The 57,671-nt window shown below is 41.9% G+C and carries 49 protein-coding genes and 2 tRNA genes (2 of these 51 cut by a window edge); 29 read left to right on the top strand and 22 right to left on the bottom strand.

The window, feature by feature from the left end:
- The 11 genes from AC0J5Y_RS03790 to modB form a co-directional block, all read left to right on the top strand.
- A protein-coding gene (locus tag AC0J5Y_RS03790; protein WP_475131592.1) for a hypothetical protein crosses the window boundary here: on the top strand, nt 1-171 show its end. It extends 345 nt beyond the left edge of the window; 171 of the gene's 516 nt are visible here — the last part of the coding sequence; its start codon lies beyond the left edge, outside the window; the stop codon is at nt 169-171.
- A 424-nt stretch (nt 172-595) separates the two neighbouring features.
- Nucleotides 596-1,795, top strand: coding sequence for a globin domain-containing protein (locus AC0J5Y_RS03785; protein ID WP_475131591.1), 1,200 nt, complete (start codon nt 596-598; stop codon nt 1,793-1,795).
- A gap of 265 nt (nt 1,796-2,060) precedes the next feature.
- Nucleotides 2,061-3,350 (top strand): molybdopterin molybdotransferase MoeA, encoded by a 1,290-nt coding sequence (locus AC0J5Y_RS03780; protein ID WP_475131590.1) that lies wholly within the window; start codon nt 2,061-2,063, stop codon nt 3,348-3,350.
- A gap of 284 nt (nt 3,351-3,634) precedes the next feature.
- A complete protein-coding gene (gene moaA / locus AC0J5Y_RS03775; protein WP_475131589.1) occupies nt 3,635-4,738 on the top strand; it encodes a GTP 3',8-cyclase MoaA in 1,104 nt (367 codons plus the stop codon).
- A gap of 52 nt (nt 4,739-4,790) precedes the next feature.
- Nucleotides 4,791-5,321: a molybdenum cofactor biosynthesis protein B gene (gene moaB, locus AC0J5Y_RS03770; RefSeq protein WP_475131588.1), complete on the top strand. Its 531-nt coding sequence runs from the start codon at nt 4,791-4,793 to the stop codon at nt 5,319-5,321.
- Between the two features lie 2 nt (nt 5,322-5,323).
- On the top strand, nt 5,324-6,094 hold the full coding sequence (mobA, locus tag AC0J5Y_RS03765; protein ID WP_475131587.1) for a molybdenum cofactor guanylyltransferase: 771 nt from the start codon (nt 5,324-5,326) through the stop codon (nt 6,092-6,094).
- A 43-nt stretch (nt 6,095-6,137) separates the two neighbouring features.
- On the top strand, nt 6,138-6,644 hold the full coding sequence (gene moaC, locus AC0J5Y_RS03760) for a cyclic pyranopterin monophosphate synthase MoaC (protein WP_475131586.1): 507 nt from the start codon (nt 6,138-6,140) through the stop codon (nt 6,642-6,644).
- A 60-nt stretch (nt 6,645-6,704) separates the two neighbouring features.
- Entirely contained in the window at nt 6,705-6,989 is a 285-nt protein-coding gene (locus AC0J5Y_RS03755; RefSeq protein WP_475131585.1) for a MoaD/ThiS family protein, read from the top strand.
- A 61-nt stretch (nt 6,990-7,050) separates the two neighbouring features.
- Nucleotides 7,051-7,542, top strand: a complete 492-nt coding sequence (locus tag AC0J5Y_RS03750) for a molybdenum cofactor biosynthesis protein MoaE (RefSeq protein ID WP_475131584.1) — start codon at nt 7,051-7,053, stop codon at nt 7,540-7,542.
- Nucleotides 7,535-8,362, top strand: a complete 828-nt coding sequence (modA, locus tag AC0J5Y_RS03745) for a molybdate ABC transporter substrate-binding protein (protein ID WP_475131583.1) — start codon at nt 7,535-7,537, stop codon at nt 8,360-8,362. Before AC0J5Y_RS03750 ends, modA begins: the two co-directional genes overlap by 8 nt.
- A 219-nt stretch (nt 8,363-8,581) precedes the next feature.
- Complete coding sequence (gene modB / locus AC0J5Y_RS03740; protein WP_475131582.1) at nt 8,582-9,283, top strand: molybdate ABC transporter permease subunit; 702 nt, start codon at nt 8,582-8,584, stop codon at nt 9,281-9,283.
- Nucleotides 9,284-9,445: 162 nt separating this feature from the next.
- Here modB and AC0J5Y_RS03735 read toward each other — a convergent pair whose 3' ends face one another.
- The 3 genes from AC0J5Y_RS03735 to AC0J5Y_RS03725 form a co-directional block, all read right to left on the bottom strand.
- Nucleotides 9,446-10,075 (bottom strand): DUF5020 family protein, encoded by a 630-nt coding sequence (locus tag AC0J5Y_RS03735; protein WP_475131581.1) that lies wholly within the window; start codon nt 10,073-10,075, stop codon nt 9,446-9,448.
- 726 nt (nt 10,076-10,801) lie between these two features.
- Nucleotides 10,802-12,289: an ATP-binding protein gene (locus tag AC0J5Y_RS03730; RefSeq protein ID WP_475131580.1), complete on the bottom strand. Its 1,488-nt coding sequence runs from the start codon at nt 12,287-12,289 to the stop codon at nt 10,802-10,804.
- 1 nt (nt 12,290) lies between these two features.
- Nucleotides 12,291-13,013 (bottom strand): heavy metal response regulator transcription factor, encoded by a 723-nt coding sequence (locus tag AC0J5Y_RS03725; protein WP_475131579.1) that lies wholly within the window; start codon nt 13,011-13,013, stop codon nt 12,291-12,293.
- A gap of 329 nt (nt 13,014-13,342) precedes the next feature.
- On the opposite strand from AC0J5Y_RS03725, the gene AC0J5Y_RS03720 reads away from it, so the two are divergent.
- From AC0J5Y_RS03720 to AC0J5Y_RS03690, 7 genes are all read left to right on the top strand, one after another.
- On the top strand, nt 13,343-13,627 hold the full coding sequence (locus AC0J5Y_RS03720; RefSeq protein WP_475131578.1) for a hypothetical protein: 285 nt from the start codon (nt 13,343-13,345) through the stop codon (nt 13,625-13,627).
- 158 nt (nt 13,628-13,785) lie between these two features.
- Nucleotides 13,786-14,058: a hypothetical protein gene (locus AC0J5Y_RS03715; protein WP_475131577.1), complete on the top strand. Its 273-nt coding sequence runs from the start codon at nt 13,786-13,788 to the stop codon at nt 14,056-14,058.
- A gap of 78 nt (nt 14,059-14,136) precedes the next feature.
- Nucleotides 14,137-14,730 (top strand): c-type cytochrome, encoded by a 594-nt coding sequence (locus AC0J5Y_RS03710; protein WP_475131576.1) that lies wholly within the window; start codon nt 14,137-14,139, stop codon nt 14,728-14,730.
- A 156-nt stretch (nt 14,731-14,886) separates the two neighbouring features.
- Entirely contained in the window at nt 14,887-15,525 is a 639-nt protein-coding gene (locus tag AC0J5Y_RS03705; protein WP_475131575.1) for a DUF411 domain-containing protein, read from the top strand.
- A gap of 79 nt (nt 15,526-15,604) precedes the next feature.
- Nucleotides 15,605-17,308 carry a copper resistance system multicopper oxidase gene (locus tag AC0J5Y_RS03700; protein ID WP_475131574.1) on the top strand — a complete coding sequence of 568 codons (1,704 nt, stop codon included), beginning with the start codon at nt 15,605-15,607 and terminating at the stop codon, nt 17,306-17,308.
- A 25-nt stretch (nt 17,309-17,333) separates the two neighbouring features.
- On the top strand, nt 17,334-18,350 hold the full coding sequence (locus AC0J5Y_RS03695) for a copper resistance protein B (protein WP_475131573.1): 1,017 nt from the start codon (nt 17,334-17,336) through the stop codon (nt 18,348-18,350).
- Between the two features lie 949 nt (nt 18,351-19,299).
- Complete coding sequence (locus AC0J5Y_RS03690) at nt 19,300-20,052, top strand: IS5 family transposase (RefSeq protein WP_475130150.1); 753 nt, start codon at nt 19,300-19,302, stop codon at nt 20,050-20,052.
- Nucleotides 20,053-20,224: 172 nt separating this feature from the next.
- Here the strand turns inward: AC0J5Y_RS03690 and AC0J5Y_RS03685 are convergent, their stop codons facing one another.
- From AC0J5Y_RS03685 to AC0J5Y_RS03675, 3 genes are all read right to left on the bottom strand, one after another.
- On the bottom strand, nt 20,225-21,085 hold the full coding sequence (locus AC0J5Y_RS03685) for a hypothetical protein (protein ID WP_475131571.1): 861 nt from the start codon (nt 21,083-21,085) through the stop codon (nt 20,225-20,227).
- Between the two features lie 83 nt (nt 21,086-21,168).
- Nucleotides 21,169-21,504, bottom strand: a complete 336-nt coding sequence (locus AC0J5Y_RS03680) for a hypothetical protein (protein ID WP_475131570.1) — start codon at nt 21,502-21,504, stop codon at nt 21,169-21,171.
- A gap of 8 nt (nt 21,505-21,512) precedes the next feature.
- Nucleotides 21,513-28,835: a hemagglutinin repeat-containing protein gene (locus AC0J5Y_RS03675; RefSeq protein WP_475131569.1), complete on the bottom strand. Its 7,323-nt coding sequence runs from the start codon at nt 28,833-28,835 to the stop codon at nt 21,513-21,515.
- A 499-nt stretch (nt 28,836-29,334) separates the two neighbouring features.
- Between AC0J5Y_RS03675 and AC0J5Y_RS03670 the strand changes: the two genes are divergently transcribed.
- Nucleotides 29,335-29,970, top strand: a complete 636-nt coding sequence (locus tag AC0J5Y_RS03670; RefSeq protein WP_475131568.1) for a 5-methylcytosine restriction system specificity protein McrC — start codon at nt 29,335-29,337, stop codon at nt 29,968-29,970.
- 55 nt (nt 29,971-30,025) lie between these two features.
- The gene (locus AC0J5Y_RS03665; RefSeq protein WP_475131567.1) at nt 30,026-30,607 is read left to right on the top strand and encodes an McrC family protein; all 582 of its coding nucleotides are present in this window, start codon (nt 30,026-30,028) and stop codon (nt 30,605-30,607) included.
- Nucleotides 30,608-30,944: 337 nt separating this feature from the next.
- Here the strand turns inward: AC0J5Y_RS03665 and AC0J5Y_RS03660 are convergent.
- The 6 genes from AC0J5Y_RS03660 to msrB all read right to left on the bottom strand — a co-directional run bounded on the left by AC0J5Y_RS03660 (nt 30,945) and on the right by msrB (nt 33,712).
- Nucleotides 30,945-31,021 (bottom strand) — tRNA-Asp (locus AC0J5Y_RS03660).
- Between the two features lie 65 nt (nt 31,022-31,086).
- Nucleotides 31,087-31,162 (bottom strand) — tRNA-Val (locus tag AC0J5Y_RS03655).
- 223 nt (nt 31,163-31,385) lie between these two features.
- On the bottom strand, nt 31,386-31,871 hold the full coding sequence (locus tag AC0J5Y_RS03650) for a glutathione peroxidase (RefSeq protein ID WP_475131566.1): 486 nt from the start codon (nt 31,869-31,871) through the stop codon (nt 31,386-31,388).
- A gap of 57 nt (nt 31,872-31,928) precedes the next feature.
- A complete protein-coding gene (locus AC0J5Y_RS03645) occupies nt 31,929-32,807 on the bottom strand; it encodes an IS3 family transposase (protein WP_475132069.1) in 879 nt (292 codons plus the stop codon).
- Nucleotides 32,807-33,118, bottom strand: coding sequence for a transposase (locus AC0J5Y_RS03640; RefSeq protein WP_475131565.1), 312 nt, complete (start codon nt 33,116-33,118; stop codon nt 32,807-32,809). Before AC0J5Y_RS03640 ends, AC0J5Y_RS03645 begins: the two co-directional genes overlap by 1 nt.
- Nucleotides 33,119-33,286: 168 nt before the next feature.
- Nucleotides 33,287-33,712, bottom strand: coding sequence for a peptide-methionine (R)-S-oxide reductase MsrB (gene msrB / locus AC0J5Y_RS03635; RefSeq protein WP_475131564.1), 426 nt, complete (start codon nt 33,710-33,712; stop codon nt 33,287-33,289).
- A 446-nt stretch (nt 33,713-34,158) separates the two neighbouring features.
- On the opposite strand from msrB, the gene AC0J5Y_RS03630 reads away from it, so the two are divergent.
- Nucleotides 34,159-35,793: an aminotransferase class I/II-fold pyridoxal phosphate-dependent enzyme gene (locus tag AC0J5Y_RS03630; protein ID WP_475131563.1), complete on the top strand. Its 1,635-nt coding sequence runs from the start codon at nt 34,159-34,161 to the stop codon at nt 35,791-35,793.
- A 109-nt stretch (nt 35,794-35,902) separates the two neighbouring features.
- Here the strand turns inward: AC0J5Y_RS03630 and AC0J5Y_RS03625 are convergent, their stop codons facing one another.
- On the bottom strand, nt 35,903-37,510 hold the full coding sequence (locus tag AC0J5Y_RS03625; protein ID WP_475131562.1) for an inorganic phosphate transporter: 1,608 nt from the start codon (nt 37,508-37,510) through the stop codon (nt 35,903-35,905).
- 747 nt (nt 37,511-38,257) lie between these two features.
- A complete protein-coding gene (locus AC0J5Y_RS03620; protein ID WP_475131561.1) occupies nt 38,258-39,928 on the bottom strand; it encodes an ATPase in 1,671 nt (556 codons plus the stop codon).
- A 341-nt stretch (nt 39,929-40,269) separates the two neighbouring features.
- Between AC0J5Y_RS03620 and AC0J5Y_RS03615 the strand changes: the two genes are divergently transcribed.
- The 4 genes from AC0J5Y_RS03615 to AC0J5Y_RS03600 all read left to right on the top strand — a co-directional run bounded on the left by AC0J5Y_RS03615 (nt 40,270) and on the right by AC0J5Y_RS03600 (nt 44,688).
- Entirely contained in the window at nt 40,270-40,980 is a 711-nt protein-coding gene (locus AC0J5Y_RS03615; protein ID WP_475131560.1) for an FFLEELY motif protein, read from the top strand.
- A gap of 78 nt (nt 40,981-41,058) precedes the next feature.
- On the top strand, nt 41,059-42,147 hold the full coding sequence (ubiE, locus tag AC0J5Y_RS03610; protein ID WP_475131559.1) for a bifunctional demethylmenaquinone methyltransferase/2-methoxy-6-polyprenyl-1,4-benzoquinol methylase UbiE: 1,089 nt from the start codon (nt 41,059-41,061) through the stop codon (nt 42,145-42,147).
- A 128-nt stretch (nt 42,148-42,275) separates the two neighbouring features.
- A complete protein-coding gene (locus tag AC0J5Y_RS03605) occupies nt 42,276-42,971 on the top strand; it encodes a ubiquinone biosynthesis accessory factor UbiJ (RefSeq protein WP_475131558.1) in 696 nt (231 codons plus the stop codon).
- Nucleotides 42,972-43,029: 58 nt separating this feature from the next.
- Nucleotides 43,030-44,688, top strand: a complete 1,659-nt coding sequence (locus tag AC0J5Y_RS03600) for an ABC1 kinase family protein (RefSeq protein WP_475131557.1) — start codon at nt 43,030-43,032, stop codon at nt 44,686-44,688.
- A 114-nt stretch (nt 44,689-44,802) separates the two neighbouring features.
- Here the strand turns inward: AC0J5Y_RS03600 and ruvB are convergent, their stop codons facing one another.
- From ruvB to AC0J5Y_RS03575, 5 genes are all read right to left on the bottom strand, one after another.
- A complete protein-coding gene (ruvB, locus tag AC0J5Y_RS03595) occupies nt 44,803-45,783 on the bottom strand; it encodes a Holliday junction branch migration DNA helicase RuvB (RefSeq protein WP_041772439.1) in 981 nt (326 codons plus the stop codon).
- Between the two features lie 186 nt (nt 45,784-45,969).
- Nucleotides 45,970-46,593 carry a Holliday junction branch migration protein RuvA gene (gene ruvA / locus AC0J5Y_RS03590; RefSeq protein WP_475131556.1) on the bottom strand — a complete coding sequence of 208 codons (624 nt, stop codon included), beginning with the start codon at nt 46,591-46,593 and terminating at the stop codon, nt 45,970-45,972.
- An 83-nt stretch (nt 46,594-46,676) separates the two neighbouring features.
- Nucleotides 46,677-47,711: a class II fructose-bisphosphate aldolase gene (gene fba, locus AC0J5Y_RS03585; protein WP_020442949.1), complete on the bottom strand. Its 1,035-nt coding sequence runs from the start codon at nt 47,709-47,711 to the stop codon at nt 46,677-46,679.
- A gap of 483 nt (nt 47,712-48,194) precedes the next feature.
- On the bottom strand, nt 48,195-48,581 hold the full coding sequence (locus AC0J5Y_RS03580) for a hypothetical protein (RefSeq protein ID WP_475131555.1): 387 nt from the start codon (nt 48,579-48,581) through the stop codon (nt 48,195-48,197).
- Nucleotides 48,582-48,841: 260 nt separating this feature from the next.
- Nucleotides 48,842-50,044 carry a phosphoglycerate kinase gene (locus AC0J5Y_RS03575; protein WP_475131554.1) on the bottom strand — a complete coding sequence of 401 codons (1,203 nt, stop codon included), beginning with the start codon at nt 50,042-50,044 and terminating at the stop codon, nt 48,842-48,844.
- A 322-nt stretch (nt 50,045-50,366) separates the two neighbouring features.
- On the opposite strand from AC0J5Y_RS03575, the gene AC0J5Y_RS03570 reads away from it, so the two are divergent.
- Complete coding sequence (locus tag AC0J5Y_RS03570; RefSeq protein ID WP_475131552.1) at nt 50,367-50,696, top strand: TraR/DksA family transcriptional regulator; 330 nt, start codon at nt 50,367-50,369, stop codon at nt 50,694-50,696.
- A gap of 27 nt (nt 50,697-50,723) precedes the next feature.
- Here AC0J5Y_RS03570 and AC0J5Y_RS03565 read toward each other — a convergent pair whose 3' ends face one another.
- Nucleotides 50,724-51,404 carry a thiamine phosphate synthase gene (locus AC0J5Y_RS03565; RefSeq protein ID WP_475131551.1) on the bottom strand — a complete coding sequence of 227 codons (681 nt, stop codon included), beginning with the start codon at nt 51,402-51,404 and terminating at the stop codon, nt 50,724-50,726.
- 112 nt (nt 51,405-51,516) lie between these two features.
- Nucleotides 51,517-52,608, bottom strand: a complete 1,092-nt coding sequence (locus AC0J5Y_RS03560; RefSeq protein ID WP_475131549.1) for a serine hydrolase — start codon at nt 52,606-52,608, stop codon at nt 51,517-51,519.
- 406 nt (nt 52,609-53,014) lie between these two features.
- On the opposite strand from AC0J5Y_RS03560, the gene AC0J5Y_RS03555 reads away from it, so the two are divergent.
- The 3 genes from AC0J5Y_RS03555 (at nt 53,015) to AC0J5Y_RS03545 (ending at nt 57,327) form a co-directional block, all read left to right on the top strand.
- Nucleotides 53,015-53,650, top strand: coding sequence for a response regulator (locus AC0J5Y_RS03555; RefSeq protein WP_011513027.1), 636 nt, complete (start codon nt 53,015-53,017; stop codon nt 53,648-53,650).
- A gap of 42 nt (nt 53,651-53,692) precedes the next feature.
- Nucleotides 53,693-55,423, top strand: coding sequence for a sensor histidine kinase (locus tag AC0J5Y_RS03550; RefSeq protein WP_475131548.1), 1,731 nt, complete (start codon nt 53,693-53,695; stop codon nt 55,421-55,423).
- A 164-nt stretch (nt 55,424-55,587) separates the two neighbouring features.
- Nucleotides 55,588-57,327, top strand: coding sequence for a sigma 54-interacting transcriptional regulator (locus AC0J5Y_RS03545; RefSeq protein WP_475131547.1), 1,740 nt, complete (start codon nt 55,588-55,590; stop codon nt 57,325-57,327).
- 28 nt (nt 57,328-57,355) lie between these two features.
- Here AC0J5Y_RS03545 and AC0J5Y_RS03540 read toward each other — a convergent pair whose 3' ends face one another.
- Nucleotides 57,356-57,671: the end of a S41 family peptidase gene (locus tag AC0J5Y_RS03540; protein ID WP_475131546.1), read on the bottom strand. It continues 1,184 nt past the right edge of the window; the window shows 316 of its 1,500 coding nt (coding positions 1,185-1,500); its start codon lies off the right edge, out of view; the stop codon is at nt 57,356-57,358.

Below are 57,671 nucleotides of genomic sequence, written 5' to 3'. Positions count from 1 at the left end.
GGTGGTCGTATCGCTGCTAAGCAAGTGACCAAGTTTATCCCACTTGGTGGTCAAATGGTCGCAGGTACTATGGGCTATATGATTTTTAAGAAAATTGCTACTGACCATATCAATCAATGCTACAACTTAGCTAAAGACATTCAGCAAAAGCAACACGGCAAAAATGTATAAAGTGCTATTTTAAATAAAAAATTTATCTATCGCTTAATAAAAAAAGCCCTGTATCTAGCAGGGCTTTTTTGTGCCACCTATTTAATGAATCGTAGCGTTCTAAAGCTAATAATTTATGTATATGGACTTTGCATAAGTGAACCTCTTCACCCCAAAGAAAATTAGATTGTGATTCAGAAATGCTGGCAAAAGGAATCAGCATAATGATATTGCATCATTGATATTAAAACAAAGATAATATACTATAAGATTCATTTTAAATGAATCTTATAGTCTCGATGAACAATTTGACTGTTAAGTGTTGCGTCACTCTTTTTTATTGCCCCATCCGGCAGTTCAAAATTTTGATTATCGTTGTTAATTTCGTTCATTAACCTTAAGCCACCAAATACTGTCAATGTGAATAATCACTAAAGGATCCATAATGGCTTCACTACAAACATTAGCAATCGTCAAAGCAACGGTACCGGTACTCGAAGAGCATGGAACCGCGATTACTACTGTATTTTATAAAAATATGTTTCATGAGCACCCTGAACTACTTGATATTTTTAATGAAACCAATCAAAAGCTTGGTCGTCAACAGACTGCATTGGCAATGACAGTTTTGGCAGCGGCTAAACATCTAGAAAACTTAGCGACGTTATTGCCGCAAGTGACGCAAATCAGCCATAAGCATCGCGCCTTACAAATCCTACCAGAGCACTACCCTATCGTTGGCAAGCATCTGCTTGCTGCCATCAAAGAAGTGTTAGGTGATGCAGCAACTGACGATATCCTTACGGCTTGGGCAGAAGCTTATGATGAGATTGCCTCCATATTTATCCAGATCGAGCATAGTATGTATGAGCAGGTAATATGGCAAGGCTTTGCACCATTTATAGTAACGGCAAAAGTAGAAGCAGCGACTGATATCGCCGCTTTTACCGTCGTCCCGGTAAATGACCATTCAGTAAACAATCAGACTATCGATTTAAGCAAGATTAAACTGTCTGCCGGTCAATACATTACCGTAAAAACAGACCCAGCAGACGGCGATCATATTGCTCTGCGTCACTACTCTTTATACTCAGCCAATAGCGATCAAGGTATCCAGTTTGCAGTTAGACGTGACAATCGTAATGAGCATCATGGTCTAGTGTCTAATTATTTACATGATCATCTAGCCGTCGGTGACACGGTTTTATTGTCGGCACCGGCTGGTGATTTTGAGCTAGACCAAGATTTGATGCAGCAAAATGATATTCCCTTGGTGCTACTCAGTGCTGGCGTTGGCGTGACACCTATTTTATCCATGTTAGAAGCTCAAGTTACCGTTAATCCACAACGTCCTATTGTTTGGGTTTATGCTTGCCAAAACCAAGAGCATCATGCTTTTGATAGTGAAGTTAATAAACTCTTGGCTACTGCGATAAACGTAGAAAAGCACATTTTTTACTTTGAGTCTGGGCAGATTCTTGATGAAGCTTGGCTTAGCAATTTGCCTAAACTGGCTGATATTTATGTTTGTGGTTCCATGCTTTTTATGGAAAGCATTATTGATAGCCTGATCATCCTTGACCATGTCCTTGATAACATTCATTACGAACCCTTTGGTCCCAAAATGAGTATAGAGCTGGCTTAAGGTTATAAGCAATTGTTAATGACAAATAGCATTACTGGGATGGTTTTTTGAAGCTTCTGCATCGTTTTCTTCGAGCAAGCGATAAAAAACTATCTCGGTAAAGTGATATGAAAATCTGCTCTATTTTCATCTATTTTTTAACTTACAACTTCAATTATATCTTACGACTCCGCTTATAAAATCCCTGTCAGCCATGTCATTCTTATGGTATAAAGTATGTCTGATGCTATATATAGCTCAACATTAATAAGATGAGTACAATGTTATGATTACGGTTGAAGGGCTTGTAGCTGAGATACAGCAGCGCGTAGAGAATTATAATAATAACGACTATCCGCTTAATAAAAGAGCCGTCGCTAACTACGATTTATTAGACAGCTGTCATCACATACTGGCTGAAGATATCGTCTCGCCTTTTTCGGTACCAAGACAGAACCTATCCGCGATGGATGGTTATGCGATTGCTAAAGGGACTAAGCTTGCAATAAATACTACCATCACCATCATCGGAGAATCGCAAGCTGGTAGCCCTTATGGTGGTGATATCCAGTCAGGTCAAGGAGTACGCATCTTTACTGGTGCAGTCGTACCTGATGAATGTGATACCGTTATCATGCAAGAAAACACCAATTTTGCCGCGATAAAAGGCAGCATTGATAAATCAAAGCCCTACTCAATCATCCTTAGCCAAACGGCTCAGTCTGATGACCATATCCGCAAACAAGGCGAAGAAATTGGAGCGGGAGAAACCGTTTTATTGAAAGGTAAGCGGCTGAATCCTGCTGATATCAGCTTACTGGCAAATCTGGGTTTGGATAAAGTCAATGTCTATCAGCCTTTAATCGTTGGTGTATTCGCGACAGGCGATGAGCTAGTGGCGATTGGCAATGAGCTTAAAAGTTTGGCGCAAATCTATAACTCTAATACCCCTACTCTTAAAAGCCTGCTCTCTGATTTACCAATAGTTATTCAAGATTATGGCATTATCCCTGATAATTTAGACAAAACGACGGCGGCTGTTACTCAAGCCATGCAAGCGTGTGACGTGCTGATATCTACCGCTGGTGTATCTGTTGGTGATTATGATTTTTTAACGACCGTCATTGAGCAATTGGGCAAGATTAATCACTACAAAGTCGCAATGAAACCTGGTAAACCGTTTGTCTTTGGTGAGCTCACACAAAACCTTGTCAAGCCTGTCTTATATTTTGGTTTGCCTGGTAATCCACTATCGACAGTCGTTGGTACGCTACAGTTTGTGATTCCTGCTTTGTGGCAAATGGCAGGCGCGCCTCATTCAGAGCGACCCATGCAATTAACAGTCATGGCAACCCTTAAAAATGATGTTAAAAAATCAGCTGGTCGTAAGGACTTCCAAAGAGGCCTTTTAACCCAAGATGAAGCAGGCAGTTTTTATGTTGAAAGCTCTACCAAACAACAGTCACACCGTATCAAGCAGCTGAGCCATGCCAACTGCTTTATTGTATTGGCACAAGATTCTGGCCATGTAGCCGCTGGCGAAAGCGTACAAGTGCAACCTTTTCCTTGGATATAGTGAATGCCGCTCAAAAATGCTACAGTGGACAAACCTCTATGCTACAGACCGTGTGAAAATTAACACTTATCATTTAACTGCGGCTCTGATGCTAGCCATTCATTGAATAACGGTTGCTTGTTATTTGCTGCTTGTTATTTGCTGCTTGTTATTTGCTGCTTGTTATTTGTTGCTTGTTATTAATAGGCACGCTGTCATATTTATACCTGAATAACCTATTTCACTCACAACTTGAGGCAATGCTTAAAAGTACACACTATACTTTATATTAATGGTAATCATCTATGAACCATCTTGCCCCCATCGTAGGTAATGCTCAATTGTACTCGCCTGCCACTGCACCCGTTATTTTTGATGGTGACTCATCACCGAAAACTGCTAGTACGTCAACGTCTTTACCGACTACGCGCGCTCAACCATTAACCGATGGTTTCGCACGACGTCTCACCTATTTGCGTCTATCGATTACCGATTTCTGTAATTTTCGCTGTGTGTATTGCTTGCCCAATGGCTATCAAGGCAAACCTCAACAAGATGAGCTTAGTGTTGCTGAAATTGCTACGTTAATCCGTGGATTTGCCCAAGTCGGCACCAAAAAAGTCAGGATTACAGGCGGTGAACCTTCTATACGCCGTGATGTGGTAGACATTATTAAAACCATCAGAAATACTGAAGGCATTGAAACGGTTGCCATGACCAGTAATGGGTATAAGCTTGGTAAGCACTTGGCTAGTTGGCAGGCGGCCGGACTAAATCAGCTTAATATCAGTATGGACAGCTTTGATGCCGCTACTTTCCATAAGATGACTGGCTTTGATATGTTGCCGCAACTCTTGGCTGATATGGATACCTTGCTGGCAACCACCGATATTAAGCTTAAAATAAACAGCATTCTGATGGCAGAAACTGCCTTTGAAAACTTAATGAGTGCCATTGATTATGTCAAAGATAGAGCAGTCACTTATCGCTTTATTGAATTTATGCAGACCAGTGACAACAGCGATTTGTTTTTTGCTCAGCATGCCCAAACCGACATCATTACCAATTATCTGATAGAAGACGGCTGGCAAACTCATGAACGCGGCAGTAACGACGGTCCAGCAATTGAGTACAGTCATCCTGATTATAAAGGGCGTATCGGACTGATTGCCCCATATGCAGCCCATTTTTGTGACAGCTGTAATCGCCTACGGGTTAGCAGTGAAGGCAAGGTACACCTGTGCCTATTTGATCAAGGCAATTACGACATTCGTGAGCACTTGCAGCAAGATGATGTTGCAGGACTGATCTGTACTTTACATAGTTTTATGCCCATTAAACCTGAGCACCATCATCTTCATGACTCGAACAGTGGCATTATGAATAACTTGTCGATGATTGGTGGTTAATTTACTTATCAGCGATACTTTTCATAATAAACATATTTATCAAGGAACATTCATGAGCAAGCTGCAAGCACCTTTTATCCCACTTAATCTCGCGATCTTAACCGTTTCTGATAGTCGTACGATGGCAGAAGACAGCTCAGGACAATATCTGGTCGATCAGTTAACCGCAGCAGGGCATCAGCTTGCTGATCGTCAACTGATTACCGACGATATCTATAAGATTAGAGCCGTTGTCAGCGGCTGGATTGCGGACCCAAATGTTCATGCAGTGATTACCACTGGCGGTACGGGGTTTTATATTAGAGACAGCATTCCAGAAGCAGTCAGCGTCTTGTTTGACAAGTCAGTAGATGGTTTTGGTGAGATGTTCCGCTTAATCTCAAAAGAAGATATCGGCATGTCTACCATCCAATCTCGCGCCGTAGCTGGTATGGCAAATGGTACAGGTATTTTTTGTTTACCTGGCTCATCAGGTGCTTGCCGCACTGCTTGGGAAGGTATCTTACAAGAGCAGCTCGATAGCCGTACGCGCCCATGCAATTTTGTCCCGCACTTTATGCGTACCAACCCCGGTCACGATTAATCATGACAGATGCTGTAAATATCTTAAAAAGTGTAAATAGCTCAAGCGATATAGATCCCTTGAATCGCTTAGCAGGTATCGTCATCTTAGCAGGCGGTGCATCCAAACGTATGGGTTCGCCAAAAGCTGAGTTGATGCTACCAACCAATGAGCAATTGCTTGATTATCATGTCAGGCAAGCGCTTAAACTAAGTGCAGCCACTGCTTATAATGTGCCTATTATGATTGCAGATAATGGTCGTGGTTTTGGTATCAATCCAGATTTGATTTTGAATAACCCGCAAGTGCCCATCATCCATATCACTGATTACCTTTCGGTTAACGATTTTGCTAGTAATGACAATGAACAGATCGAAACTGGCGGCGCATTGGTCGCCATAGAGGCGGCATTACAATGTTTGACCAGCTCAATGATTATGCAATCAACCAATGCGGCAAATTCGTATGCATCTTGGCTGATGGTTATTAGCTGTGATAGCTTGATTGCTGCAACCGATTTGTGGAAAAAACTGCAGCCTTATATAATGCAAGCTGTATATAAATCGGTCATTTGTCTCACCGATGAGCATCATTTATATCCATTGTTAGGTATTTATCGCTTAAGTATTGAGCCGGATTTAAAGCATTATATTGACAATCGGCAGCGCCAAGTAATGAAATTTATTCAGCCAATGGTGCAGCCTGTAACGTTTTCAGAGGATTGGCAATCTCTTACCAATTTTAATACGCCTAAAGATTTTGAGCGTGCCTGTATTGCTTTACGTAACATATAAAAAGATTTACTGAGAGAAACTAGCCATTTAAGAGAAATGATAAATGAATATCAGCAGTCAAAAAACCATTCAAACTGCTTTGTCACATTTAGATAGTGATGGTGATATCACTATGGTCGATGTGAGTGGCAAAATAGCAACGACAAGAGAAGCACATGCTCAGGGACAAGTGATCTTCCCTGCGATAATTTATGAGCAAATCAAAGCTGCTGATGGTATGACTAAAAAAGGCAGTATCACGCAGACCGCTCATATCGCAGGTATCATGGCTGCAAAACGCACCCATGACCTGATTCCACTTTGTCACCCCTTGCCATTAGATAAGATTGGTTTAACTTTTGAATACGACGATAGCCAAAACAGCATTATTATCACTGCTATTGTCAAAGTTACACATAAAACCGGTGTAGAAATGGAAGCACTGACAGCCGTCAGCGTCGCTTGCCTAACTATCTATGATATGACCAAAGCCATCTCTCACGACATCGTCATCAATAACGTCCATTTGATGAATAAGACGGGCGGCAAATCTGACTATCAACATGCGTAAATACGCCATAGCGATATGATAGATATAAAGCTTGGCAATTAATAAATAATGGAGACTTATATGAGCGATTTAGTAGAAAGCAGTGACCATATAAATACGACGATGAATATCACCGTTTTATACTTTGCCAGCTTAGCCGATGAAGCCAACTGTCATGAAGAAAAAGTAAACGTGCCACAGTCTACGTCATTAACCGAGTTATACGAGCAACTGCACCAAAAGCATCGTTTTAGCCGTCCACAGTCAGAGCTGCGTGTGGCAGTAAACGATTACTTTGCCAAGTGGACAGATGAGATTAATCATGGCGATAGCGTGGTTTTCATTACTCCAGTAGCAGGCGGTTAATAGTATTTAGACGCTTATTTGTATCGCTAAAAATTTTAAGAATAATAAATAGAGACAATATATGGCAGATCAAGTATATGGGCAGTCGATGAGCATTAAGCGTAGCATCGACGAGGCTTATCTCATTGCTGAACGTGATGGCTTTGCGCTACTAGATTCAGACATTGATGAAAATCGACTAAAGAAAACCCTTGATGATGACAGCTGCGGCGCTTTCGTATGCTTTGAAGGTCGCGTACGTAATCACAATAATGCCAGTAGCGTCAACCGCTTGACCTACTACGGCTATGAAGAACTTGCACTCAATCAAGGACGTGCCATTATCGAAGAAGCCAAAAAGCGCTTTGAAATTACTCAGGCTATTGCCATTCATCGTATCGGGGCTTTAGAGATTGGTGATGTAGCCGTTTGGGTTGGGGTCGTTTCTGCCCATCGTTATCCTGCTTTTGATGCCTGCCGCTGGATATTAGATACGATAAAAGCGGACATTCCCGTTTGGAAGCAAGAATACTACCAAGATGACTCTTCAAAATGGCTAAGCAATAATGGGTAAGAAGATAACAGTGTCAGCAGTGTGCTTAGCCTTGATGCTAACAGCTTGTACTAAAGAAAAAGGTACTGACTTGCCAGCTGAGATCAACGATACCACTGAGCCAAGTCAAATACTCCGTATCGCTGCAGCTGCCAATTTATCGGACGTATTGCCTGAAATTATCGAGGGCTACAAAACTGATAAGGGTTTACCTAACCAAGAAATAGAAGTCACTTTTGCCTCATCAGGTAAGCTTTATTCTCAAATTATCTCAGGTGCACCATATGATATCTTTTTAGCAGCCAACCAAGATTTCCCCGCGCAGCTGCTAAATGAGGTTTTTAAAGGTGATGGAAATCATACGCCTTTTACTTATACCCAAGGGCAACTGTCCATTTATAGTGCCACCAAAGCTGTCGGTGTATACGCTCAAAACACATTGACTGAGCTACTTAATAGCAATGATAAGAGCAAAATCACCATTGCCAATCCTGAGCTTGCGCCTTATGGTGCATCTGCAAAATCTTATCTACAAACGCAAAATCTATATGACGCGCTAATAGCACAAAAACGTCTTATCCAAGCGGAAAATATCGGTCAAGCGTTCCAATATGCCCATACTGGTAGTGTCGACTATGGCGTTGTTGCGCACTCACAAGTCATAGCAATGAAAGCAACACCTGAGCATTTTTACCTCTTACCACCAACATCTTATCCTGCTATCTTACAAGACGGCATACTCATTACTAATGAAGCAAATGCGGCAGATTTCACGGATTATCTACGTTCTCCTACAGGACAAGCTTACTTCTCTAGAGCTGGTTTTTTAGCAGTTCGGTAATCTGTTTATAGCCGCTATGAATAAAAAGCCATCTTAGCCTTTTTATACTGTCTTTTATCAGTGAGCACGCTTATCATAAGGTTTTAAATATCATTATAAATGTGTTTCCTTATCATGATTTTTGAAAAAAGGATGTGATAAGTGGTACTTTTTAGTTGATGCTCTATATAACATGCTACAAGTGCGCTATTAGATAAAAGGTAAATAAACAGTAACGTTATGATGTCTCCTGCTCTTATCTCAGATATGCTGCTTCCTGTGTGGGTAAGCCTCAAGCTTGCTGGTGTCACTACCTTATGCTTGCTGGTGTTCGCAACTCCATTAGCCTATTGGCTGGCAAAGCCGAGTCGTGGTCGGATTATTGGGCGCATCAAAATTATGCTTCTGGGCGTGATTGCCATGCCGCTGGTCTTGCCGCCTACAGTGATTGGTTTTTATTTATTATTATTACTGAGCCCCAATTTTGGTATTGGTAAGTGGCTGTTGCAATACGATATTAGCGCCTTTGTCTTTACCTTTGAAGGACTGGTCATTGGCTCCATTATTTACTCGTTGCCTTTTTTTGTTCAGCCTGTCTACGCGCAATTTTTACGCATCCCAACCAGTGTCATGGAGGTTGCAAGCTTACTGGAACCTAGCCGTTTCAGACGCTTTATACGGGTAGCATTACCGCAAGCTCGTATCGGTATCATCCTTGGCAGCTTAATCAGCTTTGCGCATACCATTGGCGAGTTTGGCGTGGTCTTGATGATTGGTGGCAGTATTTCGGGTGAAACCAAAGTGGTCTCCATTGCTATCTATGAGCAAGTAGAAGCATTGAATTACGAGGCAGCACACATGATGTCTGCTATTCTTATCATAATGGGTATGATCATGGTGGCGCTGATTGCAAATGTTAGTCGACTCTATCAGCGCCCATAAGTGTATGAGTCAAATTTAAAATTTGGGCGGTTTTTTAGCACCTTTATTTTCTTCTTAAGCCTATCTGACTTTCGATTTTTTGGCATACACAAAAAAAACCTCATCCAATCGATAAAGTTAGCATGAGGGCTTTTTTAGTCATATTTAAAAATTAATGACTGTTTAAAAATGGAACTTCACTAAAGCGCTCGCGGCATTCTGCATTTTGTCACTGCCAAATTTATTCTTCCAGTAGCTATATTCCATACCGACTTCTAAGCGGTTATCAATACCCAACACGTCTTGTAAGTTGTATTTTAATTGCGGATTGATATGGATATTATCTTTCACAGAATCATCTTCGCTGTTAAATGCATAGTCAACATAACCATCTATGACAAAGTTATTCTTCTCCCAGCCATAGGTTAAGGTAATCTGTTGATCATCAGCATTGTCCTTATTGACTTGTTTGATAAAGTTGTTTTCAAACTTTGCCAGCTTAAGCTTGGGCGCAAGTTCACCATAAGTTTCCTTAAACTCTTTACCTACCGCATTTTCTTTACCTTGATGGCGATCGACGAAGAAAAATACACCACCCCATGTATGGGTCGAGGCATGCTCTAAAGTAACGGTGGTTAAGGTTTCTTGAGGCACTAGCTCATAATCAGTACCGTAAAGCGCCGAGATACTGGTATCAGTGAAGAGCACTTTTGCTTGAGCGCTGCTTATAGCGCCTAAAGCAGCAATGGCAACAAGCGCATAGGTCAGCTTATTAGTGATTAAGGATCGACTTATAGATGAATGATCACGCACAGTAGTATTCCTTTATTTACAGTCGTTGGTGCCTAGCAAAATTGCCATCATGGTCATCATGGTTATCATGGCTATAAACGGGGTTTAACTTCCTGTTAAAACGCACCCGTGCTGCTAGAGGGAAAAAGGCTATTAGATTTTAATAAAAATAAAACGTTATCAAAACAAGCATCAATGCTGCTGAAACTACAAAAATTTTCTTAATAACTTATTTCAAGAAGCCTTATTTCGGCAGTAATCATTAACACTTTGAAACAGTTAAGCATGTTTTATATGGGCTGACAACTGCATTTTAGCGCCAAGTATCAGTAAAAAATGTACTCTAAGTTATTGATATCCTCTAAGTTTATGATTTTATTAAAATAACTGACTAAATGGTCAGGAATATTAGTTTTGTAAAGGACGAAGAAATCTTGTTATAGTTAAAATATCTCAAAAACGCTACAGTGCTGCTGGTATAAATTTTTTGCAGCCTCTGTCTGCGTAGGCACAGCAAGCAAGAAAAATTAATATCAGCAGTACTTGATGTATCGATATTACTTTTCCCTGACTATACTGTGGTAAGTGATCTGCTGCTGAAATACTTGAAGAATTTTCAAACAGAAAAAAAGCCTCAATCATGTAAATAATTGAGACGAAATTTGCTTAAACAGTAACCTCTAAATACAGTCTTAATTATTTGGCTACATGGGACGAGAAGCTCGAATTTTCTTATTTGATACTTATTTATCTAGCAATCATCAACTCAACCTTGACTTGAAAGTAAGACTCATCTTTTATAGTAATACTGACTTTGCCATTATGGGCATTGGCGATAGCTTGCACGATAGATAAGCCTAAGCCTGTTCCCGAATGCATCGTATTCGTTTTATCATGACGGTAAAAGCGCTCAAACAGCTTATCAGCCTCTACTTGAGACAATGGTTGATCCAATCGATTGGTGATTACTACCTTAAAAGATGCAGGATTCAATATAGATGACCTCATGTCTTGCTTATCATTCGTGACAGTATGAGGCACAGTCGGAATCTCAATACTAGAGGCTTCAATAATGATCACACTGTCACTAGCAGCATAATAAATAGCATTTGACATGAGATTGGCGAACAGTCTTTGTAATAAACCTTCATCTCCTAGCACAGCATGGAAGTTGCCCGTCTTTTCAAAAGAGATATTTCGATCTTCTGCGATTAGCTCATAGTAATCAATAAGCTTAATGAACATTGACTCAGTATCAACCCGATTGAGCTGTGAATCAGACAGCCCTTTTTGTGTCTTTGCCAGTAGCAGCATATTATTAATCAACGTAGATAACTGCTCAAGGGTGTCATGCTGATGATGCAGTTGCTCAACATATTCATGGCTTACTCTAGGCTTACTTAACATCACTTGGGTTTGAGTGCCAAGCGTCGCCAGCGGAGTACGTAGCTCATGGGCAATATTATCTGAAAAGCGTGATAACGATTCAAAGTTATTTTCCAGCTTCTCCATCATTAAGTTATAAGACTCAGCCAATGGTCGTAGCTCTAAGGGCATATTACCGACTACCACTCTTTCATGTAGCTGTTCAGGATTAATACCCTTCATCTTTTGGACGATAGTAGCAAGTGGCGCAAATCCCCAATAGACACTTAATGCGGCAATTGACACCAGTACTAGTGTGATCGCGATCAGTATCAAGCTCAGCTGGCGATTAAAATGTATGAGATACTGATGATGAACATCGATAGGCAGCGCAATCAGCGCCAAAGCCTCATGGTTTGCAATGACCATCGCTCGATAATGTCTACTATTAATCTTAATCATAAACTGCTGATCGCGATAGTCCTGCCGTAGTTGTAACAAGCTAAAGTCGATCGGTAAATCATGAATGAAATTACTGGGATCGCTGGACAATAATTTGCCATTTTTGTCTGATATTAGCGTTTTTAAATCGTAATCTAGCCAAGAAGAATGTAGGTGATTGTCATCAATGAGTGATCGGGACTTTGAAGCTGTTAATGGCTCTACTTCTTCGCCCAAGGCAACCATACGTTTGCGCAGATTAAACGCGGCATGGGTAATAATCTCTGAGTCCATTTGCTCAAAGTGCTCGTTAACAGAGCGCTGAACCCATATATAAATAATGACTTGAGAGATGACAACAAATATGGTCAGTAAAAAAACAGTGCGCCATAAGAGCGGCCAACGTCGATTCTTAAGTTTATATCTCATTTTATTTTAGATCATCTTTGTTAATACCATCGTCGCCCACGCCGACATCCAGCGGCTCTAACCTGTAGCCCATACCACGTACCGTATGAATCAGCTTGGTATCAAAACCATCGTCGATTTTGATTCGTAGACGTCTGATAGCTACGTCAATGACATTGGTATCGCTGTCAAAATTTATATCCCATACTTGCGAGGCAATCACAGTACGTGGCAGTACTTCACCTTGACGTTCTAGGAACAGCTGTAATAAAGCAAACTCTTTGGCAGTCAGTTTGATAAGGGTGTCGCCTCTATATACAGTGCGTTTGGCAATATCCATTTTTAGATCAGCGGTATGGATGACTGTGCTTTTGTAATCTGACTGGTTGGCACGGCGTAACAGGCTTTTTATTCTAACAATCAGCTCAGCAAAAGCAAAAGGCTTGGTCAGATAATCATCGCCACCAATTTCAATGCCTTTGATCCGATCACTTAAATCATCTTTAGCCGTTAAAAATAAAACAGGCGTATGCTTTCCAGCAGCACGGTAGCGCTGTACCAGCTCAAAGCCACTGACATCAGGTAACATCACATCCATCAGCACCACACTAAATTCTTCAGTCATTAGCGCATGATAGCCATCTAGACCAGTCATATAATGATCCACGATGAAGCCGGCTTCAGTTAAGCCTTTCTTAATATATTCTCCAAGTTTTTGCTCATCTTCTACTAACAGTACTTTCATCGTCGCCTACCTTCATATCATTATAGTTGTCAACAGCGTATCACTAACGTTGTTAGATTATCATCTATATATTTATCAAAAGTCCTTGTTCTAACGGCGCTCTATGGATAAAAGCAGATAATGACATTTGGTTCTAATGACAAGCAGATGACAGTATTGTTTTGTTTATAACAAAAATGTCATGTCCGTGTCATCTAGCTGTCAGCCACTATTTAGTATTCTAAATCAACGCCACATAGAAGCTTGTTTCAGATATAGGAGGCTTCTATGAGTTAGGCGATTATCTTACTTAAATGATTTATCAATTAATGATCTTCAAAGGGTTTTAAATGAAAAAAAATAGTACATCAAAAAAAGCAGCTTTACTTTCAGTATCAATGTTAGTTGGTATGTCAGCGGCCAATGCTCAAACCACGAACTTAGATGCTTCTATTCTTAGTAATTGTGATGCGCTTACTAGTTTTGCAAAGAACGCAGATCATAACGATGCACAAATTTCTAGCGCGCAAATGAAAGGTTATATCGATGCGAGAGTCGCGTGTCAGGTTCAGCATCAGGATCAACACTTGCAATCTGCAAAATATTTTGTGAAAAATTATAATAGCGAGAAGTAATACTAAAAGATTACTTGGGATATTGAAATCCCAATATGTGAAGATGACAATATTGTAATCTTAATGTCATGTGCCAGTCAGAATGAGTACTGTATCATTGATGATGGTCTAACTCCTCTACCCTCAATAGCTCTTAATCCAATCAATAGGAATTCATTATGTCGCAATTTAAAGCACTGACTAAATCAATCGCCATTACTGCCATCGCTCTTGTTGTATCAACCTCAGCTCTAGCGCATGACCCTAAAATGCATGCTGAAAAAGATCAAATGAACTGTGAAAAGATGCAAAAGCACATGCAAATGATGCAAAAAATGGATCATAGCAAGATGGACATGAATGACCCTGCTATGAAAGCCATGATGGCCAATATGAGCAAAATGAAGCAAATGTACCAAAAACATTGTGTGACTACTGACAGTAAATCTTAAAAATTTCAGCTCTGTTAACTCACAGCTCTTCTCTAATAGTAGAGAGAAATTAACGGAAATAAGTTTTTAGGAAAATACATGAAGTTCTTGTTGGGTGTGCTCTTTACTTTATTTGTGGCAATCGTTGGGATGTTTGCGGTTGTTAGCAGTGGTATTGTCAACGTGGGTGCAGACCAAGAGCATAGCCCAATGATGTATAGCTTTTTAGAAACTGCGCGCAATCGTTCTATACAAACTGCCAGTAAAAATATTGTAGTACCAGACTTAGAGAAGGTTGACATGATCAGCTCTGGTGGCTCGGACTACAAAGATATGTGTGCAGGCTGTCACTTGTCTCCGGGAGTGGCTCAAACTGATTTTAGCGAAAGCTTATATCCAAAGCCGCCCAACTTTACCAAGGCTGATATCGTCAAACGTTATCAAACTGAGGACGGTGCAAAGCAAAGCTTTTGGGTCATCAAACATGGCATTATGGCATCGGGAATGCCTGCATGGGGCGCCTCCCATGATGACGATAGAATGTGGGCAATGGTCGCTTTTATCAGATCGCTACCTGAATTAGATGAAGCTCAGTACACGATGCTAACCACTCGGATAGATGGCGATATGATAGACATGTCATTTGATGGCAATATGAATATGTCAGATGAGGGATCTGGAATGCAGCATTAACCCTGTCTATATATAGAAGCATCTTCACTAAACGCTATTGTTATTAATAATGCAGTACTGAACGGTGCTGCATTTAACGTTTTTAGTTAAGACTATAAATATAAGGTCCAGTTTTTAGAGTATCGAGCATAATAATAGACACTTAAAGGTGATTTGATGAGACATTACATACACGGGTTTTCTAATGGACATCACGGGTTATCCGGTCGTGTCCTTTTATTGATTGCGGTATCAGCACTACCCTTTACACTAGCCGCTTGTAACCAATCTACTACCAGTGTCTCTGATTCTCAACCAGTAAAGGTTGAACAGTCTGCTACCCAGAATGCACGAGTACAAAACGAAAGTTCGGCTCCAGCAGATGCCCCTGCAATCGACCCGTCATCATTACTCAAAAACGTCTCAGCGGCCGTCTATAAAGATGCCAACTGTGGCTGCTGCAAAGAATGGGTAAGCTATGCAGAAGATAATGGATTAAGCGCAACCGCACACGATGTTGAAGACCTGTCTTTATTCAAAGAACGCTATAGCCTACCGCAGCAGATGCGTTCTTGTCATACCACCGTTACTACCGACGGCTTTGTTTTTGAAGGTCATGTCCCTGCTAAATACATGGCTCAGTTCTTAGAAAATCCTCCTGCACAAGCCATTGGACTTGCCGTACCTAGTATGCCAGTTGGCAGCCCCGGTATGGAATATCAAGATAAATTCATGCCTTATAAAGTAATGCAACTTAACAAAGACGGCACCACAGAAGTTTATGCTGCTATTGATTCTCCTCAGCAGCAACTGTGATTAAATTATTCGTTAAATATAAAAAATATTACAGCCACAAGCTTAACCACCATCTCGCAAATTAAATTAGGTCATCATTATGAATAAGAACATACTGAACCGCAGGCGTTTTTTAACCGGATCCTCCGCTGTCCTTGGTGCTTCCTTGATACCGACCATGGCCAGTAGTGCATTGGGACACTCAAGTCGCTCGGGCAGTCAGAGTGCTACTATCAATAGTGACCAAAACACTCATAAAGTGCCTATATTGACCGGTAAAGAGTTTGATTTATACGTCAGTAAACAATCTGCTATTGTGAACGGTAAAAAGAGCATGGCGACGCTCATCAATAATTCACTGCCAGCTCCAACGCTAAAGATGCGTGAAGGCGATACGGTGGTGATACGTGTTCATAATCAAATGGATGAATCAACCTCTATTCATTGGCATGGATTGTTGGTGCCGTTTGAGATGGATGGAGTGCCGGGCATTAGCTTTGACGGCATTCCTGCGCACAGCACTTTTACGTACAAATTCGAATTAAAACAATCAGGCACCTACTGGTATCACTCACACAGTGGGTTCCAAGAACAAACTGGCATGCTGGGTGCCATGGTGATTGAACCCAAAGGTCGCGAGCGTCATCCTATCGAAGAAGACCACGTGATCGTGCTCAGTGATTGGACCAGTCGCAACCCGCATAATCTACTGAAGCTGCTCAAACAACGCGCAGATTTTGACAACTATCATCTGCCAGACTTCAAGAAGCTGTTGTCTGATATTGCCGAAACGGATATGAAAACTGCGTTTGATAAACGCAAAATGTGGAATCAGATGCGCATGATGCCAACCGATTTTACTGACTTGTCGGGTGAAAACACTTTTACCTATCTTATCAATGGAAAAACCACGGCAGCTAATTGGGCACAAATCGTTAAAGCAGGACAGCGCGTTAAATTACGCTTTATCAATGCCTCAGCCCAAACCATTTTTGATGTGCGCATACCCGGTCTCAAAATGACTGTAGTGGCAACCGATGGTATCGATGTCGCACCAGTTGCGATTGATGATTTTCGTATTGGTGTGGCTGAGACTTATGATGTCATCGTTACCCCGACCAAAGATGCCCATACCATATTTGCCCAAAATATAGACCGTTCAGGCTATGTCGCTGCGACGCTTGCAACTAAAGAAGGCGCTCGTGCCCCAACGCCTGCCATGGACAAAGTTGAATGGCTCACAATGGCAGATATGATGGGCGCTATGGGTGCTGATGGTTATAAAGCTAAGCATGCCAAAACTGAGTATGACTTCAAATCTGACATGCGTGTGGACAGTCCACGTATGAACCTTGATGATCCCGGTATCAACTTACGCAATATTAATAGAGAGGTATTGAATTATAGTCAGCTACGCTCTGTCGATGAAGCCATATTTGCGGAGCAGCGCAAACCTACCCGAGAGATAGAACTACATTTAACCGGTAATATGGAGCGCTATATCTGGGCGTTTGATGGGGTCAAATTTAGTGACGCGACACCAGTGAATATTAAGCCGAGTGAGCGAGTACGTATTACCTTGGTTAATGACACAATGATGAATCATCCGATGCATCTACATGGGATGTGGAGCGATTTGCGCATGCCTAACGGTGAGTTTCAGGTGCGCAAGCATACTATTATGGTGCAGCCAGCACAAAAGATCAGCTTCGATGTCACAGGAGAAGCTGGTCGATGGGCATGGCATTGTCATCTGCTCTATCACATGGAAGCCGGTATGTTTAGAGAAGTGGCCGTCGTTTAATAAACCTTCAAATATGAGCCTTATTATGAAAATTTATAAAGTAAGTCTACCGTTTATGGGCATGTCATCTTTGATGTTATTAACGTTACCTTTAGCAAATGCTGCTGAGATGCCCATCATGGATCATAGCAGCATGGATATGTCTGGCATGGATCATAGTAGTATGGATATGTCGGATATGGATCATAGCGGCATGGATATGTCGGGCGACATGTCGAATATGGATCATAGTAGCATGGATATGTCAGGCGACATGTCGGATATGGATCACAGCAGTATGGATATGTCAGGTATGGATCACAGCACTATGGACATGTCAGGTATGCAGGGAGGCCAAGCACCAGCTGATGCTCGCAGTCCTGACTACTCAAACGGCGTTCCCTATGGACGTTATGGTAAGCCTATGATGATGGGTGATATGCCATTGTGGGGTGTTTCTGTAGATGATTTAGGTTATCAGTTTGATGACGATCAGATTAATTATGAATTGGGTGCTTGGTATGGCGTAGATGAGCGTCGCCTAGCTTTACGCAGCGAAGGCAGTATTCAGACCAAGGGTGATAAAGAAATTGATAGCCTGACCTCGTTGTCTTATTGGAAGCCACTAAGTATCTTCTGGAATGGTTTGGCAGGGGTAGCCTACGATACCGAGAATGATAAGCCTGCCATTATGGCGGGTATTGAGGGAACAGCACCTTATTTTATTGAAACCGATGCAATGGCTTATCTGTACTCTGATGGACAAGTCCGATTGGACATTGGCGCAGAATACGAGTGGCGTTTGAATCAGCATTGGGTTGTGATACCAGAAGTAGAATTAACGGTATTTAGCAAAGAGGATAGCGACAACCATATCACCAAAGGCTTTAACGAGATGGAGGCTGAAGTGAGGCTGACTTATGAGACATTCAGTCGTCAACTGACGCCCTATGTCGGTGTGAGCTATGAGACAGCGCTTGGCAGTGCGCGTGGTCAGCGTCGTCAACATAATGAATCGGTTGATAGCAGTAGTTTGACTGCGGGGGTTAAATTCTGGTTCTAATATTATTAATATAATAGGAGATATACTATAAATGCTTCAGATCAAAGCAACATGAATCATAAATAGGCTATGAACCCTTATGTCAAATTTACAATTCACAGATCGCGACGCCTACGGTTGTGATGTACATCATGATGTATTTCAATACTTATGAATAAAGTCATGTTTACTTTAGTGAAATCCGAGCTTATATGGCGCTCTACATAGGTGCCGGTATGGCCGTCATTATGCTGGCCTTTATGGGTAATGTGTATAAAGAACCAAAGTTAATTTGATGGTTTATGGGCTAAGTATGCTAATGTTTGTCGTTGGGATATGGGGCGTGTGCTCTCAAGCAACGGTTAATCAAGTCGATTGGATGCAAGCGCTGATCGAAGAGCTGGAATATACACTGATGTATATAAATATTTAATAGCTTTTTCAAGAAAAGTGACAAAATATAAAATGGCAATTTCATAAAAATAAAGGGCTTAAGAGGAAATCTAGACACAAAAAACCTCAAGTAAAGTAATACTTGAGGTTGAAACTTTTGTATTAAAACTAAGTTTTAAATATGGCGCAGCGGACGGGACTCGAACCCGCGACCCCCGGCGTGACAGGCTAGACCCACCAGATTTCGTTAAAGTATATTAGAGTATCTTAATCTATAAATCCTTGTATGAAAAGGCATACAGAGAAATAACCCTAATGACGTTTAGCATAATTTAAAGTTATTTATCAAGTCAGATATAATAATCTTGGTCAATAAAAATGTATAATAATTATACTTTGACATGAAAAAACAGGTATATATTTTATACATTAGGGCGTGTTGAACATTGGATAGAAATTGATGGCAAAAAAAATAGCGAACGGTTAGGGCGTGTTGAACATTGGATAGAAATTGATGGCAAAAAAAATAGCGAACGGTTAATCTTTAAGTTCTGACACAAAAAAGATATCGTTCGCTATGCCTCGCACTATGCTCAAAGATGAACACTGGACAAGACTGAAACCTATCTTACTAGAACTTAAGATCTATGACAAAGAAAATCTTAGAAATACAGTTGAAGGCGTGCTTTATCGTATGCGTGTTGGCTGTCCTTGGCGGGATCTGCCAGCTTACTTTGGCAAGCCTAATACAATATACAAAGCTTACCAGCGCTGGTTTAAGAGTAATAAGCTGATTGCGCTGTTTGCTTTATTAATCAAAGACGCTGACTGTGAATGGGTATTTATTGATGGTACTCATATCAAAGCGCATCAGCACAGTAGTGGTGGTAATGAGAACACCCAAGCCATTAGTAAAAGTGTGGCAGGACGCGCGACCAAGATTCACTTAGCCGTTGATGCTCATGGCAATCCACTGACCTTTATTTTATCAGATGGTACCACCCATGATGTTAAGGTCGCACCTGATTTAATAGACAAGATAGATTTAAGCGATACAGAGGTTTTATGTGCCGATAAAGGCTATGATTCTGATGCACTACGAGCCCATATTGAACAAGCAGGGACGCATGATAACATCCCTAGAAGATCAAACACGAAGTCCTCTAATGATCATATGGACTGGGACTTGTATAAAGTACGCCACTTAGTAGAAAATGCCTTTGCTAAGCTAAAGCAGTATAGGGCGGTTGCCACTAGATTTGATAAGCTCAAGCAGAGTTATGAGAATACGGTGGCGCTCGCTTGTGCTTATATTTGGCTCAAATTATGAATGTTCAACACGCCCTAAACTTAGATATATTTTTCTAGAAAAGGTGTAAACCTACATCCGTACTCCTCCGAAAGCTGTATTTTACTGCTCTATTGTTAACGAAGGGCGACCGATTACTGAACTAGACATGGTTTGATTTACTGTTAAGCGGTGTGATAAAAATCTCCCAAGTTTAGTTGTACGGTTTCTTCAGCATAGCTAAAAGTGCTTTAGCTAGTTTGGCTTGTATATCGTTAAGCGTTGGCGCAGCGGCAGCAACGTCACCTGTGGTTAACGCCCCCTCAACACTGCCTGTGCCTAATACACCAAGCGCCGTGTGAGCCGCTACTCGGTAGATGCCGCCTTCATCCCATTTAGCAATCGCAGCTAACTTTTCATTAACACTCAAACTAGGGTCTGCTTTAATAGTATTAATACGATTTTGGGAGAATTCAGCCACTGCTTTAGGCGCTTCTTTACCAAACTCTTTAGTAATCTGCGTCTGCGCCCCCAGCTCCTCATTCACTCGCTCTGCATCAAACACATTGTCAAGCTTACCCGCGTACTCAGCTTGGTTGTCAGTAGTAATACCACTGTTACCCGCAATGCCCGTAATACCTGCACGGGTAGTGCTGCTATCACTGTCACTATCCGTGCCGTAGCTAAGTCCATTCATGGTGGCTTGTGGTTTACCAGTTGTTTTACCAGCACTTAGACCGATAGAGATAGTATCGCCGTCATAGCTTGTGGTGTTCTCAATGTCTTGGGTGACGATACCGCCTTTGCTGACATAGTTGTTACGTCCTGCTTTTAAGGCTTCCTCGGTGGTAGTAATCGCCCCGCCTATCAAGGTAGTCTTACCGCCAACTTCTAGATCAAAGCCGCCGTCTCCTGTAAAGAGCCCTGATTGCTCGCCGACTGCTTTGTAGTCTGCATTGAGATTGGTTCTGCCACCATTGACGGATAGACTTGAGCCTGCGCCTTTTAGGTCAATGTCAGCAGTGAAGCCGAGGTTCTTCTGTTTGCTGTCATAGCCTTTTGAGTTGAGGTACAAAAAAAGCTACGATAAATTTTATATCGTAGCTTTTATTTAAGTCTATCACTTTATAATTTCATTTTTGAAAATATGTGTTTATTTTACCTATTTGAAAACAAATCATCTAAACGTTTCGCGGCTTCATCATATTCATCGCCTGGATCTAAAAACGCTGTTTTAAATGAGTAATAGTCCGCTAGAAATTCAAATGAATCTCCACCTAAAGATTTTGCTTTTTCCATAAGCTTGATTCTTGAATCGAAAGGAATAAGCCATTCATCATCTTGTAGTAAACATTTAACCAGTATATCAACGTCAGAACATTCATCCAATGCTTGGTCAAAACTATTAAAAACAGCATTCCAAGCATTGATATCTGAATCTGAATCTGCTTTGGACATACTTATAATCTCTTCAGTAATATCATTAATATTCATTTTTATTCCTATTTTGGTGTTAAATAGTAGGTATTTATAGTCACTTCTCCACTGGGTAGCTTAGCCGCTCGATAAGTTATAGAGTGACCTTGGACATCAATGGTTACTTCTTGAGCTTTTTGACCTGTTTTATTAGGGAAAACAGGTAATTTAGAAATATTAACGTTGTTAGTAACATCTCTAACGATTGCATTATCAATAGTGTCCATAGATAGACCTGTATCTCGTACATCGCCTGTCGCATGTGCTCTATTATATGAATGACCAGAATATATTCTAACTTTTACTCCATCCACTTCAGTATGTCGAGTAAGATTTGTAGGAATTTCTTTTTTACGTTCTTCAAAAGTATATGCTTGCTGATTCCTGTTTGAGTTATTAAGGTTAGCCTGGCCTTTTTTAGTAAACCCTGCAGCCTGTATACCTCCACTTCTAACAGCGCTTCCCACACCAACACCAATAAAAACTCCTGTTTCGAAGTTTCTTTTAAATTGTGCTAACTCTGCACAAGCATTTACGCTTCCATTAGCACAATTTGAAAGTTCATTATGACGTGAAGCATAGTTAAGCACTTGCTGATATGCTGCTGGATTTTGACCTTTTCCAACTTCTTTGATTAGCTCATTATAATTAACTTGCCCAAATACTTTTTGGAACTTTGGCAAACAGCTATCTGGATTACCACTGTTTAGACAGTTATCGAGCGCAATAGTATTTTCATAAATTCTTTTACCCATGAGCGGTATAATAGTTTGTTGCAAATACCGATAATCATCTGTTCCTCCCTTCTTAGCACGATTTCTTTTCAATAGTTCTGAGAAACCATCTATCTGCTTTTGCGATAAATAGTTATCCTCAACCGCAACCTTATTCGTTTCAGCGGCATTAGCGGCATTGGAAGCATTACCAGTACTAGCACCGATACCAGCACCCAAAGCACTAGTGAGTGCGCTAATAGTATCTTTCTGCTCAGCCGTAAGCTCGCTTGGCTTGTCAACGCCATACAGATATTTAGATAATAAAGGCGCGGTCGCTTCTCCTGTCCCAGCAGAGACTCCTCCAGTTAAAGCATCGTTACCTGTCGCATAGCTGATCGCGGCTCCTAATACACCTTGGGCTAAGATATGAGCCGCACTACCTTGTTCTGATCGGTCACCACCATTTATACTATTGATAACTTCATTTGCTTTGAAATAGGTTCCAATTTGACTAGCGATAAATGGACTTGCAGCTTTCGCCACATAACCTGTAACGCCATTGCTGTTCGGACCGTAAATAGCACCAGATATCGCATCAAACAGCAGACCTTGGTTTTGTACTTTGTCCGCTTGTTCGATAAGTTTATCGCGAGCAGTTGTGTTACCTAGCTGTCCTTGTTCTTCTGCCTTTTTACGTAATTTTTGTTCTTTAGCATTAATCTCAGTCTTAATTTTTCGCCGTTCCTGATCTAAGGCTTGGGTAATCTCAACCTGCGCCCCCAGCTCCTCATTGACTCGCGTTTCATCAAATACATTTTCAAGCGCACCCGCATACTCAGAGCGGTTGTCAGTCGTGATACCACTGTTACCCGCAATACCAGTAATTCCTGCTTTCGTAATACTACTATCACTATCGCCATCGGTGCCATAGCCAAGCCCATTCATGGTGGCTTGTGGCTTGCCTGCAGTGTTGCCCAGACTGACGCCAACAGAGATGGCATCGCCCTCATAATTGGTCGTGTTCTCTATATCTTGGGTAGTAATACCGCCTTTGCTTATATAATTATTACGTCCTGCCGCTAATGCCGCATCAGTGGTAGTAATCGCGCCACCAATTAAAGTAGTTTTACCCTCAGTGGTCAGATCAAAGCCACCGTCCCCTGTGAATATTCCAGACTGTTCACCAACCGCTTTATAGTCCGCGTTAATATCCGTCTTGCCACCGTTTAGGGATAGACTAGATCCTGCACCTTCTAAAGCAACATCAGCGGTAAAGCCGATATTCTTTTGCTTGCTGTCATAGGCTGCCGTGTCCTGTAGCGATTCAATGTTAACATCACCACCGATCACGCCTTGCGCTTTATTAGTGTTAATGACGCCGCCTTTGAGGTTGAGGTCATTGCCAATATCTAGGGTAGTGGTATTAGCAACGTTGATGTTGCTATTGGCATAAGTCACTGAATCACTGTTGGCATAGCCTTTGCCTTTGCTAGCACTGGCAGTAATGCCGACACCGCTGCCTGTTGAAGCATAACCCCCAATAGCCGCACTTGAGCTTTTGTTGGTGCTACGGGTAGTACTGTTTTGTGCCACGCCACTGACGTTGAAATCATTGTCCGCTTGGAATAAGGCATTATTGGTGACATTAATGTTACTGCCATTAATATTGATATTACTATCAGTACCTGCGCCAGTTGCGATAAGCGCTAGGTTGTTAGTATTAATATTTGAGCCTTGGTTGACCTCAGTGTAGCTACTAGAGTTAGATTGGCTCTTTTGCGAGCCGATAGTGGCTTGAATGCGGGTGTTGCCTAAACCTTTTAGGCTATCTGCATTGATACCACCAGCTAGACCTTTTGCAGCACTAGCAGCCTCTCTAGCTAGTGATCTGGTCTTAAGAGCGCCTGCGACGCTTGCCATACCTTTCATACGCACACTTTCGGTATTGCCCGCAGCGTCAACGAGACTATCAATAGCTTTGGCACTGTCAATCAAACTGTTAGAAACAGAGACGGTCAGACCGCTTTGCTTAAATCTCGTTTCACTTTGATTGATGTAGACATTTAGGGCATTATCGATATTAATCTCTTTGGCACGTACCACAGTATTGCCACGGTTGGCGTCATTGATGTCTAAGCTACTGTCATTCCCCATTCCAGCAATCAGATTGCTGCCAGTTTGCTGGTATTTGCCACCAGCCGAGATGATGACGTTGCCGTCGATGGCAGCGACGTTGCTGGCGGTATTGGTCAGTGCGGTTTGAGCATTAGTCTCATCAGTTTGTTGCTTACCGATGGTAAAGCCTATGCCACCATCGGCCCCAAATAATCCTGACTTTTTAGTTTGACTAAAGGTGCTTTCACTTGAGGTGTTTTGCGCGGCTAGGATGTCGATATTGCTACCAGCAGTTAATTGCGTGCCTTTATCACTGATGGCATTGGTGCCGGTGAGACTGATATCATTACCTGCTTGAATAGCGACTTGATTGCCCTCAATGTTGCTAGTAATGGCATTATCGCTTTGTGAGTCAAAGCGATCTTGGGTGGTCTTTTTACTTAAGAAGCCACTGCTGGTCATTTTATTAGCGGTTGAGAACTCGGAGGTAGCACGGCCCTCTTTAAAGGTGATATCTTTTTCAGCGTAGATAGAGGTATTACCACTATCGCTGGTCAGTGTCGCTGCGGTTCCTGAAACATTTTTAGCGGCGATATCAAGATCACCATAGCTTGAGACGCGGCTGCCGATATCTTGGCTTTGACCGTCTATGTAGTAGTTATTAGCATCGCCAATGGCACGGATTTCATTGCCCGTATTGATAGCGTTAAAGGCCACATTGCCTTCTTTAGAGACGATTTGGGTGTTGCCGCCTTGATTATTTAAAATCCCAGCGTTGAAAGTGACATCATTAGTCGCGTTGATCGCCAAAGTAGTGAGCGCTTTACCATTAGCATCCACTTGACCTCGCAGGCCGTCACCAACACCGATTGAGGCTACTTGATCAATGCCTGCGCGTGTGGCGCTACTAGCGCCAAGCTGGTTATTGGTAGTAAAGGTAGTGCTCGTATTCTCAACACTCTTGGCTTTTAGACCTAAAGTATTGTCAGCAACGATGCTACCGCCCACGTTGGTTATTTTATTCTCAGCAGTTAATCTAGCATCAGCCGCACGTAGGCGACCCCCATTGGTATTATTGATATTATCAGCATTGATATTGAGCGTTTTTTGAGCAGAGATCAGTCCTTGGTTATCTAGATTACCCGTTAGGCTTAGGTTGACTCTTTCGGCGGCAATAAAGCTACCGTCTCCTCTGATCGCGCCTTGATTGGCTCGAACATAGACTTTTGGCACCAGTACGCTTTGCGTGCTGCCATCCGCGAGAGTGACCTGTTGCTGCTCCATCCAGATGATATCGCTGGTTAGATTAGCCACTTGGCTTGCCGTAAGAGCAATACCTGGACGTAGATTTAACGTCTGCGCGGTGGTAACGCCCGCATCCATCAGCCCTTTAAACTGTGCATCTTGAGTGCTGTAATCTTGTAGATAGTAGCGACCCGTCAGCATCATGATTTGATCACGAATATACTGCTGCTCGTAATAGCCATCACCTAAGCGTTTTTGGGTGATATTAGGATCAAGCTTGAGTCTATCGAGCATATAATCTGAGGTGAGCCAATTGCGATAGCCAGTAAAGGCAGGATCACTTTCAATCAAATAGTCGTTTTGGCTGTCTGGATTGATATTATATAAGCTATTATTGGGCAGGTTAGTGGCGCCACTGACACTTCTTATTTCATCGCCAGATGGTGAAGTGGCGACGTTAATAGCGGTATTATTGGTAGAACCGTCGCCTTTTTGCAAATTAGATAAAGCAGGACCACCATCTTTGATTTGGTTATCAACGTTTGGTGCCTGTTGCCCTTGCAAAGAGAGATTAGCGTTCTGCTGCCACTGGGAAACGGGTAATTTAATAGTGGTCTCTTGAGTATCGGTATAAGCTTGCTTATCATTCCAGTCCCTTTGATGATAACGCTTAAAGCCACCTCTCCAGCGCGACTTGGTATATTGACTGGTCCCATTTTGCACAACCAAATGCTTACCATCGCCATCGATTTGCTCAAGACTTTGTGAGGTTTCATCAAAGTCGATAAGGCCGCCTGCTAATATTTGGCTTTTGTCATTGACGACGTTATCTATATCTAGCGTCATATCACCGCCTGCGATGATTTGCGCAGGAGAGGAGTCAGTCACCACACTTTGTCTTTGCCGCTCATTGACTATGATTTGTGTCCATTTTTTGATCTCAATGCGACCGTAGCCGGCGTTATAAGCACGAATGGCATTGTCTAGTGCTTCATACTTCTCACTATCTTGCTCCTCCCAGGCGTCAGCCTTAGCGTTATAATCTTGCCAAGCTTGGTCATATTCTTTTTGCTGCTGCTGGTACTGCTCATAAGCAGTATTGTAGGCACTACAAGCAGCACTTGCGGGATCGCTACAGCTTTCTTGTCCTACAGGTTTAGTAGGCTCAGTTATAGTAGGGGTTTGTGGCGCCTCGAGGGTCGGTGGCGTCAGATTAAAGTAGGCCCAAACCTCAGAGTTATTATCATAATTCAAGGTACAGACACTGTTTGCCCCATCGCTACAACTAGTGGCATCAGGTATTGGTGCTTGGCCTAGCTGACCGTTTTCAATCTCGTTGTCGGTGTCGCTTGCATACTTATAAAGACCAGCGCGGCTCCAATTTACCCATCTTAATTTATCTAAAGGGATTTTGTTAGCGGTGCCTCCAGGTATGATAAATATCTTTTGAGTATCACTACCTTCAACATCTTGTATCTCTGTCTTAAAAGACGCATTTTTATTTAATAGTTTATCAACCGTTATCGACATATCGTTAAAGGCTTCGATGTGACCGCTGATATTATTGACAGCCTTTGCATTGGCAGTGACAACGCCTTTGTCATCGGTAGCCCCGCCAATGGTTAAGTTGCCATTACTTAATGTCCATGCATTATCTTGCGCTTTGCTATAGGTAAAATTGCCACTTTGATTATTAACCGTATCAGCGATTAAAGTCATATCACCACGTGAGGCGATGATAGCGCCTTTATCACTAGAACGATGACCTTGGTTGTTGATGGTATTGGCTTTGATTAACACAGTGGTACCATAAATCTTGGCACTATCGTTATCTAAGTAGTTTGCTTGCAGACGCAAATCATTGGCATTGATCAACCCTTTATTATGCAAAGTTTTTGTGGCTTGAATATCGACATCATTGCTAACGATTTGAGCGCCAATATCATTAGTGACATTATTAGCTTGTAGGATTATCTTCTCACCCGCTTTAAGATCAGACTGATTATCGATATTGCCTAACGTTTGAATTGATAGCTGCTTGTTGACCAGTAAATTGTCGCCTGCTTGATGCAAGTAACCTTGCTTAGCCGTAATTGCAGCATTGCCTTGGCTCGCAATCAATCCTTTGGTGTTGGCAACGCTATCAGCGACTATCGCAATATCTTGCTTACTTCTTAATTCACCCGCACTGTTATCAAGCTTTAGGGTTTGTTCAGGGGTGCCGATACCTAAGCTTGAGCCGCCATAGATATAACCTTTGGTATTTTTCAGATCTTTAGAAATAAGTAGATTGCTATTATCACTATTGATATAGCCTTCGCTGTTATCTAGCTTCTGAGCAGCAACAGTAATGTCTTGTGCCTGTATACCACCAGTGAAATTTTTATCCACGAGCTGATTGTTATTGTTCACTTGCAACGCTTTAATATTTATCGTTTTATCAGAGAGTAATAAGGCATCTTTACCAGTGTTATTAACGGTATCAAAGGTGATGTTTAGGGCATCTTTACTTGCTATTTTTCCTGAAGCATTTAAAAGTGTGCCATTAGGCTTTGTTTGATTCAAATTAATAATGGAATCGGCATACAGATTACCCGCGGTATTATCTATGTTCGACGCCAGTATATCTATCTGCTTAGCTGATATCTCGCCACTGTTAAGCCTAGCGTCTTGCGCCGCTTTTAGATCAAAGTTGCCATCGGCGTATACCTTACTGTCTTGCAGATTAACGCTATTGTCTTTTGCCGTTAATTGAATGTCATTCGCTTGTAAGGTGGCGCTATTTAACTTTAATCCACTACCAACCATGGCTAAATTGCCTGTCGCAATATTTTGACCTTGGTTGTCTTGAGTGCTTTCAGTGCTGATGGTTAAATCATACTCATCGGTAGATAACGCGCCTTGCTGATCTAATCCAGCAATCGTTTTCGAAGTCGCATCTTGAGAGATATTATTTGCTTTAATATCTACATGAGTTCCAGCTGCAATGAGCGAGTTATCTAAATTCTCTAATTGATTCTTAACCGTAATACCTAATGCTTTGCCGCTACGGATAAGACCACTATCTTGCGAGATAAGCGATCCAGTAGCGATTTTGACCTCTTGCTTGGCACTTATCGCTCCTTGAGTATTATTAGTTTTACTATTAAGGATTAAATCAACAGCGTCCTCAGCATATACTTTACCTTCAGTATTATCTAGTTGATTACCTTGTACGGCAATACCCTGAGCTTGTATGACGCCTTTTGAATTATTGACATTACCTTGGGTCATTAGCGTGATGTCTTTTTGACTGGCTAGTGTACCTGCGGTATTATCGATACCTTGCTGACTGTCAATATTAATATTTTGCTGACTGACAATTTGACCTTTATTATTACTAAACTGGTTAAGCTTCCAATCTGCACCAGTGATCTGTATACGACTATTATCGTTATTAAGACGATTACCGGCTTGCTGATTGTTGGTCAGACGAAGAACAGGAAAAGGAACTAGGTAATATTTTCAAGAGACGGATTATCCCGTTACTGCAAGAATATTTCTTCTCGGACTGGGAGCGTATTGGTTGGGTATTGAATGATCCTAGCAAATATAACTCGGAACAGTTTATTCAAACTGGGAATATATCTCCAGCAATTAGCGAATTGTTTGATAGTAGTATCAATGGTTTGAACGATCATCGTTACTATATTAATGAGATTGCTTTTAACAATCCTGAATCCTATAAGAAGATGTTAATCCAGCCTAAGTCTAAATCTTCGGATAGCGAAGCATGATTCAAGTCAGAGAATATGCTCAGCTGACTACAGATCAGACAGTATCGTCTAGCTTAGATTTAGCTATTATCAAGCAAGAAACATTTGATTGGTTAGTAGAACTAAGTGAAAAAGAAAGCTATGGACGGTTTATTACTTATAAGCGTCCACAATACTTACAGCTACACTCTTACGTAGGTTATTTAGAAAGTCCTTGTGGCGAAGGTATTGAGATACTACCAAAGACAGGATTAGGTGTACAGGAGCCAGATAAGAGCAGAGCCGTCTTATGCAAAATACTAAGCTCCGTCTTAAACTTATCTCATAAAGAAGCCCAATCCGCCAATCTCAATCGAATGAATCTACCTATTCATGAATGGATATACTACCAATTTTTATATCTGTTAAAGGAGTTGGTAGCGTCTGGACTCAGATTTGACTATCAAAGAATCGAAGAAGAAAGTAGATTCATTCGTGGCCAGCTTGATATTGCAGTTCAACAAAGGCAAACGGTTGGCCGAGCTCATCTTTTTCATATTCGTCATGATGTCTATCATCCAAATCGACTTGAGAACCAATTAATCAAAACGACATTGGATTACGTACAGCAGCACTGTAGGAGTTCTGAGAACTGGCGACTGGCGACTGGCTAATGAGCTCTCACACATCTTAGATCCTATAACGAGTCTTAGAGAGCCTCTAAACTCAATGCATAAATGGTCAGACATCAAAATATTGCAATCTTACCGCGCTATAAAGCCATGGTGCCAACTAATACTTGAAAAGCTTAATCCAAACTTTCAAAAGGGAGAGCACCGAGGTATTGCATTGTTATTTCCAATGGAAATTTTGTTCGAGAAGTATGTGGCAAACTGCTTACGACGAGATATCAATGCGCCCTGGCAACTAACAACACAAGCTTCTAGTAAGTACATGGCGAATGACCCAAAAGGTTTAAATTCGCGCTTTCAATTAAAACCTGATTTATTAATTAGTAAAGAAAGAAAAAATCACCATATACTTGATACTAAATGGAAGTTAATAAGCTCAAATGAGAATAATTTCAGTATAGAACAGGATGATATTTATCAGCTATTTGCTTATGGTCACAAATATTTGAATGGGTATGGGGACATGATGCTTATTTATCCTAAGCATCATCAGTTCGAAATACCTTTGGAGTGTTTTTATTTAGCAGAAGAATTGAGATTGTGGGCTATACCATTTTGTATTGAAACTGGCAAAATGGTTACCAGTGAATGGGTAGAAAGGTTTCCGTCTTTATCTTAAACTTAGTTTGAGGCTAATCCTTTAAGCTCCCAAACTTATCGATAAGCATAAAAATTGGCGATCAGTTACCGTCAGCAACTTTTAATAACCTTGGTCACGAAATGGTCACCGTTTGGTCACCGAGCACTTGGTCACCGATTTTCAAAAGGCAGAGTGCATGCAAGCAGACTTATAGAAAATACATTATTAAAGAGTAGACTACTTCTTAGGGGTTGATCAAGAAAGAATTACCAACCCTTACGGATAAAGTCTTTAAGAAGAATTACAAACACAAAAAAACCTCAAGTAAAGTAATACTTGAGGTTGAAACTTTTGTATTAAAACTAAGTTTTAAATATGGCGCAGCGGACGGGACTCGAACCCGCGACCCCCGGCGTGACAGGCCGGTATTCTAACCAACTGAACTACCGCTGCTTAGGTCGTACTTAGTTTATTTAACCACTTAGCCTGTTACTTAATAGTAACGCTATACTAAATAGTGGTGGGTGATGACGGATTCGAACCGCCGACATTCTGCGTGTAAGGCAGACGCTCTACCAACTGAGCTAATCACCCTTCGAACAATTGCTAGGCAATTTATTCAACATCAACTGAGCTCTAAGTTTGTCACTAAGCTCTGCTGCTGTGGGTGTGTATTATATAGATTTACACATGGCTGTCAAACACTATTTTGACATTTAACACAGATTTTTGCTTATTTTCTTGATTAAATTTATAAGCATCTGTTTTAATTGATTTTATAATTTCGCAAAATAGTTAATCTTTTTCACTCTAGTACTTACTTTACAGCCAGCGCTTGTTCTATATCAGCCTTGAGCGCTTCAGGTTTGGTCGTTGGTGCATAACGAGCAATGACCTGCCCTTTACTGTCAATTAAAAACTTGGTGAAATTCCATTTGATAGCGTCTGTGAGAAGCCCGCCTTTCTGATTTTTTAGCCATCCAAAAATCGGATGGGCATCTTTACCATTCACATCGACTTTTGCCATCACTGGAAAACTGACACCGTAGTTCTTTTGGCAAAATGTCACAATTTCCTCATTGTTAGCAGGATCTTGATTACCAAATTGATTACACGGAAAACCGACAACCATTAAACCTTGGTCCTTATATTGCTGATACAGTGCTTCTAAGCCTTCAAACTGCGGCGTAAAGCCACACTTGCTTGCGGTATTAACAATTAGCAACACTTGATCTTTATAGTCAGAGAAATTTTGCGTTGTTCCGTCGATATGCTCAACACTAAAATCATAAATAGTAGTCATTGTTCATCCTTAAATGAGTTATTTGGTTGCTATCAAGCATTAGACTGTAGTGGTCAACTAATTTAGGACAACTGATAAGAGATTTTGTTTAAAGTAACGTCTCTCTTTTTCTGCTGGTGATAAATAATCATTGAAACGGTGCGGTCTCACGGTTTGATAGTAGCCCCAGATATAATCAATAATGGCGGACGATGCTGCATCCATATCCTCGTAACTGCTCTTTGGCATCCACTCCGTTTTAAAGCTCCTGAAGAACCTTTCAGTTGGAGCATTGTCCCAACAATTACCACGACGGCTCATACTTTGTATCATACCGTCACAACCAGCGACTGAATCAGCAAACTTCTTGCTGGTGTAATGGGTACCTTGGTCGGAATGAAACAGGACGCCACTAGGTTTAAGTCTGGTATGATACGCCATCTGCAGCGCTTTAGCAGTCAGAGCACTGTCAGGTGAGTCTGACATAGCAAAGCCGACCACACGCCGGGCATACAAATCTAAAACAACGGCTAGATAACTAAAGCCACCTTTGATACGGATATACGTTACATCACCTGTCCACACTTGATTAGGGGCAGTTGGGCTAAAATTGCGGTTCAATAGGTTCTCATGTGTTTTATGCGCGTCATCAGCATGCTTGTATTTATGTGTCTTCAATTGACAGCTTTTAAGACCCATCTGAGCCATCAGTTTACCTGCCATATAGCGGGTCAGTTTGATGCCATGCTCATTCATCATGATTGCGGCGATGCTACGTGCTCCTGCTGACTGCTTAGAGCGGTTAAATATTTGACGTATTAATGCTTTGATTTTCACAGTCTCAAGACTAACGGGCTTGTGTTGCAAGCCATAGTAATAGCTGCTCTTTATCACACCAAACAGCTTGCACAGTCGGCTTTTACTGACCCGTTTGTCTTGCTCTGCAAGCTCACTGATCAGCGATAGTCGTTTAGACTGTCCAATGCTAGCAGAGCGGAGGCCTTTTTTAAGATGTCACGCTCCATGGTCAGCCGCTTAACCTGTTTACGTAGCTCTTGGAGCTCTCGCTGCTCATCAGTTAAAGCATTGCCAGCTTTAGGTGCTTGACCATTCACTTCTTGTCGGTACTGACTCAGCCATTTCTGCAGGGTGGATTTGCCAATACCTAGTGATTCAGCAACGTCGGGTATTTTACGCTTATGGTCAGTCACTAAACTGATGGCTTCAAGTTTGAATTCTCGGGTATATTGATTGCGTTTGGTGGTCATACTATTTTCCTTTTTTGGTTTAGTATAACCTCTTAGCAGCTGTCCAATTTTATTATGCCACTACAGACACTGTTATTAATAAACTTAGTGGTATTAATAATAAGTAGGGAGATATCAATACTCCCTACTCTTTTTACTACTAATTCGTTAGCTTACACGCCGCTGTCACTATTCTTCAGACTTATCTAAATCGATAGACAACGAGTTGATACAATAGCGCATGCCAGTGGTTTCACTTGGACCGTCAGGGAATACATGACCCAAATGCGCGCCGCAGTTGCTGCAAGTCACTTCAGTACGGCGCATGCCTAACGAATCATCGACATGCTCATCAATGGCGCTATTATCGATACCTTGATCAAAGCTTGGCCAACCGCACCCTGCATCAAACTTATTTTCTGATTCAAATAAGTTAGCACCGCATCCTTTACAACGATAAATACCCTTATCATTAATATCGTTGTAAACGCCTGTAAATGGTCGCTCTGTGCCCTTCTCGCGCAATACATGATACTCCTCAGCACTTAAGCGCTCTTTCCAGTCAGCCTCGGTCAATTGGCTGATTTCTTCTTTGCTCAGTTGATTGTCTTGCATAACGTATCCTTATGGGATGACTGATTGTCTACTCTATCGTGAGTAATGGTTTATAAAGGCTTTATCGTTATTGTTATAAAAACGATAGGCTTTATCTGTTGGCGATTGTCTTATTATTCAAGATGTTTATAACAAGAATACTCACTGCATGGCTGTGCCAGATACTGTAGGCAATTTGATATCGAAAAATCACAAGTTAAATCGTTTCTTATTGAGATAAAGTCTCTTAATGCGCTATAAACTTCTGCAATGCAAGTTTTTCTTACATATTGAAAATCTATAATATACAAAGAACTTGTATTTAATTTTTATATGCAATAATATCTTGCATTAACAGCAATTGAAAGCATTTTTCTTTTAAAGCATTAGCTTACTACTTATCCAAGAGAGTTAATTTCGTTATCTGATTAATGACTGATTTATAAAATATAAAAAAGGCTTACATAATGACGGCTGACGATAAGATTAAGAGCACACAAGCTGAACGACTGGTACAGCTGCGCCGTGACAAAGGTATGACGGCAGAGCAGCTGGCACAAGCGATGACTGCTGCTGGCGCTAAAGTCAGTCGCGGTGCTATCTCTAACTGGGAGCGTGGGACGAATGGGATTGTATCCTCTAAGCTGCCCACGCTCGCGCGTATTTTAGGCTGTAGCGAAGGGTATTTGTTACGCGGTGAGCTTGAACACGACAGCAAATCAGATGACGATTCTGACAGTATATCTTCTGATAATGGTAAAGGTGTCAATGCAGGTGAGCATCCTTATAGCACTAGTCAAAATACACCCACAACTGCCTCTTCTACTCCCCGCAAAAATTCACCAAATAACCTGATGAGTGGTCACTCTATGAACTCAATAAAAAAATCCGATAAATTACAAAATGTCTGCTACGACATTCGTGGTCCTCTGCTGCAAACTGCCAATAAAATGGAAGCCGAAGGCAAGCGCATATTAAAGCTAAATATTGGCAACCCTGCTCCTTTTGGTTTAGAAGCACCGCATGAGATTTTACGTGATGTGGCGATGAATCTGCCGGAAGCGACGGGCTACTCAGACTCGCAAGGGATTTTTTCAGCGCGTAAAGCCGTATTGCAATATTACCAATCAAAGGGACTGCTATCGGCAGTTGATGTTCGTGATGTCTATCTAGGTAATGGCGTCTCTGAGCTGATTGTCATGACCATGCAGGCACTGATGAACGATGGCGATGAGATACTGGTTCCGATGCCAGACTACCCATTGTGGACGGCAGCTGCCAATCTAGCAGGCGGTACAGCGGTACATTATCGCTGTAATGAAGAAGACAATTGGCATCCTGATATTGAAGACATCAAATCTAAAATCACCAGCAAAACCAAAGGCATCGTAGTTATTAATCCCAATAATCCGACAGGCGCGCTGTATAGTGATGAAGTACTGCTGCAAATCGTTGAGGTTGCAAAGGAGCATGATTTAATCATCATGGCGGATGAGATTTATGACCGTATTCTTTATGATGATATGCAGCATACGCCGATGAGCACCTTGACTGACGAAGTACTGGTGTTGTCTTATAATGGTTTATCGAAGTCGCATCGTATTGCAGGCTTTCGTGCTGGTTGGATGATGGTTTCAGGTCGTAAAGAACATGCGGCTGACTTTATCGAAGGTTTAGATATGCTTGCATCTATGCGTCTATGTTCTAACGTTCAAGGACAGTATGCGATTCAGACAGCCATGGGCGGCTATCAAAGCATGAAAGACCTAACATCTAACAAAGGGCGCTTGTACAAGCAGCGTGAGTTGGCAGTGACCCGCCTTAATGCGATTAAAGGTATTTCTTGCACCATGCCACAAGGCGCGTTTTACTGTTTTCCAAAGATGGATCCTGAGATTTACCCTATCAAAGATGACATGCAGTTTATGATGGATTTACTGTTAGAAGAAAACGTATTGATGGTGCAAGGCACAGGATTTAACTGGGATAAAAATGACCATTTTCGCTTGGTGTTTTTACCCAACTTACACGACTTAGAAGACGCTATGGATCGCTTAGACCGCTTCTTTTCTAAGAAGCGTAAGCAGTTTGGTACTGACTAATATATAGATGACACCTATGTTTTTCTATAAAAAAACGCTTACCGATATGAGATCGATAAGCGTTTTTTATTTGTATTAATCAGAAATTAAATGACCCTGATTTCAACTTTTAAAAAATATTTATCAGCACTATATAACTGATTGCAGACATACTTGCTGCTGCAGGAAGCGTAATAATCCATGCCAAACCAATTGGTTTCATCAGTGCCCAGTTGGTGTCTCTATTGACGATACCAATGCCAAGTACAGCACCGACTAAGGTATGCGTACTCGATACTGGTAGACCCATCGTTGATGCACCCATCACAACCGCAGCCGCAGCCAACTCAGCTGAGAAACCAGAAGCAGGATGCATTTTTGCCAAATTGGTACCGACAGTCTGAATCACTTCTTTACCAATAAACCAAAGACCCACAATCAGTGCCACACCAAAGGTCAACATCACAGCAGGGGGTACTGCTGCTTCGGTTGAGATACTATTGGTACGGATAACATCCATAATCGCTGCAAATGGACCAACAGCGTTGGCAATATCGTTAGAACCATGACTAAAGGCAAACGCTGATGCAGTAAAGACTTGCATCCAGCTAAACATAATAAACGTGGCTTTGGTCAAATCTTCTTTATGCTTACCGCGGATACTCTTAGTATAAATATAAGTCGCAAGCCATACTAATGCTGCGATCATCCCCATAATTAAAAAGCCTTGCAACGTCGTCATACCATTATTGACGTTTTTTAGACCTTTGAAGATGACCAAAGAGGCCATGACTGCGCCGCCTGCAGCCGCAATCATAGGTACCCATTGCTTAAGTGCTTTTAAGGTATCAAGGTTGCTGCGCTCGTTTTCAATCTCATAAAGCTCTTTGTAATAATCCGTCTCTAGATCTTCAACGACGCAATCGTCATCTTTATAGATTTCTTGGTCACGCAACATCGCTGAGGTATAAGCCAACTGCTCAGACTCGGTTAAACCATCCAAATACTCTTTATGGGTTTGCTTTAATGTCTTTTTATTGTCTTTCAGAGTAGCAATATGCGCCTCTGTTTTATCATTATACTCGATGATGTTTTTCTTAATCTGTCCATATAACAGATAAGACAAAACACCGCCTAGTAGCGGTGACAAAACCCAGGAGATTGCGATCGTGCCAATCTTACCCCAACTCACTGTCGACAATGCCATTTCAGTACCACCTAAGGTGATACCCAACACAATGGAGCTGCCCACTATACCGCCGATAATCGCATGTGTGGTCGAAACCGGCAGACCTTTTTTGGTGGCAAATAACAGCCAAAATGCCGCTGCAATGAGCGCTGATAGCATGACATAAATGAACTGATTGGGCGTGACCGATAGACCATCTAAATCTACAATACCGCTTCGAATCGTATCGGTCACTTCACCGCCTGCCAGCACGGCGCCTGATACTTCAAATATCGCCGCGATACCTAGCGCTTGCGGGATGGTTAAGGTCCCTGCACCGACTGAGGTACCAAAAGAGTTGGCGACATCATTACCGCCGATATTGAATGCCATAAAAACACCAAAAGCAGTGGCGACAATAAATAGCGTCGTCTGCTGGCGCATGGTGTAATCTAGACCCCACCACAAAAAGTAGGCGGTCATTCCAATCATTAAAATGGCAAAAAATAGATTGATTCTCATAGAGCCGACTGATTTTGTTGGTTCTGTAGAGCTGCTGCTAATACCCATACGTTGATACGTCCTGCGTAAGCTGATTGAAATCATTGACAAATGATGATATTACGCGGCTATTAATGATGTGATATTACCACCCAAAAATACAATAACATGCGCGCAACGGGTTTATTTGAAATACAATTTTAGAATACAGTGTTGAGACAGCTGCCTCAACGCTTTGACACCTTCTTTATTACTTCATCTTAGCAATTATAGTCATTTGCAAATAAGCAATTGAGATTAACGACAATCAGAAAATAAGATAAAACGCCTAGACAAAATGTCATAAAGCCGCAAGTGGTATTGCCAAATCGTCTGATTAAAGCACCTTGCGGCTTAAGTTTTTATGATAATAGCGTTCTTCTATACAAGCTGTTTATTGTGAATAACATATTGATGTTAAAGACAAATAAACAGAAAACCAAGCTATTTTAATAGATGACAACGCTCATTACGCGCCTATTATATTAAATATAGACGCATAATGCATGATGATATTACAAGATTTGTAATCTATGAATATAAGATTTAAGAAATATACACTTTAGATCAGACGTTATCGGGTTATTTTTAGCCAACATACACTTAAATCGCCCTAGTCATTTCAAGTGCTAACAGTGGAAATTAATAGCTATAAATGAATAGGTAGCTGCTTAAGAATAGGATTAACCGTACTTTTCTGAAGTAAGTCATCCCCGCGTATTTTGTACTATGCACGCAGAAAGTATAAGAAAACTTATCTATATGTCACTGCATTACTTAGCTGGGAGCAAGCAACGCGAATAGCTGCTCGATAGCGTGGTCTAACACCTCTAAACGCGCTTGGCGCTTGTCATTATTAGCGATCACACACCAAGGGGCGTTCATAGTATCCGTACGTACCAGCATATCAGCCGCCGATTGTACATAGTCTGACCATTTATCACGGTTACGCCAATCGTCGTCGGTCAACTTAAATTGTTTGTATGCAGTTTCTTCACGTGCCTCAAAACGCTTAAGCTGTTCTTTTTTATCGATTGCCAGCCAGTATTTGATGACCAAAGTACCTGACGCTGCCAAGGCAGCTTCAAAGCGATTGATTTCATCATAAGCCCGTTGCCATTCATTATCCGTCGCAAAGCCTTCGATACGCTCTACCAAGACACGCCCATACCAAGTACGATCAAAAATACCAACACGGCTGATGCGGTCTGTTTGCTCGTTCGGAAGCTTTTGCCAAAAACGCCACAAATAAGGATGCTGTAGCTCATATAACATGGGCGCGCCAATATTATAAATTTGATATTCGCGTGGATCAAGTGGCGCCACCAGTCTTTTGATAGCGCCACCCTTTCCTGCTGCATCCATACCTTCAAAGGCAAACACCACATGTTGACCTTGACGCGCACGTAACAGCTCTGCCAAGCGTGCCTGCTTCTTAGCCAATGCGTCATTGTAGTCAGATTTATCAATATCTGAATTTTCGATAGCAGTAAGTACCTTAGGGATTTTTACTCGCTCAAACTTTATTGACTGACACCCTACTTGGTTATTATGAGTATCGTTTGAATCTTGTATTTGATCTGATTCTGCACTGCTTTCTCCTCGGCTGCTAACCAACGCTTTTTGCATCGCATACAAGACTTCGTGACAAAAATGTATGGCTGCTTGCGATTTATTCGCGCCATCGATGATAATCCAATCGCCTTGCTGGCGTAATAAGTTGGCAGCAACTTCATTGAACTTAGCCACTATCGTCATATCATGCCAATCAATTTGGTATAGAAATTTCGGATCTGGCTCGTCATCATTAAGCCTCTCCTGCAAAGACTCGATATCGACATGAAACCAGCACTTTAGTAGCTGCGTTTGATTTGCCACAAGGTCTTGCTCAAAAGCTTGCAATTCCGTCAGCTGCTGGCGTAAATAGTCTTGCCATTGACCAATTGGTAACGCTTCAATATTCCTACTCTTCTTATTTTTTTCTGAATTTTCGCTCTCTGCGCGTGCCATACGCATCACGTTATAAAGTAAATCTGCATACCAGTTGCCAAAATATACCATCACATCACCGTGGCGCGGCATGGATTTGGTATGCGTCTGCCAAATCGGTTGGTGTGCTAGAGGACAATAACCAATGGTTGCTTCGACCTTAAGCAGGCGTGGATCGACCCACTGGCGCAATTGCGTTACCGCCGTCCCCTTACCTGCCTGCTCCATACCATTGACTAATACTAATAGCCCAATGGCTTTATCAGTACTTGTTGATTCCGGCTGGCGCGTTGCACGCAGAGCGAACTGGGCTGTAACCAATGCCAATCGCAGCGCATCTTCATCCATTGAAAATTTGCTCAACGGATTGGGCATAAGACGCTGCTCGACGACTTGCTCGTTAAATGTCGCGCTCACATCTTCTGCTGACTTGTCTGTTTTATTCTTTTTTTTGCTCATGTTTATGCTCGCCATAGTCTTATCAAATAATTGGTTTAAAATAATCGTCTAAAATAGCCAAGTTGTTTTATCATAGCACTGCGCTCTTTTAGTAAATAACGTGGCTATGTAATTTATGTTATAAAGTCTTATAAATTGACTACCTAAAAGCGCTGAGCAATCCTTATATGTAACAGTTTGGCATTTGTATTCTGTCTTATTTTCTTTTAAGGTGAACAAAATCTCAAGAGCATGGTTTAATAGCTGCCTATAAGTAGAAAACTTAGCGCTAACCAGCCCCTTATTATCCAGCTTTTATTATCAACCTGATGACTATTATTATTTTTATAGGATGACTTGCCATGTCTGCTTTAGCCAACTTACAACAGCACCTTGACCGCTTTTGGGCGCTGCCACATCATGAAGACGCTGCATTGAATAAAAAGCTTAATGAAGTGCAATCATGGCAACAAGCCCGTATCAAGCGTACGCATAGCACGCTGTTTGAGCAACCGAAAAACCAGCTAATGGCAGATTATTTTTTAACGCAGCTGTACGGTGGTGATGAATTTAAAGTATTGGCAGAACAATTAGGACGCATTCTCCCTAAAGCCAAGAAACTTGAGCGTCTTGCCAAAGAATCCTCTTTAGAAGCTGGTAGCATGGGCATTCAAGCGTCTATATTGGCGATTGAGCTCGACTTGCATTTGGCCGAGTGGTTACTCGAACAGGACTTGGCGGTCAATGAAGAAAATATGCTACTCGCTTACCGTACGGTTGATGAAGCTAATGAGCGCCGCGTGCAGATTAATAATTTAAAAGAGGTCTGCTATCGTACCGATAAAGACCTAAATTCTTTTATGCTCAAAAAAGCCTTTGCGATGGCTAAAGGCACCGCGTATCGCTATAACTTTCAGCCGCTTTATGATTTTATCGATTCAGGCTTTAAAGCCATGAAACCATTAAAAAGTGTGAGCAGCTTTATTGAACCGTTTTGTGAGCGTGAGCTTGAAGTTATTGATGAAGTCCATGCTATGGATAATGACGATAAGCCCGCTGCGTTTGGTGTATGATAAGAGCCATTGTCTCATCAACTATTCGTATTTTTTCTGACTAAAAACAAGCATAAAAATAAATCATAGGACACCGCGATGACTGATCATGTAAATAATAAAACGACTACTAATGGCCTTATACAAGATAAATTGGTTCAAGACAGTATCATTAATGACCAAAATATTACCGCTCAAGTAAAAGCACGTCAAAATACCGCTACAAGTGTTAATAACGTGATCAACACTGACTTTACTCATGTTAAAGATTTACCCATAGGAACGCCACAAGGGCAACAAACCACTATGCCAAATGCCAATACTGAAAACCGCACCCAAAATAATAATGCAAACAACGCTGCACAAGCGAATACCCAAACTACCAAGCAAACGCTTTTTAACCAGCGTGACGATATCAATAATCCGCATACCCCTGATACCGATGGTCATGAAGAAACCCATTTTGGCTATAAAACCGTTAATAAAGCAGAAAAACAAGCGCGTGTGGCTGACGTATTTACCTCTGTCGCCAAAAAATACGACATAATGAATGACTTAATGTCTTTTGGTATTCATCGCTTATGGAAGCGTTATGCCATCAGCTTATCTGGCGTGCGTGCTGGTCAACATGTATTAGATATCGCTGGCGGTACGGGTGATTTAGCCAAAGTCTTTAGCCGTGAAGTCGGTCGCAACGGTAAAGTTGTGTTGTCTGATATCAATGCGGCAATGCTAGAAGTTGGTCGTGAGCGCTTGATTAATGCTGGCTGTAACAATGTCGATTTTGTTTTGGCGAACGCCGAGACCTTAGCGCCATTTGATGATAATAGCTTTGATCTGCTGACCATCAGCTTTGGTCTACGTAACGTCACTGATAAAGATGCTGCATTAAAATCGATGTACCGTGTGCTTAAGCCAGGTGGTCGCTTATTAGTACTTGAATTCTCAAAACCTGTGTTTGAACCTTTGTCTAAAGCGTATGATTTATATTCATTTACGGCCCTACCTATTATGGGTAAGCTGATTGCCAATGACGCTGAGAGCTATCAATACTTAGCAGAATCAATTCGTATGCATCCTGATCAGCAGACATTAAAGCAGATGATGGAGCAAGCAGGCTTTGAAAATTGTGATTATCATAATCTGACAGCTGGTATCGTCGCGGTACATCGCGGCTTTAAAGCATAAGATTAAGTTTTAAATTACAATACCTATCGATACATACCGATAAAAACGCCGTTACGTAAAATGATGGCAACTTATATGTATAAATAATGCGCTCTTTTAAGGCGCTCAACTGACTATGCGAGAGCCTTATGCTGACTGTTCTACTTTTGGCCGGTGCTGAAAAGCTGATTAATATGGCTATTGCCAGTGATGAGATTACCAAAGCGGGTTTAGCGCCACTTGCTGGCAAAGTACTGCGTCTCAACATGAGGGCGCCTGAGGTGAATTTAGATGTGCTATTCACTGAAGAGCGCTTGCGTTTTGAGCCAGTGACGACCGAGAGTGTGTTTGAGCAAAGTGGCGCTATGAATGAGCGTCAAAAAGCCAATATGGATCGTGCGCGTCTTGGTCATAGCCGCCCAGATTGTATTATTACTGTTGATAATCCTGCCCAGCTACTGAATCTCATGCGCGGTACAGAAGGCAACTTGCCTATTGAGGGTGATTACAAAGTAATTATGCAACTCAATCAATTGGTTGCAGGCTTTGATCCTGATGTGGCGGGACAACTTGAACCATTTATTGGTAAATCGATGGCGAGCCAGTTGCACCTCCTGATATCGCAGCTTAAAGGCAGCTGGCGTCATAGTGCCAAACGCGCTTTTAACGATGTTAGTGATTGGGCAAATGAGGTGGCAGGCAATAGTGTGCCTGATTCAGTAGAGGTAGCAGAGGTAAACGATCTTAAACAGCAACTGTTGAAGCTGCGCGCCGATGTCGAGCGTGAAGAAGCCAGACTCACCGCCATCAAAGATGAACAAGTACGTTTAACTCATAGTAGATAATCGCCTTTTCTACAACGCCTACCTTATTTTTTGACTTTATCTAGAGTATTTATATCTCATGCTATTATCCCATCGCGCCCGTTTACTTGAGCTATGGCGCATTGCCGCCACCTATCGTATTGACACCCATTTTTCTGTCGAAGAGGCGCCGCAACTACAACCGTTGGTGCGTTTAATCCGTATACATCCAGCTGCGTGGGGTAAAAAGCATCAGCCTAATGCAATTAAATACGCGCTTGAAGATATGGGCACACTGTTCCTAAAACTTGGACAATTACTCTCAACCCGCCGTGACCTCGTGCCACCTGAGATTATTGCGCAACTTATTCAACTGCAAGATAAAGTCAAATCTTTCGATTCTGATATAGCGATTGCGCAAATCCAAGACCCTAGACACGGTCTTGGTCAATCTATTGGGACTTTATTTGCCCGTTTTGATGTCAAGCCTTTAGCAGCCGCTTCTATTGCCCAAGTACATACCGCTGCGCTGCATGATGGGCGTGAGGTGGTGGTCAAAGTGGTTCGTCCCGATATTCGCACGACCATTATTGTAGATTTTGAATTGCTACGAGAACTCGCCAATTGGGTATCGGCGCGGATCGAAGCGGCTCGTGCAATACATATCATCGATATTGTTGAAGACTACCGTCAAGTCATGCTGAACGAGCTAGATTTAACGTTAGAGGCAGACAATACGACGCAGATGCGCAACAACTTTTTGGGCTCGGCATTGATGTATGTGCCAGAAGTCTATGATGCCAATAAAAACGTCATGGTCATGGAACGCATACAAGGCGTGCCAATCTCGAAAATTGAAATATTTGATCAATTAGGCTATGACCGCGCAGCACTGGCAGAAAAAGGCTTAACGATATTTTTTACCCAAGTATTCCGTGATAACTTCTTCCATGCCGACATGCACCCCGGCAATGTTTTTGTCGAGACACCGCCAGTCAATACGTTGACTGCAAATATGACAGCCGTTGACCTAGGGCATGAGCCGCGTTATATCGGGCTTGATTGTGCCATCATGGGCACCTTATCAAAGGACGATCAGCTTATCGTCGCGCGGATGTTATTGTCCGTGATGAATAACAACTTTACAGCGATGGTTGATATCGTCAGCCGAGCTGGCTGGATACCGCCAAGTGCTGATAAGCATGCATTGATGCGTGATATGAAACGCACTGTCGGTCCAATGTTACAAAAATCCATTAACGATATCGACTTTGCCGGTGTATTAATGCAAATATTAGATATCGCACGGCGCCATCATATGAGCATCCCGCCGCAACTGATGCTACTGCTCAAAACTTTAGTGCATGTCGAAGGACTTGGTCGCGACTTGTATCCTAATCTTGATATTTGGTCGCTTGCCAAGCCAATCTTAAGCAGTTGGATTAAGGAGCAGCTCGATCCGATGCGTAATTTACAACAGCTACGTCAGCAGTTGCCTGAGATTTTATTATCCACCACTGACATACCAAGACTATTAGATCAAGGATTACAGAGCCTTGCTTCACAAGGATCACGTCAAGACAGTCAACTGCGTGAGATTCAACAAATCCGTGCCGATATGCTAAACGACCGTCGCCGAGATTGGTTGGCGCTGGCAGGCTTTGGCATAGCGATTACTGCTGCTACACAAGTCGGTTGGTTTGCACCAGTTTTCTACATTTTCGCCGTGTTAATTGTCGTTTGGCGAGTCTTAGCTTAACATTATCAGTGTCATTGAAAATCTGTATAATTTATATAAAAATCGTAAAAAAGTGCTTACCTTATATCAATAAAGTAAGCACTTGTTAATTGCAGAGTAGTTATAAGGCTAACTTTATAGCATCTGATCAATCGCCATCTGCGTTAATACTCGACCACGTGCAGTCCGAAGTACATAGCCTTGTTGGATAAGGTATGGCTCAATCACATCCTCTAACGTACCACGGTCTTCAGCCATCGCTGCTGCCACCGCTTCAACGCCCGCAGGGCCACCATCAAAACGCTCGTGCAATATCTCAATATAACGTCTATCCAAATGATCGAGACCACGTCTATCAACTGCAAGCATATCGAGTGCACTACCAGCAATCGCCCCATTGATACTGCCATCACCTCTGACCTGAGCATAATCTCGTACACGTCGTAATAGACGGTTGGCAATCCTTGGCGTACCCCGTGCACGGCGCGCAATCTCCACCGCACCATCCTCACTCATTGGCACGCGCATCAACCGCGCGGCGCGACTGACAATGGTTGTTAAATCAGCAATATTATAAAACTCTAGTCGCTGTACGATACCAAAGCGATCTCTCAGTGGTGACGTTAATAATCCGGCTCGAGTGGTTGCCGCAACTAACGTAAATGGCGGCAAATCAAGCTTAATAGAGCGTGCTGCTGGTCCTTCACCAATCATAATATCCAGCTGAAAATCCTCCATCGCTGGATAAAGAATTTCTTCAATTACCGGACTTAAGCGGTGAATCTCATCAATAAATAGGACGTCACCAGCTTCCAAATTGGTCAGCATCGCTGCCAAATCGCCAGCGCGCTCAAGGACAGGGCCTGAAGTAGAGCGTAGATTGCCACCCATCTCGCGAGCAATAATATTGGCAAGGGTCGTTTTTCCTAAGCCTGGTGGTCCAAAGATGAGCGTATGATCCAACGCTTCATCACGCGCCCGTGCCGCTTGAATAAAGACTTCCATCTGCTCGCGTACGACGGGCTGACCGATATATTCCGCCAATAATGCTGGTCGAATATTGGCATCAGGGGCATCTGACGCCCCTTCTAGCGGATTAATCAAACGATCTTGCATCATAGTTTTTGCCATTATGCTTAAAGCATTATTTTTAAAAGATTAGGTAATAAATAGCATAACCAAACGCTGCTCATAAGTCATGCGAAACATTCTAAAGCAGGTGCTAAAACGAAAATAAGCGACATCTAATGTCGCTTATTTTTAATCGCTTTTTTAAATCACTGTTTTATTATAAAAACGTCGCTACTTAAAACTTTGAAACTGCTGCAGGGTCGCTTTTAACAAGCTCTGCGTATCTGCAAATGTCTCGCCATTACTTTTTGCTGCCTTAATGGCTTGCTGAGCTTCTTTTTCTTTGTAACCCAAGCTCATCAATGCGCCTTCAACTTCAGCAATGATACTTCCTTCAGCAGATATTGGTACCGGCTGCATAGCAAATTCTAAATTGCTGCTGTCGACTTCGATATTTTTCAACTTATCTTTTAGCTCAATCAATAAGCGCTGCGCTGTCTTTTTGCCGATACCTGGGATACGTGTCAATGCCGCTTCTGAATCTTGCTCGACATGCATTTTTAGCTCAGCAGCTGACATTGCAGATAGCATTGCCAATGCCATTTTTGCCCCAACACCGTTGATTTTAATCAGCTGGCGAAAGACATCACGCTCTTTACGGTCGATAAAACCATAGAGCAGCTGCGCATCTTCGCGCACATGAAAATGCGTCCAAATGCTTGCCTGCTCGTTAAGACGCAGTTGGCAAAATGACGGCAATGGCAGCTCAATATCATAGCCAACACCAGAGGTGGTCATGATACAGGCAGTCGGTGCCATTAAGTATTGCACCTGTCCATTAATCAATCCAATCATAATCCACGATCTCTTATATAGACTATTATAAAAATGAGCTAAACCATCACCTAACTATCAATCTCTTTTACCATGTCAGCTGACTAGTAAAAATTAACCATACCTTCAAGACTGATTGGACGAATCTTATGCGCTTGACCAGCTGAACCAAAGGCTTCAAAACGATTGGTACAGATATCTGACATCGCAACCATAGAGGCTTTAAAGTATTTACGTGGATCAAATTCGCTAGGGTTTTCTGCAAGGAATTTACGGATAGCGCCAGTTGATGCCAAACGTAAATCAGTATCGATATTTACTTTACGCACACCATGCTTTATGGCTTCAACGATTTGCTCAACCGGTACACCATAAGTCTCACCAATGTTGCCGCCGTTTTCATTGATGACTTTTAGCCATTCTTGTGGCACTGATGATGAACCATGCATGACTAAGTGAGTGTTAGGAATACGGGCATGAATCTCTTTTACTCGCTCAATCGATAAGATATCGCCTGTCGGTGGACGCGTAAACTTATAAGCACCATGACTGGTACCGATAGCAATCGCTAACGCATCGACATTGGTGTCTTTTACGAACTGCTCTGCTTCATCTGCACTGGTCAATAGCTGCTCGTGATCCAATACGCCCTCTGCTCCAGAGCCATCTTCCTCGCCTGCCATGCCAGTTTCAAGACTACCTAAGCAACCAATCTCGCCTTCGACTGAAACACCGCAAGCATGAGCCATTTTGACCACTTCGCGAGTCACGCTGGCGTTATAGTCATAATCCATCGGCGTTTTACCATCTGTACCAAGCGAGCCGTCCATCATCACTGATGAGAAGCCAAGCTGAATTGAGCGTTGGCAAATAGCAGGTGACATACCGTGATCTTGATGCATAACGACTGGAATATGTGGCCATTCTTCAATAGCAGCAATAATCAGATGACGCAAAAACGCTGAGCCTGCATAACTACGGGCGCCAGCACTGGCTTGTACAATCACAGGAGAGTCACAGGCGTCAGCCGCCATCATAATGGCGCGCATCTGCTCTAAATTATTAACATTGTAAGCAGGAACACCATAGCCGTGTTCAGCAGCATGATCCAAAAGTTGACGTAACGATATTAAGGCCATAAAACGCTCTCTGGTTATATTTTAAAAATAGTATTTTGAAGATGATATTAAAACATCATTTTTAACAATAAGACGTTGCCACGTTTGCGCTGCGACCTAGCTTTGCAATGAGTATTCTATTATAAGCCAACAAAAACCACTGCTTTCTGCTCGTCATTATTACGCCGTGATTATAGCAAAAATTACTAGCGCTTCGTAGCGCTTAACTGACTATTTGTTTGTCTGTTTGGTTTTTATACCTTGTTCGCACATTTATTTGCACAGTTAGGCGGTCGATTTCCTCTATAAAAAATTCATGACCTGCTTCTTATGGATCAAATTGATGATTTTTATCCATAAAAAAAGCCTTGGCAATTACCAAAGCTTTTATATATTTTATAGACTTATAAAACAACTTATCAGCTAACAGTCCATCTATCTTATTTTGATTAGTAAACTGAATTTTATGTTGCTTAATTTTAAATTACTTAGCCTTTATACGACTTAGTACTGTTGTTCTGCATCAACAGCGACATCATTTGCGCCATCAGCAACTGCGTTAGCACCATCAGCAACGGCTGATGCAGTACCTTCAACGACTTTGCTTGTGCCTTCAGCAATAGCATCGCCAGTTTCTTCTAGTGCATTAGTGGCAGCAGCACCAGCAACTTCAGCATTTTCTGCAGCTTCAGCGCCAGCTTCTTGGGCAGCTACTTCAGCTTCAGCAGCAGCGGCTTCTGTATTCGCAGCAGCATCTTCTGCGTTAGCAGCCGCATCTTCGCCAGCTGATTCAGCAGCAGCTTCCGTTTTATCTTGTGTTTCTTGGCTACATGCAGTGATTGCAAAAGTACCAGCAAGAACACTAGCAAGTAATAAATGACGTTTTAACATAACAAATCCCTCATAAATAAAGCATGTCAAATACATGGTTTGCGCTATTTTATAGAGTGCAAATTGGACATGCAATAACAATTTTCAGTATAGAAACAAATAATTACCACTCAATAATAATCGATGACAATTCTAACTTATTGCCTTGAAAACAATAAGATATGAATAGTAGCCAAAATATTATCCGTACAGCGTACCTTAGATACTGCGGCTAAGTTGTACGGCTAATGTTACTCATCTGCTGAAGTAACGTTAATAGGTTATGCATTAATTTGTAAAGCAGCAACCGCTGGCAAGATTTTACCTTCCACAAACTCTAAGAACGCACCGCCACCCGTTGACATATAGCTGACACCATCCGCTACTTGATATTTATCAATCGCAGCAAGTGTATCGCCGCCACCTGCAATCGAGAAACCTTGGCTATTTTTGACTGCTTCTGCCACTATCTGAGTACCCTGACCAAACGCATCCACTTCAAAAACGCCGACTGGACCATTCCATAAGATAGTTTTCGCCTTGGTAATTGCCTCTGCCAATTTCATAGCACTATCTGGCGCGATATCCAATATCATGTCATTTTCGCCAATTGTGTCGACAGATTTGATGCTAGCAACTGCCTTTTGAAGCGAGCCTGTGAAATCTGCAAAATCAATCTCATTTTTATCAGCAACGACGACATATTCAGGTAATAAAATCTCAGTTTTACCCATGATTTCCCGAGCTGTATCGAGCAGATCTGCTTCATAAAGTGAGGCGCCAACACTATGACCTTGCGCAGCTAAGAAGGTATTGGCAATCCCGCCACCAACGATAATTTGTGAGCAAAGCTCAGCCAAACTATGCAAAACCTCTAATTTGGTAGAAACTTTTGAGCCACCAACGATAGCAAGCATAGGTTGTGCTGGCGTTTCAAGCGCTAAACTTAAAGCATCAAGCTCCGCTGCCAATAAAGGTCCAGCACAGGCGGTCTTACCAGCTTTATGTATCGCTTGGGTCACGCCTTCCGTTGATGCTTGGGCGCGATGTGCTGTGCCAAAAGCATCCATCACAAATACATCGCACAAATCAGCATATTTTTGGGCAAGCACTGCATCGTTCTTTTTTTCGCCTTCATTAAAACGTACGTTCTCAAGTAATACGACCTCGCCAGCTTTGATGGCGATGCCTTGAGTGAGGTAGTCATTATTAAGCGTAACAGGCGCGGATAGTTTATCGCTTAAATAGTCAGCAACGGGTGCTAACGAATAAATGGCTTCAGGATTGCCTTCTGTCGGGCGTCCTAAATGCGAGCAGACTACCACTGCTGCACCCTTTTCTAACGCCATCTTAATCGTCGGCAAACTTGCTTGCAGGCGTGCATCACTGGCCACTTTACCCGCTTTAATAGGGACATTAAGGTCTTCACGAATCAACACTACTTTATCGGTCAAACTCAGCTCGCTCATACGCAAAAAATTCATTACCTGCTCCTATATATCATCTGTGATCAATCTGTATGACGGTTCGCCAACGGTTTATTGGATATTCTTTAACAAATTTATCTCATCAAATCCTATTACTGGCAGTTTTAAAAGACTGTCTTAACAAGAATTTAAGGCGGTGTATTCTAACAGTTTTATAGTCCCTACTTGTATGTCACCTAAGATAAATTTAGCGATAAGCAAATTTATCTTCTCCACTTAATAACACTCTCATTAACATTTTGTGGTGGTACTGAGCCGTTTAGCTATCTATGATCAATAATGTACTTGTGCCATAACAATAAATCATTAGGAGAAATCAATGAGTATCGACTTTGACGCTGCCAAACAAAGCCTATTACAACTAAAACAAGAATACCAAACTCGGATTGCTGACATTGAGGATCATATCCAAAATCCGCAAGATGATCTCAATGAACACTGGGAAGATCAAGCGATTGCTTATCGTCAGAATGATATGCGCAAGAACTTAATGGTTGAGGCACAGCAAAGCTTAGGTTTTGTAGACCACGCTTTAAGCCGTATCGAAAGTGGCAGTTACGGGGAATGTGAGGTATGCGCTGAGCCTATCGAAGCACAGCGCTTGCAAGCACTAGCTTATGCAAATTTATGTATGCAGCACGCTGAATAAATTCGTACTTATATTTTAAAATAGCATTCATTCAACAGGCACATTCCACTCATTAAGTACTTGCTGCCACTGCTGACACCGCGTTGCGATTTGATGGACGGGTAAATCCATGATATCGCCAACGATTGCTATATAAGCAATAGGTAACCCTGCCAGCTCTGAGATGTTTTCTGCCGTTAAACCGCCTATCACGCATATTTTTATATCTTGCTGGCAGCCTTCTATCAGTTGCTGGCGTAAGATAGTAGCAGCATTGGGCTTGGTCGTTGAAGCAAATACTGCACCCATGGCAGCATAGCTTGCGCCTTCATTTTTCGCAGCTTTGACTAGCGTTATATCGCCATGACAAGTACGACCAATGATTTGATTCGGGGCTAAAGATTGAGTTGCATCACTGAGATCACCATCTTGTTGTCCTAAATGCACGCCGATACCAAGCTTTTCGGCCAAAGCAATATTGTCATTTATCAAAACTTGTACATTGTAATTTTTAGCCAAATTAACGATTTGTAGCGCTTCTTTATAAAGAAGAGACTCACCGTCAGGCAATGCCAATATCTGCTTACGGCGTATTTGTAAAAGAGCAATCAATCCTGTTGCTAAGGCCGCTTCTAACTTTTGATATAAAAGGCTAAAATCATCATCATTAGTCAGCAAATATAGCTTAGGTGTAGCCTGAGAAACCGTAGAGATTGATGGCTGAATCATATAATGCTCCTTAGTATCAACACGTTTTTTACATAATAAAAAGGCTGTTATATCGCATAACAGCCTTTTTATTATAAATGTCTTTTTATACCGGTCATTTAACGCTGTAATCTTATACCGTGCGGCGTGTTGCCAAGCTATTTAAGATATTTTTGGCATCACCCCAGCGCGTTGCTGAGCTGTTCGCGCCTAGTATCACAATGATTGCTGGACGATTATTTACACGTGTTTCCATGACAACACAACGCCCTGCTTCATTGATAAAACCTGTCTTTGAGATGCCGATAGGATAGCTGCTATCACGAACTAAACTGCTGGTATTATTGGCTTTGTAAGTGCGGTTACCACTTGAGAAGTTAGAGACAAAAAAATCATAGCTCTTAGTGGTTGAGAAACGACGAATCACGTCATAGTTACCAGCAGCACGAACCATTTTAACCAAGTCATTTGAGGAAGCAACGTTGCGCTTATCCAGACCAGTTGGGTCACCAAAGAAAGCGGTACTCATGCCAAGCTCTTGTGCTTTGCGATTCATAGCACGCATAAACGCGCTATAGCCACCTGGGTAGTTACGAGCAAGACTTTTCGCTGCTGGATTTTCTGATTTCATTAATGCCATTAACAGCATTTCAGCACGATTGAGACGATCACCTGACTTTAGGTTAGAGCTGGCACGCTTTGGACCAACGAAATCTTCTGGATCAAGTGTTAGCTCTTCACGCATATCGAGACCGGCATCCAACACGACCATAGCCGCCATTACTTTGCTAATACTGGCCATTGGACGCGCGATATCCGCGTCTTTTTGATAAATTGACTCACCGGTTTCTGCATCAATAACCGCGACACTGCGCGAATCGGTGCTGATCGGGATCATATTACTGTTGCCAAAACTACCACGATAAGTGGTGTTGTAGCTATTGGTATTATTATAACTGTTGTTATTACTACCAAAACTGGTGGTATTGGTAATACTGGTTGTACCAGAACCGTTATCTATTTTTTTGATCGTAGAGCTGCTGCCAGACTTAGACATGATACTGCGCGCTTCAGACAAGCTATCGGCACCGCCCCAGCTCAGGCGAGCACTAGACTCAGAGCTGGCGCTACCATTAATTGTAAGTGCGGCTTGTGCGACACTGCCCAAACTCAATGAAATCATAGCAGCGATTAATTGCTGTTTGGTTAATGGTAGTTGCTTCATTCTGCCTCCTGCTTACGTGCTGTCATCAGTAACATACTGACTGACGCCAACTACGTACGTAGCGTTTATAGGTGTGTTTGTAGATACTCACATAGAGTCTTTGTATTTTTAGTGTATCATGGTTTGCATTTAAGTTTAATGTGCTAAATCAATTAGATGGCATTTCAGTACCACATTCAAATTTTACTACACTTACTTGATGTTACAGCAATATTAGTTAACATTAGCGCAATATAGCATTACATTAACGCTGGTAGACACCTTATTGCGTCTCTACTGTCCACATATAGCAACTAATATTGTGTTTTTTATGCGTAAATGAGTGTTATTGGTCAAATAGATTGATTAAGATGACTTAAATTTAGCAGTGCATCCTTTATTCTGATAGATAGAAAAGAGTATAACAATGATTCGAGTATTAGTAGTAGATGATCATGATTTGGTGCGGATGGGTATTAGCCGTATGCTGGCAGATAGTGCAGATATCGAAGTCGTCGGTGAAGCAGACAGCGGTGATATGGCGATAAAGATGGCAAAACAGCTGCGTCCTGATGTGATATTACTGGATGTCAATATGCCCAATATCGGGGGTTTGGAAGCAACCAAACGCTTGATTCAGCTGGATATGGGTATCAAAATTTTGGCGGTTAGTAGTATGTCAGCTCAACCTTATCCCTCAATGTTAATTAAAGCAGGCGTCAACGGCTATATTACTAAAGGCACTCCACTTGATGAGATGATACGAGCGGTCAAAAAAATCTATCAAGGTGGACGCTATTTTAGTCAAGACGTCGCTGAACAGTTAGCTGACGTATTATTGTCTGATAATGCCAACTCACCTTTTGACTTGCTCAGTGATCGCGAGAAGCAGGTTGCTATGATGGTGGTCAACTGTCAAAGTCCCCAACAAATTGCAGACCAGTTGTTTGTCAGTGTCAAAACCATCAATACTTATCGTTACCGCATTTATGAAAAGGTAAATGTTGATAGTGATGTGAAATTGACGCATTTAGCGATTCGTCATGGTCTTATTCAACCCTAATTATCAAGTCCTTTTCTCATTAAGAACATTAGTTGTTAATCCATGAATCCTGCCAAATCTGCCTCCAAGCTTATCGCTGTTATTACTGACTATCTAGAGCAAGATGACATTTTGCCTGTCCCGCAGTTACGCAAACTGGGGATGATTTATAGCAGTTATCGCTTTATCGTCAGCTTATTTTTTATGCTGATGGTATATATTACGGTTCGCACGGATGGCAGCCCATTATTGCCAAGTTTTTTGCAGCAAACCGTGCTCAGTTTTTACGTTTTACTAAGTTTAATCTTGCTGGGATTGTTTTATACCGTTGGTAAGCATATGCGCCGACAGCTGGCTTTTGGGTTGGCGCTAGATGTTATTATCCTAAGTCTACTGCTCTATACCGCCGGCGCACCTGATTTGCAGCTGACCATGCTATATATGGTGGTGGTAGCAGCAAGCTTTATGTTATTACATGGCTCACAAGCATTAATTATTACTTTGCTTGCCATTATTTTTGTGATTTATCAGCAGTTTTTTTATGCCATTGCCAATAGCATGAGTTTGGCAAATTTAGGCAGTGCCCTACTCATGTCAGCCAGCTTTTTGGCAGTAGGCGGTCTAAGCTGGTCCATATCGCAGCGCTTGGTACAGCTTGAAAAAGTAGCGGTTCGCCATGCCAAAGAAGTCGAGCGTTTAAATAGTATCAATCAAGAAGTTATCTCTCAAATGGTCAATGGTGTCATTGTCATTGATGACAAACAAGTGGTCTTAGCCAACCTTGCGGCTTATCAGCTACTTAGCATTCCAAGCCATCATGACAATAAGTCAAAACCAGTAGCCGCTTTTGAGCAGCAACTTGGTCAACAACATCTGCAATTGTTTAATGCCTGCTTATCGGTAGCTGCAGGACTAACGCGTACTTTTATTTATGAGCTGCCTGCTGTTGCCAACTCTTCTATCATTGGCAAGCTGCGTGTCGATATTATTCCGTTAAAAGACGACAGTAAACTCATTATATTAGAGGATTTACGCCGTGAACAAGCCAGTGCGCAACAATTGAAACTCGCCTCACTTGGACAGTTGACCGCCAGTATCGCTCATGAAATCAGAAACCCTTTGGCAGCTATTTCGCAAGCTAGCCAGTTACTAATAGAAGATGTTATAGAAGGCGAGATGGAGAATGACAATACCCTAAATCCTTTCGCTAATAATAATATAAATAGCCACATGACTGGCAACCATGAGCTTTACAAAATGATATTTTCGCAAACAAAACGCGTTAATCGCATTATCGAAGACGTATTAAAACTGTCGCGCCAGCAAACCGCCAATCAACAAACCATTATCCTTGCTGATTGGATGCCTGTATTTTTAGACAATTATTTTAAAGGACATGACGTCTTTTTACATGTTCTTACCCAGCCTACCATCTCTTTTGATATTCATCAGTTAGAGCAGGTACTCATCAATTTAATCAATAATGGTTTACGCTATAGTAGTTACGCCCACCCTCATGCCTTTGTGGAAATCGAAATTTATTGTGCTGATAACGATGTTATAATCGATGTTTTGGATGGCGGTACTGGTGTTAATGCAGATAATTTAAGCGCTTTATTTAATCCGTTTTTTACCACTGAACAATCAGGCACAGGGCTTGGGCTATATTTATCACAAGCTTTTTGTGAAGCCAATCAGGCACGCTTACTGTATGTACCTGAGCATCAAAAAACTTGCTTTAGGCTAATTTTTCCTGCTGTTCACAATGACATCGTTAGTCCAACTTTTATCTAAAGAAAAAAATTGCTTCTCAGAAAACATTGAAAGAAAATGTAAAACCAAAGGCTTTATATTGTTCATTAAAAAATACCTGTAACCAATGCAGTTATTAAGACTAATAAACCCTTAGAGCGTTATTTTATATACTTTTGCAGCACTTGAAAACAATGAGATGATGTATGACAACCACCGCGCTAGTCGTTGATGACGAAGTAGATTTATGCCGTTTGATGCAAATCACCCTGACCAAAATGGGTATCAAAAGTGATGTTGCCTATACATTGTCGCAAGCGAAATTGTACTGGCAAGACAATGACTATGATTTTTGTCTAACCGATTTAAAACTCCCTGATGGTTCGGGATTAGAGTTGGTTAAACATATCAGTGCCAGCTCCAATAAGCCCATTGCAGTGATTACAGCGCATGGTAGTATGGATTTAGCGATTGAAGCACTAAAACTTGGGGCTTTTGATTTTGTCAATAAACCGCTTGAGCTACCACGCTTACGGCAATTGGTTGAAAACGCGCTAAAGGTAATACAACAAGATTTGACTGCCAAGTCCATGCCGCAGCGTTCACCTGAACAGCAGATGCTTGATGAGCGCCTGATTGGTGATTCGGCGGTAATGCATCCTTTAAAAAACACGATTTTAAAATTGGCGCGCTCACAAGCGCCGGTATTTTTGTCAGGGGCGTCAGGTACAGGTAAAGAAGTCGTTGCGCGGCTCATTCATGACTTAAGCCCGCGGCGTGACGGAAGTTTTGTGCCGGTAAATTGCGGGGCAATACCTTCAGAGCTGATGGAATCAGAGTTTTTTGGTCATAAAAAAGGCAGCTTTACAGGTGCCGTTGCGGACAAGCAAGGGCTGTTTCAGCAAGCCAATAACGGTACTTTATTTCTAGATGAAGTGGCAGACCTGCCTTTGGCGATGCAAGTGAAGTTGCTACGGGCTATTCAGGAAAAAACCGTACGTGCGATTGGTGATACCAAAGAAGTGCCTGTCGATATTCGTATCTTGTCAGCCACGCATAAAGATTTAAACCAGCTGGTACAAGTAGGGTTGTTCCGTCAGGATTTATATTACCGCATCAACGTGATTGAGCTTAAGTTACCAACATTGAATGCACGGCGCGATGACATACCGGTATTAGCCACGCATTTTTTAGCGCTGATTGCTGAAGAGTGGCAGTTGGAGTCGAAGCCTTTATTAACTGCAGAGGCTTGCCTGCGTTTACAGCAGCATGATTTTGCGGGTAACGTTCGTGAGCTGCGTAATGTACTTGAACGTGCCGTTACTTTGGCTGAAACCTCAACTATTGATACAAGCCATCTCGGCTTATCTAACTTAGATGTCCATCAACAGGCTCATATACCTCAAAACATCGATGAAAATAATGCATCTGATTCAATAGAAAATATAGATAAAAACGATAGAGAATCATCATCTATCAAAAGTGTCTCAACGCAGCAAGCAAAGGCTAATCTGCACCCTTATCGTACGATGACTCATCACTATGCTGCAGTGAAGCAACCTTCGATAGCCGGTACGATATCTGACTCATCGGCATCCGCAATAGGAATAGAGCAGCAATCAGTGGCAGCAATGGCGGAACGCGCTGAATCAGTAAACAAGCATTCAAATAGTGATAAGACTGATTCTTTAGCCAGTCCCGACAGTAGTATTGATGGTAGTATTGATACATTAAACAGTATCACGATAAAAAGCAGCGTCAGTGGTCAGCTACCAGTACAAGGATTAGAGCAGTATCTTCAAGAGCAAGAAAGACAACTTATCATCACTGCACTTAAGCAAACTGGCTGGAATAAAACCCAAGCCGCTGAACTATTAGGAACCACTTTTCGATCCTTACGCTACCGCATGACCAAACTTGAGATTGCAGAAGATCAGGTTGAATAAGGGGCTTTGATATAGAATTTCGACTAAATTATAGCTTTTCCTTAGATGTTGGCTTTTCAATAACATTCTTTATAGCTGTAGTATTTTTAATGATACTATTTTTAGGATCTGGCTTTTTCTCAGAACGGACAAATCGAATACCTGAAGTAAGCGCTTTCTTTCGTAATAAATCAAGCGCTTGCTGCTCCCACGTGCTTTCACTTCCCGATAAAGCGATATCAGGCTCTACCCCAATATTATCTATCTTTTTACCTGAAGCGGTCATATAGTTGGCAACCGTGAGCTTGACCGCTTGCTCATCGTTAAGCGGTATCACCGATTGTACAGAGCCTTTGCCGTAACTG

The organism is Psychrobacter sp. TS_SC_6, assembly GCF_056156305.1.
This window is presented reverse-complemented; position numbering and strand designations above follow the sequence as displayed.

Coding starts and splice junctions, on each gene's coding strand:
- AC0J5Y_RS03620 (WP_475131561.1), bottom strand. CDS start 39,928: ATGAGCAAAAAAAAGAATAAAACAGACAAGTCAGCAGAAGATGTGAGC.
- AC0J5Y_RS03715 (WP_475131577.1), top strand. CDS start 13,786: ATGTCGCAATTTAAAGCACTGACTAAATCAATCGCCATTACTGCCATC.
- AC0J5Y_RS03650 (WP_475131566.1), bottom strand. CDS start 31,871: ATGACTACTATTTATGATTTTAGTGTTGAGCATATCGACGGAACAACG.
- ubiE (WP_475131559.1), top strand. CDS start 41,059: ATGACTGATCATGTAAATAATAAAACGACTACTAATGGCCTTATACAA.
- AC0J5Y_RS03555 (WP_011513027.1), top strand. CDS start 53,015: ATGATTCGAGTATTAGTAGTAGATGATCATGATTTGGTGCGGATGGGT.
- AC0J5Y_RS03680 (WP_475131570.1), bottom strand. CDS start 21,504: ATGAATATTAATGATATTACTGAAGAGATTATAAGTATGTCCAAAGCA.
- mobA (WP_475131587.1), top strand. CDS start 5,324: ATGACAGATGCTGTAAATATCTTAAAAAGTGTAAATAGCTCAAGCGAT.
- AC0J5Y_RS03785 (WP_475131591.1), top strand. CDS start 596: ATGGCTTCACTACAAACATTAGCAATCGTCAAAGCAACGGTACCGGTA.
- moaA (WP_475131589.1), top strand. CDS start 3,635: ATGAACCATCTTGCCCCCATCGTAGGTAATGCTCAATTGTACTCGCCT.
- AC0J5Y_RS03640 (WP_475131565.1), bottom strand. CDS start 33,118: ATGACCACCAAACGCAATCAATATACCCGAGAATTCAAACTTGAAGCC.
- modB (WP_475131582.1), top strand. CDS start 8,582: ATGATGTCTCCTGCTCTTATCTCAGATATGCTGCTTCCTGTGTGGGTA.
- AC0J5Y_RS03750 (WP_475131584.1), top strand. CDS start 7,051: ATGGCAGATCAAGTATATGGGCAGTCGATGAGCATTAAGCGTAGCATC.
- AC0J5Y_RS03700 (WP_475131574.1), top strand. CDS start 15,605: ATGAATAAGAACATACTGAACCGCAGGCGTTTTTTAACCGGATCCTCC.
- AC0J5Y_RS03780 (WP_475131590.1), top strand. CDS start 2,061: ATGATTACGGTTGAAGGGCTTGTAGCTGAGATACAGCAGCGCGTAGAG.
- AC0J5Y_RS03670 (WP_475131568.1), top strand. CDS start 29,335: ATGATTCAAGTCAGAGAATATGCTCAGCTGACTACAGATCAGACAGTA.
- AC0J5Y_RS03600 (WP_475131557.1), top strand. CDS start 43,030: ATGCTATTATCCCATCGCGCCCGTTTACTTGAGCTATGGCGCATTGCC.
- AC0J5Y_RS03560 (WP_475131549.1), bottom strand. CDS start 52,608: ATGAAGCAACTACCATTAACCAAACAGCAATTAATCGCTGCTATGATT.
- AC0J5Y_RS03695 (WP_475131573.1), top strand. CDS start 17,334: ATGAAAATTTATAAAGTAAGTCTACCGTTTATGGGCATGTCATCTTTG.
- moaB (WP_475131588.1), top strand. CDS start 4,791: ATGAGCAAGCTGCAAGCACCTTTTATCCCACTTAATCTCGCGATCTTA.
- AC0J5Y_RS03630 (WP_475131563.1), top strand. CDS start 34,159: ATGACGGCTGACGATAAGATTAAGAGCACACAAGCTGAACGACTGGTA.
- AC0J5Y_RS03550 (WP_475131548.1), top strand. CDS start 53,693: ATGAATCCTGCCAAATCTGCCTCCAAGCTTATCGCTGTTATTACTGAC.
- AC0J5Y_RS03545 (WP_475131547.1), top strand. CDS start 55,588: ATGACAACCACCGCGCTAGTCGTTGATGACGAAGTAGATTTATGCCGT.
- moaC (WP_475131586.1), top strand. CDS start 6,138: ATGAATATCAGCAGTCAAAAAACCATTCAAACTGCTTTGTCACATTTA.
- fba (WP_020442949.1), bottom strand. CDS start 47,711: ATGGCCTTAATATCGTTACGTCAACTTTTGGATCATGCTGCTGAACAC.
- ruvB (WP_041772439.1), bottom strand. CDS start 45,783: ATGCAAGATCGTTTGATTAATCCGCTAGAAGGGGCGTCAGATGCCCCT.
- AC0J5Y_RS03675 (WP_475131569.1), bottom strand. CDS start 28,835: ATGACCCAAGGTAATGTCAATAATTCAAAAGGCGTCATACAAGCTCAG.
- AC0J5Y_RS03575 (WP_475131554.1), bottom strand. CDS start 50,044: ATGAATTTTTTGCGTATGAGCGAGCTGAGTTTGACCGATAAAGTAGTG.
- AC0J5Y_RS03705 (WP_475131575.1), top strand. CDS start 14,887: ATGAGACATTACATACACGGGTTTTCTAATGGACATCACGGGTTATCC.
- AC0J5Y_RS03730 (WP_475131580.1), bottom strand. CDS start 12,289: ATGAGATATAAACTTAAGAATCGACGTTGGCCGCTCTTATGGCGCACT.
- AC0J5Y_RS03755 (WP_475131585.1), top strand. CDS start 6,705: ATGAGCGATTTAGTAGAAAGCAGTGACCATATAAATACGACGATGAAT.
- AC0J5Y_RS03690 (WP_475130150.1), top strand. CDS start 19,300: ATGCCTCGCACTATGCTCAAAGATGAACACTGGACAAGACTGAAACCT.
- AC0J5Y_RS03725 (WP_475131579.1), bottom strand. CDS start 13,013: ATGAAAGTACTGTTAGTAGAAGATGAGCAAAAACTTGGAGAATATATT.
- AC0J5Y_RS03565 (WP_475131551.1), bottom strand. CDS start 51,404: ATGATTCAGCCATCAATCTCTACGGTTTCTCAGGCTACACCTAAGCTA.
- AC0J5Y_RS03615 (WP_475131560.1), top strand. CDS start 40,270: ATGTCTGCTTTAGCCAACTTACAACAGCACCTTGACCGCTTTTGGGCG.
- AC0J5Y_RS03570 (WP_475131552.1), top strand. CDS start 50,367: ATGAGTATCGACTTTGACGCTGCCAAACAAAGCCTATTACAACTAAAA.
- modA (WP_475131583.1), top strand. CDS start 7,535: ATGGGTAAGAAGATAACAGTGTCAGCAGTGTGCTTAGCCTTGATGCTA.
- AC0J5Y_RS03625 (WP_475131562.1), bottom strand. CDS start 37,510: ATGGGTATTAGCAGCAGCTCTACAGAACCAACAAAATCAGTCGGCTCT.
- AC0J5Y_RS03605 (WP_475131558.1), top strand. CDS start 42,276: ATGCTGACTGTTCTACTTTTGGCCGGTGCTGAAAAGCTGATTAATATG.
- AC0J5Y_RS03580 (WP_475131555.1), bottom strand. CDS start 48,581: ATGTTAAAACGTCATTTATTACTTGCTAGTGTTCTTGCTGGTACTTTT.
- msrB (WP_475131564.1), bottom strand. CDS start 33,712: ATGCAAGACAATCAACTGAGCAAAGAAGAAATCAGCCAATTGACCGAG.
- AC0J5Y_RS03710 (WP_475131576.1), top strand. CDS start 14,137: ATGAAGTTCTTGTTGGGTGTGCTCTTTACTTTATTTGTGGCAATCGTT.
- AC0J5Y_RS03720 (WP_475131578.1), top strand. CDS start 13,343: ATGAAAAAAAATAGTACATCAAAAAAAGCAGCTTTACTTTCAGTATCA.
- AC0J5Y_RS03665 (WP_475131567.1), top strand. CDS start 30,026: ATGCATAAATGGTCAGACATCAAAATATTGCAATCTTACCGCGCTATA.
- ruvA (WP_475131556.1), bottom strand. CDS start 46,593: ATGATTGGATTGATTAATGGACAGGTGCAATACTTAATGGCACCGACT.